Here is a 57,671-nt window from a genome sequence, read left to right on the forward strand (position 1 = left end):
GGCGCGTATCGTCTCCAGACTGGTCCGGGAGTAGCCCGCCAGAGAGAGCAGAATCCTCATCCATGCAGCCACGCAAGAAGCCGAATCCTGTTGAACAGAAGGACACGAGAAGTTCTGCGGTCGAGGCAGGCACCGGAAATCGTCCCAGGGGGCGTGGACGCGGGCGCACGGGGCTGGCGATACGATCCTCTCGGAGTGCCGGCCCGGACTCCACGAATCGGATCGCGCTGCTCCCCCTTCGCTCGGATGTCGTCTTCCCGCAGACGGTTGTTCCCCTGATCATCAGCCGGCCCAGCGGCATCCGCCTGGTCGATGACGTCCTGATCTCGGAGCGGCTGATCGGGCTGGCCAGCCAGCTCCATCCCGACGTGGACGACCCGGGCATCGCCGACCTTTACCCCACGGTCTGCGTCGGCAGCGTGCTCAAGATGCTGAAGTTCCCGGACGGCTCGACTCGGATCGTTTGCCAGGGGCAAACGCGGGCCCGGCTGCTTCGGGTGGTCCAGACCGAACCCTACCTCATCGCCGAGGTCGAGCCGCTGGAAGAGGAGCTCACCGAGGGGGTGGAGGTCGATGCCCTGGTCCATCACGTGAACCGGCTCTTCCAGCGGCTCGTCGATCAGAGCCAGCAGATCCCCGAAGAGCTCCAGGTCGCGGCGATGAACACCCCCGAGCCGGGTCGCCTGGCGGACCTCCTGGCCTCGAGCCTGCCGTTCTCGGTCGAGGAGCGGCAGGTCCTCCTGGGCGAGGTGAACGTCCGGTCGCGACTCGAGAGGCTGGGGCAATACCTCGCCCGCCAGCTCGCGATCGTGGAGCTGTCCACCAAGATCCAGGAGCAGGTCGGGTCCGAGCTCTCGAAGGCGCAGCGGGATCATTTCCTCCGCCAGCAAATCAAGGCCATCCAGGAAGAGCTCGGCGAGCCGGAGTCGGAGAACCCGGAGGTCGCGGAGCTCTGGGAGCGGATCCGGGCCGCCGCGCCTCCGGCGGAGGTGCTGAAGGAGGCCGAGCGGGAGCTTGAACGCCTCGCCGGCATGCACCCGAGCTCGGCCGAATACTCGATCGTCCGCACCTACCTGGACTGGCTCGCGATCCTGCCCTGGAACAACGCGAGCCGCGACCGGCTGGACCTCCGACGGGCCCGGAAGATCCTCGACGAGGATCACTACGACCTGGAGAAGATCAAGGAACGAATCCTCGAGTATCTGGCCGTCCGCAAGCTGAAGAAGGACATGAAGGGGCCCATCCTCTGCCTGGCGGGGCCGCCGGGCACGGGGAAGACGTCGCTCGGCAAGAGCATCGCCCGGGCGCTCGGGCGCGAATTCGTCCGGGTCAGCCTCGGCGGCGTCCACGACGAGGCTGAGATCCGCGGGCATCGCCGGACGTACGTGGCCGCCATGCCCGGCCGGATCATCCAGGGGATCCGCAAGGTTGGGACCAACAACCCCGTCTTCATGCTCGACGAGGTCGACAAGCTCGGCGCCGACTTCCGCGGCGATCCCTCCGCCGCGCTCCTTGAGGTCCTGGATCCCGAGCAGAACATGACCTTTCGCGACCATTACCTGGACGTCGATTTCGACCTCTCCCGGGTGATGTTCATCGCCACCGCGAACATGCTCGAGTCGATCCCCTCGCCGCTCCTGGACCGGATGGAGATCCTCCAGCTCCCCGGGTACAGCGAGGAGGAGAAGGTCCTGATCGCGCAGAGGTACATCATCCCCAAGCAGCTCGAGGCCCACGGACTGACGCCGGCGGACCTGGAAATCTCCGAGCTCGGGATCAAGCGGATCATCGCCGACTACACCCGGGAGGCCGGACTCCGCAACCTCGAGCGCGAGATCGCCGCCGTCTGCCGGAAGGCCGCCCGCCGCCGGGCCGAGGGGAAGCGCGGGGTCGTGACGGTGGGACCCGGCCAACTTCACGAGCTGCTTGGCCCCTCGCGGTTCTATCGCGAGCTGGCCGACCGTACCGGCATCCCGGGGGTGGCAACCGGCCTGGCCTGGACGCCGACCGGAGGCGAGATCCTCTTCATCGAGGCCACCGGCATGCCGGGCAAGGGGCAGCTCACGCTCACCGGACTCCTCGGCGACTCGATGCGCGAGAGCGCCCAGGCGGCGATGAGTTATCTGAAGAGCCATGCCAGGGTCCTGGAGCTGGATTCCTCGCGGTTCAACAAGACCGACGTCCATATCCACGTCCCCGCCGGCGCCGTCCCCAAGGACGGCCCCTCGGCGGGAGTGGCGATCGCCGCCGCCCTGATCAGCCTCTTCCGCGACCTCCCCATCAGAGAGGCCCTGGCGATGACGGGCGAGGTCACCCTGACCGGGCGAGTCCTCCCGGTCGGCGGCGTCCGCGAGAAGGTCCTCGCCGCGCGACGGGCGGGCATTCGCAGCCTGCTGATCCCTCGACACAACGAGAAGGACCTGATCGAGCTCCCCGCGGACGTGAAGGCGGACCTGACCTTCCGGCTGGTCGATACGCTCGATGACGTCGTCCCGCGGCTCTTCCTCGGGCGGGGCCAGAAGTCTCGCTCCAAGCCGGAGCCGATCAAGCCCGGCTCCAAGCGAGTCGTCGTCGAGAAGTCTCGGGCGGCGGTCGCCAGGCCGGCTCCTCCCGAGTCCGAGGTGCCCGGCCCCGCCACGAAGCCGCGCCGCCCCCGGACCGTTTGAACCCCGCACCGTCCCGCCCGGCGATGCCCCGCGATGTCTCCACAATCAAGCCCTCCCACCCGCGTGACCCTCCGCGGAATCTCCAGGAGATTCAACGCGGTCCAGGCCCTGCGCCCGCTCGATCTCGGCCTCAGCGGGGGAGAGATCCACGCTCTCTGCGGCGAGAACGGGGCCGGGAAGAGCACGCTGATCTCGATCCTGGGCGGCGTGATCCGCCCCGACTCGGGCTCGATCGAATTCAACGACACCGAGGTCCGTTTTCACTCGCCGGCGGACGCCCTGGCGGCCGGGGTCGCGGTCATCTATCAGGAGCTGAACCTCGTCGAGCCGTTCACCGTCGCGGAGAACCTCGCACTCGGGCACGAGCCTCGATCGGGAATCCGGCTCGACCGCCGCGCCATCCGGTCCCGGGCCCGCGAGCTGCTCGCGGAGCTCGGCTTCGACATCGATCCCGGGGCCGAGGTCGGCAGCCTGTCCGTCGGCCAGCGGCAGCAGGTCGAAATAGCCCGGGCGATCGGACGGCGTGCTCGCATCCTCATCCTCGACGAGCCGACCGCCGCGCTCTCTCGCGCGGAGGCCGAACGCCTCTTCCTCCTGCTCCGCGACCTGCGGGCCCGCGGGCTGGCGATCCTCTATGTCTCGCACCACCTGGACGAGGTCTTCGCGCTCGCCGATCGGATCACGGTCCTCCGGGACGGCTCTCGCGTGGGCACCTGGCCAACTCGCGAACTGACGCTTCCGGGCGTGGTCGCGCACATGGTGGGCCAGGCCGTGGATGTTCGCCCGGCGGCCCCTCGGTCCATCGCCGCAGAGCCCTCGCTCCGCGTCCTGTCCGCGTCGGGCGGGTCATTCCGGGACGTCACCTTCGACCTTCACCCGGGCGAGGTCCTGGGACTGACGGGGCTGGCCGGATCCGGCCACGAGGAGCTGGCCGCCGTCCTCTTCGGCGCCCGGCCGCTGGCGTCCGGTCAATTCGTCTGGCGAGGGCGGGAGTTCCGCCCCCGCCATCCTCGCCAGGCCCGGGCCGCCGGGCTGGCCTACGTCCCTCCGGACCGTCGCCGGCAGGGGCTCTTGCCGTCGAGGAGCATCACCGCCAACCTGGCCCTCGCGTCGCTCGAGACCCTTTCCACGCTCGGCTGGATCCGCCCCGGGCTGCGCGGGAAGCTCGCGTCCGAATGGTGCCGACAGTTCGAGGTCGCGGCGTCGAGCCCCTCTCAGGGGGTCCTGACACTCTCCGGCGGCAACCAGCAGAAAGTCCTGCTGGCACGCTGGGCCGCCCTCGGGCCGTCGCTTTTCCTGCTCAACGAACCGACGCGCGGCATCGACGTGAAGACCCGGGAAGCCATCCACCGCTGGATCGACGACCTCGCGGCGGCCGGCTGCTCGGTCCTCCTCACCTCGTCCGACGCGCAGGAGATCGTCCGGCTGGCGAGTCGCTGCGTGGTCTTCCGCTCGGGACGGATCGCAACCGAGCTCCCCCGGGCCTCGCTTCGAGAGCAGACGCTCATCGAGGCGATGATGGCAGACCCCGTCGCCCCGACACGCGCCCATTCGTGAGCCCCCCTGCCCGACCCGCGGAAACAACGATGCATCCCTCCCTCCGATCGCTCCTGAAACGTCTTCCGCAACTCCTGCTCCTCCTCTGCGCCTTGGTCATCATGATCCGCACGGAGCGGTTCCTGACGGCCGGGACGCTCTCCAGCATCCTCACGCAGGCGAGCATCGTGGGGGTACTTGCCCTCGGCCAGGCGTTCGTGCTGATCGGCGGCGGCTTCGACCTGTCCCAGGGGGCGATGATGGCACTCACCGCGGCCGTGGCGGGCCAGCTCGCGACGCGGGGGACCTCGCCCGCGGTCGCGGCCGTGCTCGTCCTCTCGCTGGGCACGCTGCTCGGATCCATCAACGGGCTGATGGTCTCTGCCGTGCGGACGAATCCCTTCGTCACGACGCTGAGCACCCTGCTGATCTATCGCGGCGCCGCATTCATTGCCCTGGGCGGACAGCCGATCGCGAACATCCGCGCCTTCCAGGCGATCGACACCGGACTCCAGGTCGGGGGGACCTATCTCCCGTTCCGCGGCCTCCTCTTCGTGGCGCTGACCTTGCTGTCCTGGCTGATCCTCCGCCAGACCGTCTTCGGTCAGCACGTCTATGCGCTCGGCGGTAACGCGGAGGCCGCGCGGCTTGCGGGCGTGCGAACGGTCCGACTTCGGGTCGCGACGTTCGTCCTGAGCGGCGTCGCGGCGTCTGTGGCGACCTTGCTCTTCCTCTCCTGGCTGAGAGTCGCCAAGCCCGACACGGCGAACGGCTACGAGCTCGACTCCATCGCCGCGTGCGTTGTTGGGGGCGTCTCGCTCCAGGGCGGCCGGGGCAGCGTCCTGGGCGCCGCCGCGGGCTGCCTGCTCCTTCAGGCCCTGCGCACCCAGATCACGATGAGCGGATCGCCCGAGGAATATCGGACCCTGATCACGGGAATCGTCATCCTCGTCTTCGCCGCGGCCGATGCCCTGGCGCGGAGGAACGAGCGAGATTGACCGAGCGGTCGAGGTGCACGGCAGTCGTCTCACCGGACGTCTCGATCGCGTCGGACACCCTGATGCCGGTTAGGGCGCGGCCTCTCGGCGCCGGACCATTCCGTCCCAGATGGCGAAGGCCCCGACACCGGCGACGAGCGTGCCGAGGCCGTATGCGAGGATGGTCCATTCCGTGGTGCCGAAGACGAACAGCCAGCCGAGAAGGGCGACGACGGCGGGGATCGGATAGAAGGGCATCCGGAACGGCAACGATCCGCGGGCCTCGGGCCTCGCGTGGAGGAGGAAGACCGTGACGATCTGGCCGACGAACTGGATCAGGATCCGCGAGCTCAACAGGGCCGCGATGATCGTCTCCAGCTCGAAGAGGCAGGCCACCATCGTGATCCCGCCGATCAGGAGCAGGCTGAGGTGCGGGAAATCGCCTCGTGGATGAGTCGCCGCGAAGGTCCGGAAGAAGTGGCCCGCCTTGGCCGAGGCGTAGGGGACCCGGCTGTAGGCCAGCAGCGAGGCGAAGACCGAGGCCATGGCCGTCCAGACGATCATCGCCGAGACGAGCCCTGCCGCGGTGGCGCCGTGGATCCGGAGCATCATGTCGGTCGCCGCATGGTCGGATTTGACCACCTCGCGCCAGGGGACCACGCCCAGGATGCTCACGTTCATGGTGAGGTAGATGAGCGAGACGAGCACCACCGAGATCAGGATCGAGCGCGGGATGGTCCGAGACGGCTCCGCCACCTCGTCGCCCAGGTAGCAGACCTGGTAGTAGCCCAGATAATCATACATGGCGATGGCCAGGGCCGCGCCGAGGCCCAGCGCATTGGCTCCGGTCAAAGACCACGCGTCGGGCGCGAGGTCGAACGCGAGCGAGGGGTTGAAGTGAGACAGTCCCGTCGCGATCACCCAGCCGACGGTGGCGAGCATCCCGACCCAGAGCACGACCATGAGGCGCCCGGCCATTTCGATCCGACGGTAGGCCAGGAGCGTCGCCATCCCCATCACGCCGACCGCCGCCACCTGGCCCCACGCCACCTTGCCGACGGCGCCGGGGATGAGGTCCCCCCAGCTCCAAGCCGTGCCGAGGAGCCCCGGAGCGAAGTAGGCCAGGTACTTCGCGAGACCGACGGCCCCCGAGGCGATCTCGAGCGGGCCGCTGAAGAAGAACTGCCAGACGAAGAGGAACTTGAGGAGCCGCCCGGCGCGGCCTTCTCCGTAGGCCGCATCGTAAAAATGGTACGTCCCGCCGGAGCCGGGGAAGGCGGCGGCGAGCTCGCACCAGACCAGGCCGTCGGCCAGGGCCACGATCGCACCGAGGACCCAGCCCACCATCGCCTGGGGACCGTTCATGCTGGCGACCAGCAGCGGGATGGTGATGAACGGGCCGATGCCGACCATGGTCGACGTGTTCAGGCTGACGGCCTGGAGCAGTCTCAATTTCCGCTGCAGCATCGCGCGGGCTCCGCGGGTTCGGGAGTCGGCGCGGGATCGACGTCCCGCCTTGTCAGAGAATATACCGGCTCAGGTCCTCGTCCTTCGCGAGCGCCTCGAGCCGGCTACGAACAAGGTCCGCGTCCACAACGACCGTCCTGTCATGGCGGTCGGGGGCATCGAAGCTGACCTCCTCCAGGATCCGTTCGAGGATCGTGTGCAGCCGGCGGGCCCCAATGTTCTGCGTCGAGCGATTGACCTGGAACGCCAGGTCGGCCATGACCTCGATCGCCTCGTCGGTGAACTCGAGCGTCAGGCCCTCGGTCCCGAGCAGGGCCTCGTACTGGCGGAGCAGCGAGGCCCGGGGCTCGCGGAGGATCCGGGCGAAGTCGTCGCGGGTCAGGTCGTGCATCTCGACGCGGATCGGGAACCGGCCCTGGAGCTCCGGCATCAGGTCGGACGGCTTGGCGCGGTGGAAGGCGCCGGCGGCGACGAACAGGACGTGATCGGTCTTCACCGGCCCGTACTTGGTGTTGACCGTGGTCCCCTCCACGATCGGGAGCAGGTCGCGCTGGACGCCCTGGCGAGAGACGTCCGGCCCGCGGGTGGAGCCCTCGTCGCCGGCGATCTTGTCGAGCTCGTCGATGAAGACGATCCCCGACTCCTGGGCGAGCGTGACCGCGGCCTGGTGGATCTTCTCGGGATCGATGAGCTGGTCGACCTCCTGCATCATCAGGATCGGCCGGGCGTCCTTCACGGTCATCCGGCGGGGCTGCGAGGACTTGGGCATCATCTTCTCGAACATGCCCTGGAGGTCCATCTCCATCTGTTCCATGTTCCCCGCGCCCAGGATCGAGATCGGGGCGACGCTCTTCGCGGGCATGCTGATCTCGACCTCGCGGTCTTCCAGCTCGCCCGCCTCGAGCTGCTGCTTGAGCTTGTCACGGGAACGCTGGAACCGGTCGCCCGGCTCGGAGCCCGCCCCGTGCTCGTGCTCATGGCCCCAGCCCATCACCGGCTTGGGGGGCGGCAGCAGCAAGTCGAGGAGCCTGGTCTCGACGCGGGCCTTCGCCTGCTCCTGGACGGCCTCCCGCTCGGTGCTCTTGACCAGCAGGATCGCCGCCTCGACGAGGTCGCGGATGAGGCTCTCGACGTCGCGTCCGTAGTAGCCGACCTCCGTGTACTTGGTGGCCTCGGTCTTGACGAACGGGGCCCCGACGAGCATGGCGAGCCGCCGGGCGATCTCGGTCTTGCCCACGCCGGTGGGACCGATGAGCATGATGTTCTTGGGCGTGACCTGCGCCCGCAGCTCGTCGGAAAGCTGCCGCCTCCGCCAGCGGTTCCGCAGGGCCACGGCCACCGCCCGCTTGGCATCGGCCTGCCCGACGATGTCTCGGTCCAGCTCGGCCACGATCTGGCGCGGGGTCAACTCGGTCTCTTGCTGGGGCACGACAGTTCCTCCGATCGCGGCGGCCTCGTCAGGGTATTCCGGCCGCACCGTTAACGGTGACCTGGAATCCCAGGGCACCCGAGAGATCACCGGCCTTCTTCGTGGCATTGAACAATGCCGGGTTTTCCAGATGCAGCGCCGTCAGGATTTCCGCCAGCCGTGAGCCGACGCGCCGATTGACGGAATGGGCGGTCTCGGACAGAAAACGACCGACATAGATCAGATCGAGGCGCGTGGGGCTGAGGACATGCTGGATGTCGATCTTGGATCGGGTCATCGTCCTGAGCCTTGCGGCATCCGATCCCGTCATGAAGCCTACGTTATGCACGATCGTGTGCCTGATCTGCCAGAGGATCGCCAGGGTCCTGGCTCGATCGGCCTCTCCTCTGGGCTGCTGGTTGCCCTCCGGCAAGAGGTTTTCCCAATTGTCGCCGAAGGGCAACTTGAGCAGTTTCTTGAACCTCTCATTCGTGACCTTGTTATCGAGCCACGTATCCGACTCGCAGAGAGTCCTTCCAATCGAGCTGGAAGGCATATGGAAGGCAATCTGGCCTCCCCTCGCCCTGAACTCATCGAACCGATCGTCGTCCACCAATCCCGCCAGGCAATCCACGCAGAGGACCGCGATTTCCTTGAGGAATCGTTCGAAAGCCTCGACAAGAGATGCCAGGGCCATCCGCCGGAGGACGGCCAGGTGTTTGCTCCAGACCCCTTGGTAGACTCCTCCGCGGACGACATGTTCGTCGGTGTATTCCAGCATTGCCAGGATCGCGCCGGCAGTCTCCTCGAAATGCGCGATAGGAATACCGGCCACATCGAGGGGTGCGTGGGAATGGCCGAGGATCTCGCGTACCTTTCGGTGCAGGTCAGTCGGAGGTCTGGCCATTGAGCGCCTCCGCGAATTCCCGGCGCGCGATCTCGGCCATCTCCTTCTCCTCCCTGATTAGCCATTCATTGTCGGAGCCTTCCCAGCACGCGAGGAGGACCTTCTCATGCCGTCGGTTGTCGGTGTCCGCAATCGCATCCAGATCGGGTTCCCCCTCGATATTCGGGACTTCCGGGCGGAGGATGATCCGCAGGCGTCGATGACGCTTGCGTAGCACATCCACGAGCTCTTCATTCGGGCAGGGGAAATTCAGTTGGGACATGAGGTCCGGATCCCCGTCGATCCACCACCAGGTCCCTTCCTGCGCGTCGAGCCAGTCCGCGAGCTTTCCGGTCGTGATCATTACGGATCGCCGTGTCTCGGCCATGATGTCCCTCCGAGTTGAGAGTTCGACCGCGACTTTTCTCGTTGCCCGTTCCCGAGAGTCCGGGCAAGGTATCTGGGTCAGGCGTGCCGCAGGCCCTCACCCCAGGCTCTCCAACTCCTCCACCGTCAGAGCGTCGTTCGTATAGATGTCGATCCCGCCGGCGATGGCCAGGGACTCGCGGACGACCTCCGAGGCGGTCAGGGCGGTGTGCTTCATGAGCGCCCGCGCGGCGGCCAGGGCGTAGCCGCCGCCGGAGCCGGTGGCGAGGATGCCGTCGGTCGGCTGGATGACGTCCCCGGAGCCGCTCAACATCAGGCTGTGTCGCGCGTCCACCACCAGGAGCACCGCCTCGAGCCGGCGGAGGGCGCGATCCGTCCGCCACTGCTTGGCCAGCTCGATCGCGGCGCGGGGGACGTTGTTCGGGAAGTCCTTGAGCTTCGCCTCGAATCGCTCCAGGAGGGCGAACCCGTCCGCCGCGGAGCCGGCGAAGCCGACGATCACCTGGCCGTCGAGCAGCTTGCGGACCTTCACGGCATCGGCCTTCATCACCTGGGTCCCCAGCGTGACCTGGCCGTCGCCCCCCATCGCCACCTTCCCCCCCCGCCGCACGGCGAGGATCGTCGTCGCATGCCAGTCCAAGTCATCCGCCTCCGTCGAGGTGCCGCGTCCCGATGCCGATCCTCATCTTAACCAGACAGGATCCGGCCCGGGAATCGCTGGCGGCAGCGACAACCCGGGCGGATCAGCGAATCATGCTCGCGCCGGGGGCAGAACGGCCGATCGCCTCCGGCCTCGCGTCCAGGGGATGGCCGCCGGCGCGGAGGGTCTCGCGGGCGGCGGTCCGCTCCGGTGAAAACGTGTAAGGAAAGGAGGCGAGCTGGTTCGACAGGCGATACGCCTGGACCTTCCGCAGCGGCTTGCCCCGCCGTTCGATGGTGAACTCGCCGAGCGACGACGCGTCGGCGAACCATCGCCGGTAGAACGGGAGGGAGACCGGATCGTCGTTGATCACCAGCAGCACAGCGTCGCGGCCGACGAAGTCCGACGGGGTGCTCCAGAAGGCGAACCCGCGGGGATCGTCGATGTTGTAGCAGAGGACCGGCCGCTTCATCCGGATCGCGTGGGACACCTGGGCGCTCTGATACCAGAGCCTCGTCACGAGGAACCCGTCCGGATCGGAGAGTGCTCCCATCTCCTCCAGCCGGGTGGCCACCTCGTCCCAGCCGTAGAGGTCGCCGGTCGGGTCGGCCTGGGCCTTGAAAAGCCCCCAGCTCGAGCCGGGCACGCGCTGGAGGAACCCGGTATGGTATTCCGCGAGGGTCAGGCCGAGGAGGACCAGGGAGAAGCCCCCGGCCATCGTCATCGATCGCCTCATGCGGGCCGGGTTCCGCGCCGCGATCTCGGCCCAGAGCTTCCCCAGCGACGGGAAGAGCGAGACCAGCCCGATCAGGCCCCAGTGGGGTAACACCGGGCGGAAGCAGGCGACCGCCGTGAAGGCCGCGAACGGGAGGATCGCGACGCAGAGGGCCAGCCTCTCGCCCTCGGAGCGGAGCCTCTTCCAGGCTCTCAGCTCGCGGAAGAGGATCGCCATCAGCGGCAACCAGATCCAGGGGAAGAGATATCCCACCTGCGCCAGGAGGGCCGTGGCGAGGAAGTCCGGCCGGGGCGTCAAACCGCCGACGGCCCTGCCCCCCTGGAACAGGAACGAGGCCCAGCCGTGGCTCGCGTTCCAGGCCAGGACCGGGCTGAAGACCGCCAGGCCCGTCAGGACGGCGATGTACGGGCCCGGCTGGAGCAGGATTCTCCTCTTTGAAGGTGTCACCAGCAGGTACATGACCGCGCCGGCCGGCAGGAAGATCGCGTGATACTTGCTGAGCATCGCGCAACCCCAGGCTAGTCCGACCGCCAACCATGGCGTGGTTTTCCGTCCGTCCTCGACGGCCACCGTCAGTCGATCCAGCGTCAGCAGCCAGAAGAACAGGAGCGGGCCATCCGGGAGCGCGAAGGTGGCGGCTGCCAGCCCGTAATAGGCGGTCAGATTCAGCGCGAGTGCGGCATAGAAGCCGGCCCACTGGCCGAACCATCGACCCGCGATTCGGGCCATCAGCCAGGTCGAGCCGGCGAACAGGACGATGAAGCCAAGCCGGAGCGCGACCGCCGAGTAGGTCGCCCGCGTCAGCAGGAGCCCCGCCAGCTCGGTCCAGGCGAGCATCGGCGGATGATCGTAATAGCTGAGTGCCGGATGCGCCGAGTAGAGGAAGTGATACGCCTCGTCGTTCCCCAATCCGAGGAGGCTAGCCGCCACCAGTCGGACGATGGCCGAGATCCCGATCAGGTAGGCGAGCGCGCGTCGAGGCGTCATGGAGCATCCTTGCTCGGGAGAGCCGCCGGATTGGCGGAGAAAGACCCCGGGAGGCCCTCTTCTTAGCCCAAGAGGCCCTCCTTGACGAGGGCAATCAGGGGCGGTTTGCTCCCAAGGCGAGCAGATCGATCGCGGCGATCAAATCGGCAAATCAGCTTGAGACCGGGCCGACCTACTTGTCCGAATCGGCCGACGGGGCGACGACGGGCATGGGACCGTCAGGTCCAGGCACGGGAGGAGGGACGACGCTCTCGATCTGCTTGACGGCGCACTGGGGATGAACGCCGGCTGACGAGTAGACGGGCTTGTCGCAGATCGGGCAACGCTTGCGCGGGGATTCGCCGAAGGGGCCGGACGGGTAGTTCGTACTCATAGGATCATCGGCTCCGTTCCATGGCCGAGGAAGGAGGGGCGTCCTGGCGACACGAGAGCTGTCGCGTCGCCAGGTATCATGCATCGCCAGTTCGCGAGGACAGCCCCGAGACCGAAGCCTCGTTCCCGGGGCGAGGCGCGAAATAGGCCATGCGAAGGCGAATCAATACCGGCCGCCGCCGCCACCTCCGTAGCCGCCGCCGCCACCGCCGCCGTAGCCACCCCGGCCGCCGCCGCCACCGCCGTAGCCGCCCCGGCCGCCGCCACCGCCACCGCCGTAGCCGCCCCGGCCGCCGCCACCGCCACCGCCGTAGCCGCCGCCGCCACCCGGTCGGGGCTCGCGAGGCTTGGCCTCGTTCACGGTCAGCCGACGACCATCATATTCCTGGTCGTGCAGGCCCTGGATCGCGGCCTGGGCTTCCGCCTCGGTGTCCATCTCCACGAAGCCGAAGCCCTTGCTGCGGCCCGTGTCGCGGTCCTGAATCACCTGGGCGCTCTGAACCGTGCCGAACTGGGTGAACCAGCTCTCAAGGTCCGAGGAGGTAACCGAGTAAGGCAGGTTACCAACGTACAGTTTCTTCCCCACTGAATCGTCTCCGTCTGGCGAGATCATCCGACCCCATTTCTCATCTTTCTGGGGGTCGGGCAGAAAGGGGCCACGTCCGGCCCGTTTGGTGGGAAAGGCGAGAGCGGAAAGCCGGAGACGCATCAACGAGGACCCGACGTGCTCACTCAGTCGTCAAACCAACCGATCCTTACTATACCAAAATCTCCCCCCATGGTGAAGAGAATCCGTGGAAAAACGATGGTATTCGGCTGGCAAACTGGATAAAGGGCGAAGACCTGTAAAGTCCCGCTCACCGGCAGAGCGCCCGACCCCGCTGAGGTCGACTCCGGCGCGGTCCGCAACCGGATCGTCGGAGGCTCGCAAGGGGCATCCCCGAAGGCGTCCCTCTTGCCCGCGGAGGCCCCCGGAACCGAGAATCGGGATCCGTGTCCGGACACGCTCGCATCGAAAGGCGCGGATGACGCGACATACCGAAGGTTGCCCCACGTGAGACCGCAGCAGGTTGCCCATGACGAAGCGCCGACCGCCACGATCGAGTCGGTCGACCGATCCGACCGCCGCGTCCGTCGCATGTTCGCATCGATTGCCCGGCGCTACGACTTCCTCAATCACCTTCTCAGCTTGAATATCGATCGCTCGTGGCGGACGTTCACGACGCGCACGGTACCCCCGCAGCCGGGCGTCCCGGTCCTGGACTGCTGCACCGGCACCGCGGACCTTGCGATCGCCTACGACCGGGCCGCCCGGGGCTCCTCGCCGATCCTGGGGACCGACTTCTGCCGCGAAATGCTCGTGATCGGCCGGGAAAAGATCCGGAGCAAGGGGCTCGACGATCGGATCACGCTGGTCGAGGGGGACACCCAGCGCCTGCCGGTCCCGTCGGATGCGTTCGGGGTCGTCTGCGTCGCCTTCGGCCTCCGCAACGTTCGCGACACCGTCCGCGGTATCGACGAGATGATCCGCGCGGCGAGGCCCGGGGGCAAGGTGGCCGTCCTGGAGTTCTCCCGACCTCGCGGGCGTGTCCTCGGCTCGCTCTACATGACCTTCTTCCGCAGGGTCCTCCCGCGTGTGGGCCAGGCCGTCGCCCCCAATCCGGACGACGCCTACCATTACCTGCCGAGCTCGGTCCTTGCCTTCCCGGACGGGCAAGAGCTGCTCGACCTCTTGGCCAGTCGCGGACTCATCGCGCTGGAGATGCACCCGCTGACGTTCGGGATCGCCACCCTCTACGTCGGCACCAAGCCGGCGGTCCCTGTCGAGAAGGAAGGGACGACCACACCTTGACCGATCGACTCGACTCCGACCGTCCGGGACGCGTGGCCGTCGTCACCGGGGCATCCGCCGGGCTGGGAGCGGCGATCGCCCGGCAGCTTGCCCGCGAGGGCAAGGTCGCGGCCATGGCACTCGTCGCACGCCGCCGGGATCGGCTTGAAGCGCTCGCGGGCGAGCTCTCGTCCGCGGATCGCGGCGGCCGTGCTCTGGACGTCCGGGTCATCGCCTCTGACCTGGCCCTTCCTGACGCCGCCGCCGAGGTTGCCGACCGGGTGCTGTCGGACTTCGAAGGGGCGGACATCCTGATCAACAACGCCGGACTGGGCCTGCCGACCCTCTTCGCCGACGCCGACCCGGAGCAGGTCCGGCGGCAGATCGCGGTCAACCTGGAAGCCCCCCTGCTGCTGACCCGGCATCTGCTGCCGTCGCTCATCGCGAGGCGCGGGATGATCATCAATATCGGGTCGTCGATCACCTGCGTCGCGAACTCCGCCCTCGGGGCCTACGGCGCGACCAAGGCGGGGCTCGCCTACTGGAATGATGCCCTGCGGCGAGAGCTGGCGTCGCTGGGCGTGACGGTCTGCCTGGTCGAGCCGGGCCCGATCCGAACCGAGTTCTCGGCGGCCTTCGGCCGGCTCGCCCGGCCGGGCGAGACGCCCCATCCGGTCGTCTCCACGCCCGGCGAATGGATGATGGCCGACGAGGCCGACGTCGCCCGTCGAGTTGTGGGTCTGGTGGATCATCCCCGCCGCCGCCTCTCGGTCCTTCGCCGGATGGTCTGGCCATTCCGGCTCATGGGCGCCGCCTTCCGCGCCTTGCCGGCCCTGGGCGACCTCGTCGTGTCGAGGGGCTTCCACGTGGATCATTCGATCAGGCCGCTCGACTACAATGGAACCGACTCGACGCCGGCCGCAACCTGCGCGGCGGCGCCGCCCTTCCTCGGGGGATCCGATCACCACGCATGAGCACCGCCTCCATCCGCCACTATCTCGAGCTCGTCCGGTTCAGCCATACGATCTTCGCCCTCCCCTTCGCGCTGCTCGGCGCCGCACTCGCCGCGAAGGCCCCCGACGGTTGGCGAGGGCGGCCGCAGGACTGGCTGGGCATCCTCCTCTGCATGGCGACCGCGCGATCCGCCGCGATGGCCTTCAACCGCCTCGTCGATCGCCATTACGACGCCCTCAACCCGAGGACCGCGAGCCGTCACCTCCCCGCCGGCAAGCTCTCCGTGCGGGCCGTGGGCCTCTTCACGCTGGCCTGTTCCACGGCCTTTGTCGCGTCCACGCTCCTCTTCCTCCCCAATCGATGGCCCCTAGCCCTGTCCGTCCCCGTCCTCCTCTGGCTCCTCGGCTACTCGTACACCAAGCGGTTCACGAGCCTGGCCCATTTCTGGCTCGGCGCCTCATTGAGCATGGCACCGCTTGCCGCCTGGATCGCCCTCCGCGGCGACGTCGCCTGGCCGCCGGCCTGGCTCGCCCTGGCGGTCCTGCTCTGGGTCTCCGGATTCGACATCCTCTACGCCTGCCAGGACGTCAGCTTCGACCGCGAGGCCGGCCTGAATAGCATCCCTCACCGTCTGGGAGTTCCCGGCGCGCTCCGACTGGCGGCGACCTGCCACGCGCTGATGATCCTGGCCCTGATCGGCCTTGGCCTCTCCTACCCGATGGGGACGATCTACTACACGGGTGTTTGGCTCGCCGGGCTCCTCCTGGTCTACGAGCACGCCCTGGTCCGACCCGACGATCTCACGCGCGTGAACCTCGCATTCTTCCAGGTCAACGCTGTGATCAGCATGGGCTTGCTCGCCGTCGGCGTCCTCGACCTGCTGCTCCATGCCAGGCCGGGTTGATGATTCGTTCAATTCCGCCTAAAATTCTGGAAAGTCGCTCCGCTTCGGAGTGGACGAAATGATTGTTGCTGACGCGAGGGCTCTGCGGATGCCGACGGAAGCGGGCCGGCTGGGTGCGATCCGGGAGAAGGTCGAGGCGGGGCAGCGGCTGAGCCCGGAAGACGGCCTGGCGCTGGAGGCCTCCAACGACCTCTTCGAGCTTGGCGAGCTGGCGAACCTGGTCCGCGAGAGGAAGAACGGCAATCTCGCCTTCTACAACGTCAACACCCACATCAATCCCACCAACGTCTGCGTCTACACCTGCGACTTCTGCGCCTTCCGGGCGGACCTGAACGAGCCCAAGGCGTACGTGATGGACCGTGCGCAGATCGTCGAGCGGGCCCGTCAGGCGAGCGACCGCGGGGCGACCGAGCTGCACATCGTCGGCGGCCTGCATCACAAGCTGCCGTTCTCGTACTACGTGGACGTCGTCCGCTGGATCAAGGAGACGGCGCCGGAGATCCACGTCAAGGCGTACACGGCGGTCGAGATCGAGTTCTTCTCGAAGATCGCGCGGAAGACCGTCGAGGAGATCCTCAGGGAGCTGATCGACGCCGGGCTGGGGAGCCTCCCCGGCGGTGGCGCGGAGATCTTCCACCCGGAGGTCCGCGAGAAGATCTGCGGCGCGAAGGCGTCCACCGAGCGCTGGCTGGACGTCCACCGGACGGCTCATCGCCTGGGGCTGCACTCGAACGCGACCATGCTCTATGGCCACATCGACGGCCCGATCCACCGGATCGACCACCTGGTGCGGCTCCGCGAGCTCCAGGACGAGACGGGGGGATTCCAGACGTTCATCCCGCTGGCCTTCCATCCCGAAAACTCGGAGATGGACGACATCCCGCGCCCCTCGGGCGTGATGGACCTGAAGACGATGGCCATCAGCCGGCTGATGCTGGACAACTTCCCCCACATCAAGGCGTACTGGGTCATGCTGGGCCTCAAGACGGCCCAGGTCGCCCTCAGCTTCGGCGCCGACGACATCGACGGCACGGTCGTCCACGAGAAGATCTACCACGAGGCCGGCGCCGACACCCCTCAGGAGATCACCACCGCCGAGATCCGCCGCTTCATCCAGGAGGCCGGTCGCGTCCCCATCGAGCGTGACACCCTCTACCGCGAGATCACTCGCGACGGCCAGTCGTGGCACGCGGGGAAGAAGATCGACGCGTCCCGGCTGCTCCAGATCGTGCAAGCGTGACAAGGGGTGGTCGTTACTCGGGACCCGGCTAACGGGGCCCGCGGGTCACGACCAGCGACGAAGAGCCGATCGCTGCGCATGCCTCGGACCGGGGGCGGAGGAGCCGATCGTGGCAGACCCGTCCGGAGGTGCACAGAGTTCAGGGATCGCCGGCCCGGAGCTCGTCCCCGGCTCCGGGGTGAGGGACTGCCGGGTCCGGTCATTGAGCCTCAGGAAGCGGGTCGGCTTTGGCCTGCTCTGCCTTGTCCTCCTTGCACTCATCGGCGAGGGGGGTGGCTTCTTCCTGTTCTGGATCTTGAACGGGCGGCCGAACCCCTGGAGGGACGCCCAGGAGAGGCGTCAGCAGCGAATCCTCAGCCCCAGGGGGAACGACCCGGGTACCTTCGCCCAGGTCCATCCCTATGTCGGATACGTCGAGGAGCCGGGCGGGGAGAGCGGGGTGCGTCGGCTCGTCGACGGACATTCGATCCCGATCACGGACTACGGGTATATTGATGACAAGTCGCCGCTCCAGCGGCGCGGTGACGATCGCGTCATCGTCGGGATCACCGGCGGCTCGGTCGCGTCGTTTTTCGCGGTCAACGGGATCAAGAGCCTGGAAGAGTCGCTCTCGAGCGATCCGCGCCACGCCGGCAAGCGGTTCGTCTTCCTCAACCTGGCGCTCGGGGGCTACAAGCAGCCCCAGCAGCTCATGACGCTGAACTACCTGCTCTGCCTCGGCGCGGAGTTCGACCTCGTCATCAACATCGACGGGTTCAATGAGGTCGCCCTGTACGAGCTCGAGAACAAGAGTCACCACGTGTTTCCCGCCTTCCCCAGGGGATGGCATTCTCGGATCGGCGTCAACGATCCGGTCCTGGGCCGCGCTCGCGCACGCCTGCTGACCATCGAGGAGCAGCGATCCGACCTGGCACGATGGTATTCCGGGTTCCCCTGGCGATACTCCTTGCTCTTCAACCTCGCGTGGGAATATCGCGATCGCCGACTTGGGTGGGAGGCATATCGAATCCTCGAGGGTTATTCCCGATCCTCCGAGTCTCGCGGTCCGTATGTCGTCACCGGCCCGCCCGTCGATTTCGCGACTCCCGAGGCGCTCTTCGAGCACCTCGCGATGATCTGGGCCAACAGCTCCTCGCTGATGAATCAGCTCTGCCGGGGCCGAGGGATCGGCTACTTCCATTTCCTCCAGCCGAACCAGTATCTCCCCGACTCCAAGCCGATGGGTCGGGCCGAGAGGGAGACGGCGATCATCCCGGACCATCCCTACCGGCGGGGTGTCGAGATGGGCTATCCCCTGCTGATCCGTCGAGGCCGGACCCTGGCGGAGGCCGGAGTCTCGTTCCATGACCTGACCGGGATCTTCTCCGACCATCCTGGGGCGATCTACGCGGATAGCTGCTGCCATTACAACCAGGCGGGGTACGACCTCATGGCCCGAGCGATCGCACGAGCGATCCTCGCGGCCGGTCATCCTTGATGCGTCCGGGAGCATGACGCAGACGCATGACCCGCGGACCGGCATGCCTGGTGTCGTCCCGGATTTCGGGCCGTCCCGCGGGGCGAATCCTGGCGGTGTACGAGAGGAGAAGCGTGGGACCCATGGATCGACTCGCCCGGCGTCAGGTCGGCTTCAACACGACCAGCCGTGATTCCTGGGATGTCTTCGCCGAGCACCGGCGGCGGGTTTCGGAGGAGCTGATTCTCGGGGCGGAGGCGGGCCGGTCCCGGCTCTGCGTGCTGGGAGCCGGGAATGCAAACGACCTGGACCTGCCGGTCCTGCTCGCCGCCCATGGCGAGGTCCACCTCGTTGATCTGGACGGGCAGGCGCTCGCGATGGGCGCGTCGCGTCAGGGCGTGACCGAGGATCCCCGACTGCGGCTCCATGGCGGTGTCGACGCGTCGGCGGCGCTCTCCGTCCTTTCGAGCTGGCATCCGCTGGCCGATCTCCGTGAGGAGGACTTCGAGGCGCTCGCCTCATGGCCCGCCTCTCGGCTGGCACGGGTCCTGCCCGGGGGCTTCGATCGGGTGGCCTCGACCTGCATGATCACCCAGCTCATGGAGACGGCGATCCATGCCCTGGGTCCCGCCCACCGGCAGCTCGAACGGGCCGAGAGGGCCCTGCGGGCGGGTCACCTGCGGTTGATGGGGCGACTTGCCGCCCCGGACGGCGAGGCGACGCTCATCACCGAGGTCGTCGCATCGGATACGCTCCCGGGCCTCGCGGAGTGCTCCCCTGAGGCGATCGGCGAGCTGATTCCAGGTCTGAGGCGGACGGGGAATCACTTCCGCGCCCTCCATCCCCAACAGTTGCTCGATGCGATCCGCGCCGAGCCCTCGATCATGCCGAGTGCCGCCACTCCGCCCGTTTCCACTCCCTGGCTCTGGCGGCTTCACGGGCACACCTACCTGGTCGTCGGCATGAGGTTCCGCCCTCGGCAGCGGTGACCCGCCCCGGACATGAAAGAGCCCTCTCGCGGGCCGCACCGAGAGTAGCCCCTTGGTTTGACCTCGGAAGCCGAGTAGATTGGATCCGTCGCCCCCAAGGGGGAGGCCTCGCTGCAACGGCGAGCCGGGTTCGCCCGCGTGATGGAGTCCCACCCAAGTCTCCATCAGATCCAGGGATCGATGGCCGCCGTCCGATGATGGGCTGGCGAGGCCCGCCCGTGCGCCCGCCGATCCGCCTCCGGGTTACCGCGGTAGGGAGGAGTGCTTTATGTCGTTCCGGGGTGTCTTCGTCGCCGTCCTGCTGAGCACGGCGCTGATCGTGTCGGCCTTCGTGCTGCAATCGAAGCGGCCGAGAATCGAGGTGAATCGCGCCACCGCGGCGCTCGTGAAGGCCAGCGGCAAGTGCGCGGATTGCCATCGGCACGAGACGTCGGCGATCGTCCACGAATTCGACATGTCGAAGCACAACGCCGCGGGGGTGAACTGCCTCGATTGCCACCAGCCGTCCAAGGGGCAGGATCCCCTCGACCACAAGGGCTTCACGATCACGAAGAAGCTCTCGGCCGCCAATTGCATGGGCTGCCATCCCGACCAGTACAAGCAATTCCTCGAGAGCCGCCACGCCGCGCCGTCGTGGGCGGCCGTCGCGGGCAAGGAGGATTTCACCGCGGAACAGGTCGCCTTCGCGGAGAAGCTCCACAAGGGGGCCGTGGACCGGCCGCCGCACGAGCTCGTCAAGGTCGAGGGCCTGGCGGCCGTCAACAAGGGCTGCCGCCAGTGCCACGAGATCGGCAAGCCGAACAAGGAGGACGGGACGATCGGCAACTGCACGGCCTGTCACGCCCGCCACGTCTCGTCGGTGGCGCTCGCCCGGCTGCCGGAGACGTGCGGCCAGTGCCACATGGGGCCGGATCACGCGCAGCTCGAGATCTACCACGAGTCCAAGCACGGCGTCCTCTTCAACGCCCAGCGTGCCAAGATGAACCTGGACGCCCCGCCCAGCAAGCTCACCGCCGAGGACATGCCCGTCCCCACCTGCGCGACCTGCCACATGAGCGGCCTGGAGGGCTCGCCCACGGACAAGGTCCGGACCACGCACAACCCCTCGGAGCGGCTGTCCTACTACCTCTTCGCCGCCGTCTCGGACAAGCGGCCGAAGTCGGAGGACGGCGAGCGGAACATGCGACAGGTCTGCACCAAGTGCCACACCAACCCGCGGATCCTCGCCTTCTACAAGGACGCGCAGAAGGTCGTGCTCAGCACCAACAAGATCGTCAACGAGGCGAAGGCCATCGTGGACGGGCTCCGCAAGGACGGGCTCCTCACCGAGACCCCCTTCGATGAGCCCGTCGAATACCTCTACTTCGACCTCTGGCATTACGGGGGCCGGACCGCCAAGCACGGGGCCTACATGGGCGGGGCGGACTTCGTCCAGTGGCACGGATACTACGAGATCGTCAACAAGCTGGCCGAGCTGAAGAAGCAGGCCGCCGAGATCCGCAAGGGGGGCAAGCCCGCCGCGGCGAGGCCCGAGGCGGCCAAGCCGGAGGCCGCGAAGGCCGCGAGTCGTGACGTCGCCCCTGAAGCTAGGCCCCAACCCCAGCCCGCGGGAGGAGTCCATGCGACGGCTGCTGCTCGCTGACGGCCTGCTCTCGAATCCGCTCTTCTGGGTCGAGCTCTTCGCGCTCTCGAACGTCGCGTTCATCGGCGTGGACATTGTCCTGGCCCATGCGGCCAACGACTTCGCCCACGGCACCGAGTGGATCCCCGTGGTCTTCTCGGCCGTCGCGACCGTGGTCCTCCTGCTGGCGATGATCCTGGCCGGGCCGTTGCCGGCCGTCCCCGGCAGCCCCGGCGCCGGGCCGATCGCGCCCCAGGCTCACGTCGCACGCTGGCTCGGGCTGGTCGTCGGCCTGGGCGCGATCGTCGTCGGCGTGGCCGGCCTGATCTTTCACCTGCGGGGAGACTTCTTCCAGGAACAATCGCTCCGGAACCTGGTCTACACGGCTCCGTTCATCGCTCCGCTCGCCTATGCGGGGGTCGGCCTGGTGGTCCTGCTCGACCGGATGGTGGCCCCGCGGACGATGGAGTGGGCCCGCTGGCTGCTGCTGCTGGCGGCGGGAGGGTTCCTGGGCAACTTCGTGCTCAGCCTGGCCGATCACGCCCAGAACGGGTTCTTCTATCCGACCGAGTGGATCGGCGTGGTCGCCGGCTCGATCGCGGCCGGGTTCCTGATCGGCGGCGTGATCGCGCCGGGTAGCCGTCCGCTCCTGGTCATGAACTCGGCGATCATGGTCATCCAGGTCGTGGTCGGGGTCATGGGCTTCCTGCTCCACCTCAAGGGGAACCTGAATGCCCCCGGCGCGACGATCCGCGACCAGTTCCTCTTCGGCGCACCCATCTTCGCCCCCCTGCTCTTCGCGGACCTCGCGGGCCTCGGGCTGCTGGGGCTCTGGGCGCAGTATCGGTCGATCGAGGGTCGCCCGAGCGTCGAGCCGGTGGTATCCTGATTCGGCCCGAAGCGGCGATGGGTCGTTCGGGCCGGAGGCTCCCAGATGGCCGGCGGCGAGTGGTTGTTGATCCAGGAATTGCTCGAGCGCGGCGACGACGAGTTCGTCGATCGGCTCCGTCGTTTCGACGACGCCAAGGTCCTGGCCGGGTTCGCCGAGCGATGGTACTCCAGCCCGTCGCCTCGTCCTCGTGAACTGCTGCTGGCATACCTGGAACGTCCGCTCAATGCCTACCGGCACGAACCCCTGGTGAAGCGGCTGTTCAAGCTGGCGGAGGCGGCCGGCGACGACGCGGTCATGTCGCGGCTTCTGGTGGCCCTGGATCGTTCGATCCGGAGGGTCTGGGTTCGCCGCCATCGTTATGTGCAGCAAGTCTTCGGGTCGCGTCGTGAGGCCGAGGACGCGGACGCAGCCTGGCGTGGCAGCGGGATCGAATCCGTGGTCATCGTCAGCCTTCCCGCCTCGGGGGAATTCCTCGTCCACGGCTGGAAGCCCGAGCCGATCCTCAAGATCCCGGCCAACACTGCGATGCCGCGAGGCGGCCCCGGGTTGTCGGACGCGGGCCGCCGGGCGTTCGAACATCGGCGTCTCTTCTCGCTGGCGACTCGACGATACCTGCGCCGCCGGGTTTGGAGGTACTTCCGAGGGGTCGGCAAGACGGACGCGGCTCGCTATCGATCCGCCGTCGTCCCGATTCTGAAGCTGTATGAGGATTCGGACGTCGCCGATAGCGTGGCCCTGCTGGACAACTGGAGCCTCGTCCACATCCTCTTCCACGACAGCGAGGTCCTGGATTCCCGGCCCAGGGGTTGGGTCCCGCGCGAGGGCCGCTCGCTCGCGGAGCTTCAGCCGGCGCCCGCCTTCGCTGAGGCCTGGCAGGGCCAGGCGGCCGCGCTCCTGGGCCTGGTGAAGCAGGCGAGGAGTCGCGCCGTCCGCCGGTGGGCAATGGCGATGTTCGATCGCGAACCGGGGGGCGGCCCGGACCGGGACCTCCGCGTGATCCTCGACCTCCTCGACAGCCATGATCCCGAGGTGGTCGCCTGGGCCGCGGGCCTCCTCGAACGATCCGGAGCCGCCCGCGGCCTCGAGCCCTCCGACTGGCTGGGGCTGGTGCGATCGGCCGGGCCGGCCGCGCTCCCGATCCTCGCGGGCCTGATGCGGAGCCACCTCGAGCCGTCGCGGCTGTCCATGGCGGCGGCGGCCGAGCTGGCGGCGAGCCATTCGCGGCCCGTGGCCCTGTTCGGGCTCGAGGCCCTCAGGGCCAGGTCGATCACGCCCGCCGATGCCGCGGAGCTGGCCCCCCTGGTCGACGCCGCCTGCGAGCCGATCCGGCCGGAGCTCCTCGCCTGGCTGGATGCCACGCTCCGCGGGATGGACCACGACATCGATCGGATCCTCCTGTTGCTCGACAGCCGCCACGCCGACGCCAGGCTCCTGGGGCTGGACTGGTTCCGCTCCGCGCCGGAGCCGCGGGGCGACGTCGAGCTCTGGAGACGGCTCGCGGAATCGCCCCACGACGACGTGCGGATCGCGCTCGCGGAGGAGCTGAGCCGCCAGGTCGATTCCCCTCGAGAGAAGCTCGACTCCGCCCCACTTCACGGACTCTGGGCCTCGGTCCTGCTCAACGTGATCCGCGGCGGCAAGGCGAAGCCCGTGGTCGTCGAGCAGGTCGCGCATCAGATCAGGCAGTTCCCCGAGGATGCCCCGAAGCTGATGCCCCTGCTGGGGATCGGGCTCCGGTCGCTCCGACGGCCCGAGCGACATGCGACGCTGGCGGCGCTCGTTCGCCTGGGAGAGTCCTCGGAGCCTGCCGGCCGGGCGGTCCGTGCGGCCTTCCCCGAGTTGAAGTGGGAGTGAGCCTGTGCGATAATCGCCGCCTGATCGATCCCGAGGGTGGCCGGGCCGGAGCTCGAGACCACCTTGCCGCGGCGATCCGCCGCGGTCGACCTTGCCCCGGAGAATGCTTCCCCAGCGCCGTTGTTCTTTTCGGCCGGCGGACCTACCCGCGGGCCGTGCTGAGTCGACGTGTCCCTGCCCGTGGGTAGGTCCGCCGGCCTCGGTGAACGACGCTGGTCGGCGCCTCGAAGTCGGGTCCGGCCCGTCCTCCCCCGGGATCGATCGAATGCCATCGAGGGATGTCTCTCCATGCAGTTGACCCTCGCCTACCGAGGCCATAGTCGCGTCTCGACCACCCCGGCCGGCCTGGCCGTGGCCCTCGCCCCCAACCTCCGCCGCGACCGTGTGAGCTACTCCGCGATCCTCCGCACGCCGGTCCTCTTCCGCGAGTGCGCCGGGGCCCTGCACGACGTCGTCGTCAGCGACCTGCGATTCAAGCCGCGCGATAAGACCGCCTACCGCGAGTTCGCCGCCGAGAGGATGCTCCATGAGCACTTGCTGAGGCAGGCCGCGACGACCAAGGCCAGGGCCCAGATCGAGAACAGCCTGCCCGAGCTCCTCGAGGCCATGCCCCCGGGGCTGGAAAAGCGTTTCGAGAAACTGCGGCGCAAGTACTGGAAGGCCCGGCTGAGGTTCTCGGATTACCTGACCGCCCACGACCCGACGCTCTGGCGGCTGCTCGTCCCGTGCGACCCCGTGGTGACGGTGGCGAATGACTGCCTCTTCTTCGAGGGATTCTCCGCCGACGAGAGCAGCTACGGCTGCCTGACGATCGACCGCGACGCCTTCGCCGACGAGCGGGACGTTGCCCCGGGGACGACGAACGTGGATTACTCGTCGTCGCTCTACGAGCACTTCAACGCCATGCGGAGCTACCGCCAGACCCGGTTCCAGGTCGATCCGGCGGGATTCGAGGTCCGGAACGAGGGCGCGTCGGACTACCGCGAGGAGAAGATCGACCTGCCACCGAGCTGGCTCCGCGGATTCCTCCAGTTGCAGGCGGCGATGACGCTGCCGGCGCGACGCGTCCCGGTTGGCCGCGGCGGGCTCTACAACATCCTTGCCCACTTGAGGCGTCATCGCGCGGCGAAGAGCCCGCGGGCGCTCCGGTTCGAGCTGGAACCGGGACGGCCGCCGGTCGTGGTGATCGAGCCCTGGATGATCCGGGTGCCGCTGGCCGAGGCCCCTTACGCCGGCCCGAAGGCCGAGACGATCCGCGTCTGGGGCCGCGACCGGCTGCGGGCCCTCGCCCGGCTCCTGCCCGTCGCGGATTCCGCCGAGGTCCACCTGCTGGGCACCGGGCTCCCCAGCCTCTGGAGCGTCAAGGTCGGGCCGCTCCGGTTCCTGCTCGGACTCTCCGGCTGGACGGCGAACGACTGGTCGCGAGGCTCGGCGATCGACCAGATCGCCCCGCCCGTGAGCCCTCGCGAGGAGACGATGACGTCGATCGCGTCCGCCTTTCGGGCCGAGCCGGCCCTCACTCTGGACCGGCTCCGGCAGGTTACCGGTGCGCCGGCCGGCGAGATCCTGGCGGGGCTGAACCGGCTCGCCATGCTCGGGCAGGTCATCCACGACCTGGCGGCGAACGTCTTCCGCTGGCGGCAGGTCATGCCCGTGACCCTCTCCGCGGAAGTCCTCGGGCCCGAGCACCCGGAGACCGAGGCCGCCCGTCAGATCGCGGCCCAGGGGCTGATGAAGCTCACGCGGGCCGAGACCCGCGGCGACGGCCTCCGCGTCCTGGAAGGGAAGGCCGTCGGCACGGAGTGCTCCCTCCTGCTCGACGGCGACGGCAAGATCCTTCGGGGAAAGTGCTCATGCTCTTACTTCTTCACCGGAGGGCTGAGGCGCGGCCCGTGCCGCCACCTCCAGGCCCTCCGCACCGCCGCCGAGCCGTCCGCGCCGACGCGGGCCTCGAACGACGCCTGGCTCGCCGCCCTCGGAGATCGCTGAGGATCGCATGAACATCCTGCGCCGACTGCTCGGCTGGATCCTCGGCCACACGATCCCCCCGGCGCCCCCCTGGCCGAAGGTTCCTGCCCCGCCCCCGCCCCCGTCCCCGGCTTCCCCGGAACGGCCCTCGGGACCCGAGCCCGAGATGCTCGGGGCGGCGGGCCCAGCCAAGCCCGTGGAGAAGAAGGACCGGCCGTACGGCTCCATTCCGGAGGATTACCGGCCCATCAGCCGGGAAGAGATCCTGGAGGCCGCCGCCGGGCGGTCCCTCTTCTCCAACGTCTGGTTCGGCCGCCGCGACCGCATCCCCCCCGCGGACGATCCCCGGACGGCGCTCATCGATCGCGCGATGGCGACCCAGGGCTTCCTCTCGCCGGAGCAGCTTGTCGAGATCCACACCGTCGGCCACGAGATGGAGCGCTTCCGGCCGACGGTCGAGGGGATCTCTCACCAGGCCGGCCTCGCCGGCGCGGCCGCCGTGGAGGCCGATCGCGCCGAGCGGGCGCGGATCAAGGCCCGGAAGAAGGCCGAGGCCGAGGAGCGGAAGCGGCTCCGCGCCGAGGGGATCGCCCTCCGCAAGCGGGAAGACATCACGTTCCTCGGCCGCCGCGTCTCGGGCCGGCTGGGCGAGCGGACCAGCCGCGTCGAGGACCTCGAGCGCTCAGGGCTGCCGATCCTGGCGACGCCCGCCGAGGTCGCCCGCGCGATGGGCCTTTCGGTCTCCCGTCTCCGCTGGCTGGCCTTCCATGCCGAGGTCGCCTCGAGGGTCCACTACGTCCAGTTTCGCGTCCCCAAGAAGTCGGGCGGCGAGCGGATCCTCAGTGCGCCTCACAGGTCGCTGCGCCTGGCGCAGGAGTGGATCCAGCTCGAGATCCTCCGAAAACTCCCGGTCGGCCCTGAGGCCCACGGCTTCGTCCCGGGCCGGAGTATCCTGACCAACGCGACGCCCCATGCCGGCAAGGCCCTCGTCGTGAACCTGGACCTGGAAGGGTTCTTCCCGAGCATCGGCTTCCCTCGGGTGCGAAAGGTCTTCGAGCACCTCGGCTATTCCGGGTCCGTGGCGACGATCCTCGCCCTCCTCTGCACGGAATGCCCGCGGAAGGCGGTGACGCTCGACGGTGAAATGCTCCACGTCGCGACCGGCCCGAGGGGCCTGCCGCAGGGGGCCTGCACGAGCCCTGCCCTCTCGAATCAGGTCGCGATCCGACTCGACCGTCGCCTGGCCGGGATCTCGGCGAAGCTCGGATTCACCTTCACGCGATACGCCGACGACCTGACCTTCTCCGGCGACGCCGAGGTCGAGGCGAAGGTCGGCTACCTCCTGGCGAGGGCCCGCCACATCGCGGAGGGTGAGGGCTTCGCGGTCAACGAGAAGAAGACCCGGATCCTCCGCCGCAACAACCGCCAGGAGGTCACCGGTCTGGTCGTGAATGAGCGGCCCGGCGTCCCCCGCGACGAGGTCCGCCGGCTGCGGGCCATCCTCCATCACGCCCGCGCCGAGGGCCTGGACGCCCAGAATCGAGAGAACCGCCCCGACTTCCGGGCCTGGCTGCTGGGCAAGATCGCCTTCGTCCGGATGGTCCGCCCCGAGGTGGGCGACCGCCTGCTGGCGGAGCTGCGTCAGCTCGATGCCTCCTGAGGGGTTGACGTCGACCGGAGGGGTCGAGCGTCAGCGGGCGCGCCAGAGGCGGACCTCGCCATCGTGGGAGCACGAGGCGAGCGAGGATCCATCGGGGGCGAAGGCGACGGAGTTGACCTTGGCCCGGTGCCCCCGGAGGACCAGCATCTCCTGGCCGGTGAGAGCACCCCAGACGCGGATATTCCCCGATCGACCGCAGCTCGCGATCGATCCCCCGTCCGGCGCGTAAGCGAGGTTCTGGAGGAGGTCGCGCGTCGGACGGAACGTGAGTCGTACCGCCATCGTGGCCGCGTCGCGGACGGTCACCGCCCCGGCCTCGTCGGCGACCGCCGCGCTCCGTCCATCGGGCGACAGTGCGAGCGCGGCGAACGAGGCCGGTCCCGTCGCGGTCGCCAGCCGGCGTCCCGTCTCCAGGTCCCAGAGGATCGCGAGTCTGTCGTTTCCGGCCGAGGCCAGCCTCTTGCCGTCGGGAGTGTACGCGATCGAACGGACCGAGTCGGTATGGCCGGGCAGCTCGCGGACGCAGGCCCCGGTCTCCGGGTCGAAGAGCCGGATGGCCCAGTCGCGCCCGCTCTCCGTCGAGCGTCCGCCCGCCGCGGCGAGCCTCCTCCCGTCCGGGGAGAAGGCCACGGAGCGGAGCCGATCCGGATGGCCGTCGATCGTCCGGATCAGCCGCCCGGTCGCCACGTCCCAGAGGCGAAGGTTGCCGTCGGAGACCAGGTGCCCGGTCGCCAGCGTGCGGCCGTCCGGCGAGAAGGCGACCGACGCCACCGTCCCCTCCCCTCCGTTCCAGCCCCGGAGCTCGCGTCCCGAGGCCGGATCCCAGAGCCTGATCGTGGCCCGCTCCTGGGTGTCGTTGCTCCCGCTGGCCAGGATCCGGCCGTCCGGCGAGTAGGCGACGGCCCAGGCCTCGTCGACGTGGCCGGCAGGCTGGGGCGGCTCCGGCGCGGGATCGAAAGACCAGATCCGAGGCGCCCGCCCGACGCCGATCAGCGCGGACCGGCCGTCCGGCAGGAAGAAGCAGGCGGTCGGCGAGTCCTCCTCCCAGCACGGAAGCTCCGCCTTGCGGATGCCGCTGGAGACATCCCAGATGCACGTCGGGATCCGCTGATCGTTCCGCCCGAAAGGGTAGGTTGCGAGCCATCGTCCGTCTTCCGAGAAGTCGCTGTGGAGCTCGATCCGCTGACCCGCATTCGTTCGCGAATCCAGGCTCTTCCTCGAGCCGGTTCGGAGGTCCCAGACGAGGAGGACGCCCTCCGTCGTCTGGGCGGCGAACCTCCGCCCCGCCGGGTCCAAGGTCGGCGCTGCGAGGGGGCCCTCGTGGTCCAACCACATCGATGGCCGGTCCTCGATCGCACCACGGATCAGCGCCCCCCTGCCCGGGACGAGCGTCGCCAGCGTCGTTCCATCACCCGAGAGGATGCTGCGGAATCCCGGTCCATACTCGCGAAACTCGCGGAGGACCTTGCCGCTCCGGGCTTCCCGGACCGTCAAAGACTCCGGAGCCTGGACCAGCATGCAGGACCCATTCGGGGCGAGCTCGACGTGCCGAATTCCGTCCAGGCTGACGAGAGGTGGGGAGCTCGCGAGGTCGCGGTCCAGTCGCCAGACGCGAAGCGAGGTGCCGTCGCGTGCGTCGAGCCAGCGGAGTGCGACCAGGCGGCCGCCGTCCAGAATGCCGACCCATTCGCTCTCTTCTCCATCGCCGTCCCGCGACCGTTCAAACTCGCGAGCGGCGACCAGCACCCCCGTGACCGCGTCCCATGTCGCCAACTCATGACGCGATCCGGCCTCGTCCCGGTAACGGATCGCGACGACGAGTCGGCCGTCGGGGGAAACCACCGGGCCGAAGTTCCTGCGGCCGGGCTCCTCGATCCGGAGCCGCTGGCCTCGGGCCGGGAGGTCCCAGATGGTGATCGTGCCCGGCCCCCGATGAGAGACCGCGATTCGACGATCGGCGGACGACGCGTAGAGGAAATTCTCGCCCTGGTCATCCGGCAGATGGAACAACTCGCGGGTCGCCAGGCGGTGAAGGAGTTTCCAGGCGAAATCGCTCGAGGCCCTGTCCTGGCTGCCCGGGCCGATCTCGTCGAGGAGATCCTGGGCGGTCTCGAAGTCGCGGGCCTCCACGGCCTGCTGCGCCAGCCGCAACTGGGCCGCGATGTAATGGCGATCGGCGAGGCCCCGGTGCCGTTCCGCCGCCTCGGCGGAGAGGTCCGCCCGCTCCACCGCCGCCCGGAGCGCCGTGTTGTGCCGCCGCAGCCAGGTCGTGTACCGGACGCCGAGGATGCCGAGCACGCACGCCAGGATGACGATCCCGGCCGCCAGCCGCGTCATCAGCGACCGATGGCGTCGCACCCACTTGCCGATCCGCCCGGCGAGCCCCGGCCGGCGGGCCAGGATGGGGCGACCGTCGAGGAATCGGCCAAGGTCCGCGGCGAGTTCCGAAGCCGTGGCATACCGATCCTCCGGCGCCCTCGCCATCGCCTTGAGGATGATCGTCTCCAGGTCCACGGGGATCGAGGAATTGAGGCGCGAGGGAGGCACCGGTTCTTCCGTCGCGATCCGCCGCAGCAACTCGATGCGGTCATCCCCCTGGAAGGCCGGCCGGAGCGTGAGCAGCTCATAGAAGGTCGCGCCCAGGGAATAGATGTCGCAACGGCCGTCCAGCGGGAGGCGCCGGCCGAGCGCCTGCTCGGGGCTCATGTATCGCGGCGTGCCGGGCGCCTCGCCGGTCGTGGTCAGGTCCAGCCCGCCCCGGAACCGCGCCAGCCCGAAGTCGGCGACCCAGAGGTTCCCGGTCCCGTCCACGATCAGATTCGAGGGCTTGATGTCCCGATGGAGGACATCGGCGGCGTGGGCATGGTCGAGGGCGTCCGCGGCCTGCCGCGCCAGGCGGGCCACCTGACGGGCGAATCCACGCCCTCGATCGAGGTACGGTCCCAGGATCGGGCCGGGAGTCGTCTCGGGTGACTCCTCGGTGTTATCCGGGCCTCGCCTCAGCGACCGAATCACCCTGGCGAGGTCGCGGCCGTCGATGAACTGCATCGCGTAATAATGACTGCCGTCGGTTGCGCCCGTGGCGAAGACCGGCACGATGTTGGGGTGATTCAGGCTGGCGGCGGCCTGAGACTCGACCCGAAATCGCCGGATCTGCCGGTCATCCCTCGCCGCCGACTGCGGGAGGACCTTCAGGGCCACGCGACGGCCAAGCGACTCCTGGACCGCCTCGTAGACGACGCCCATGCCGCCGCGGCTCACCTCGCGGATCAGCCGGAAGTCGCCGAGCCGGCCGATCTCCGGGGGGAGGTCGATCGGGGCCGGCATCCCCGCCATCATCTTCAGAGTCGGGAGCAGCTTCCGGACATCCTCGACGAGCTCCGGATAGTCCTCCGGTCGGACGGCCTCGCCCCGACGCAGTCGGTCGCAGATTTCGAGCGCGACCTCCGCACGCTCCAGCTCCAGGTCGCTCTGGATCGCCTCATCGTCACCCATGGCGTCGCCCCGGGTCGCCAATCTCGATTTCCGCCACCTCGGACGCAATCAATTCAATCATTCGCCCACACGTTTGATCTCGGTGCTCCATCCGACGGTGCTCAGGTCGGACAATTCCATTCCCGCCGCGACGCACGATTCGTCACAGGAACGATACTCGAATCGGTGAGGAGATCGACCCAGCGGGATCAGCCCGTCCGACGGCCGACTGCTCGGGGATTTCGTGCATTTTCGGTCGAACCACGTGACCCATTCTCGGCCACGACTTGATTCTCAGTTAGAGGACACACGACAACCTGGCCACCGGCAGGGACCAGAGCAGATCCCCTCAGATCGGACAATTCGTCCGCGCATGAGGCATGTCCGGTCGTGGCCGCGGCCCTGGATGATCTCCTCGCGAGTTGAGGTACGCTTCATGCGATGCCGACCACCCCGCCGCATGCATCCCCAGCGCATCGCCTTCCTTCGGGCTATCGAGAGCGCGCGGACGTTTCGGCTGATGGGCGAGCCGGAGCCGGGCCCCACGCCGGTTTCGAGTCGGGAGGAAATCGGGGCCGGCGCTGGCTTGCCCGGACTGTCGCCGACTGAACTCCCCACTTTGGCGACGCCGGTCCTCCTCGTCGTGGCTCCCGAAGATCGACGTGGAGTCGAACCGAGGGGTCGGGTCGAGCCAGGGCCACGAATCGCCGATCCTCCCCGACGGCTCCGATGCACTCGTTGAGGGGGGCTCACGAAAGGGGCCACGAATCGGCGATCGATCACGAGGCCGGTCCGTGGCCATCGGACTCCAGGATTTCCCTGATTCGCTCGATCGCTCGCAGGTGCCGCATCTTGGCGGCGCTCACGGAAATCTCCAGGATGGCCGCGATCTCGGCCACCTGGAGATCCTCCAGATGCCGCATCACGAGGACCTCTCGATCTCTGGGAGCGAGCCGCCCCAGGGCCTCTCGCACGCGCCGACGTTGCTCGTCCCGATCCAGGGCCATGCCGGGCGTGGTGTCGCTGGCGACGAGGAGGTCGACCAGCAGGCCCGACGAGGCGTCCGGCACGCCCTGTCGCTCTTCGCGGCAGACATCCCGCCCCTCGCGACGATGCAGCCGGTGGACGTCGGCGAGCCGATCGGCCGTGAGTCGACGCAACCACGGGTAGAAGGCCAGCGGGCGCTCTCGTTCGTAATCCGAGAGCCGCCGGGCGGCGTCGAGCATCGCTTCCTGGACGACGTCGGACGCGTCCACCCGCGCGGATAGACGCGTATCGAGCCGCAACGCGACCATCCGCCTGAGCCTCGCCCGATGCCGCTCCAGAAGCCGTCGCAGCGCCCCCTGGTCGCCTCCCGCCGCCGCGACGAGAAAGAGCTCTTCATCGTCATCCGGAGACGTCGTGAATTCCATGCGCGATCCCGTCACTCGACCACCCGTCCAGGGCTATCTGCAATCTTGCCTGATTCTGGCATAGCAATAATCCGAAAACCAGTCGAACCGCGCAGTCCTCACCGCCAAGACCTTCTGCGAGTGGTGCGGGATGGCGGTGTGACCGATCCCGGCGGACGGCGGGAATTGCTCTCAGGGGATCACGACGGAGCGGATTTGCCAGGTTGTCTGTCATCCCCGATCGCCTCGCCGGGACCGAGCTTGCCATCCCTGAGATCAAAGTCTGAATCGAGAGCCCACCGCCATGTCGAGCCGACTGGCCCTTAAGAAGAGAATCCTGGCGCTCGAGACGCTTGAGTCTCGCCGCTGCCTCACGGGAATCGCCGGGGTCTCCTACCTGGATCAGGTGGCCTCGGATCGGATCCGCGTGGCCGTCGATTTCACCGCGGCCATGGCCCCCGGGCCGGCCGCCGACCCCTCGAATTACGCGGTTGGCTCCGAAACCACCGCCGGCCTGAGGGTTCTCTCGGCCATCTATTCGGATTCGGGCAGCTCGCACCGCACGATCCTGACGGTCTCGACGGCCGGGATCGGCGGCGGGGACTACACGGTCCGCGTCAACGGCCCGACTCTCCGGGACGCCGCAGGGATTCCGATGGCTGCGGCCGTCCCGGTCCGGGTCGCGGTCCATTCGAACACGTCCAACGTGTTGACCATCGTTGGGGGCGACGGCGGATCGATCGGGACCGTCGGCGACTCCATCCGCCTCGGCTACGGCCGGCCGGAGTCGGTCTCCGCGGCGGACCTCGACGGCGACGGCCTTCCGGACCTGGTGATCCTCCTCGATCGAGGCAAGGCCCCGGACGGCACCAGCCTCTGGCGTGTGGCCACCCAGCGCAACCTCGGCGGCGGCCGATTCGACGCTCCCGTTGTCCTCGACGACACCCCCACCATCCCGCCGGCGAGCGTCGCAGTCGTCGACTGGAACCGCGACGGACACACCGACATCGTCGTCGGCGAGCTCACCGGCCGCGACCAGGCGACCGTCCTGGTCTATCTCAATGACGGCAAGGGGCACTTCGCGGAGGATCCGGACAGCCCCATCCCGCTGCCCAATAACGCGAATTACACCGGCACGTCCTTCGCGCCGGGGCTGGCCGCCCTGTGGAACGGAAGCTTAGACGGGAACGGCCAGATCCTGGTGATCTCGAGGGATCCGTACGTCGGCTACTCCCTGTCCGAAAGCCTGGACCTGCGCACGGCGGAATACCCGACCGGCTACGCGATCGCGGACTTCAACGAGGACGGCAAGCCGGACATCGTGGCGGCCACCAGCCGGTTCGGCTACTGGAGCTCCGAAGGTGTTTACTATTACGCCAGCACGGCGTCGGGCCGCGCCGCCGCAGTCACACTGGACTACCCGCACAACGACAAGCCCGGGACCGTTCGCGCCGGGGACTTCAATGGCGACCGGCATCTGGACCTCGTCGTGGTCACCGACCTGACCGCTTTCGCGTACAGCGGCGATCCGATCCAGACCTCGATCACGACCCTCCTCGGCGATGGCCGGGGTCACTTCTCACCCCTGCCGGGGACGATCATCGATCGCGCCGGCCTGACGCTCGGGGCCGACCCGGCGGACCTGGATGGCGACGGGCGGCTTGACCTGGCTCTTTCGGCTTCGGACGGAGGCGTCTGGATCTTCCGGGGAGACGGCCGGGGAGGGTTCACCGCGACAGCATCCGCGCCGAGCGCGAGCTCCGAGACGAGCGGAGTTGCCTCCACCGCGATCGCGGACATCGACGGCGACGGCAAGCTCGACGTGGTGTTGGGCAACGCGACCCTCTCCACCATCCGGATCTTCACCAACCGGGGCAACGGCCTCTTTTCTCCGTCCGACGTCCCGGGCCCGACGCTCGGCTCGAACACCAGGTCGGCCAGCGACGGCGGCCCGGCGATGGCCCAGGCGGACGTCAACGGCGACGGCCTGCCGGACTGGATCAAGCTGGAGCCCTCCGGGATCGCGGTCTTCCTGGCGAGCGCCGACGGCCGCTTCGGTGAGCCGATCCTGTCGTCCTCGGGCCCCAGGGACAACTCGCGGCTCCGCGTCGGAGACCTGAACAACGATGGACGACCCGACGTCGTGCTCCTCCCCGGTCGGGGCGGAGCCACGATCGGCGTGCTCCTGGGCCGGGGCGACGGGCGATTCGACCTGGCCCCGACGACCTCGCCCGCGGTCAGCTCCGGCGAGACCACCGGCCTGTTCGAGGGCGAGTTCGCCGACGTCAACGGCGACGGCTATCTCGACCTGGTGGCCAGCCTCTCGCACAGCGAGGGCTACGACGTGGTGCCCTACGCCTACGCGGTCCTCTTCGGCGACGGGACAGGGACGCTCCGCTACAACGCCAATACGGTCGTCCGCGCCTCGTTCCCGACCGGCGGCTGGTCGTTCGGGCCGGTCAACCTCGGCGACTACGACGGCGACGGCAAGGCGGACATCCTCGGGATCACGGGCGCCGGCCTCACCCTCTTCCACGGCCAGGGAAACGGGAAGTTCGCGGCTTCCGTCACCTCGTCCTTCGGCGGCGACGCCGAGCGCTTCCTTCCCGCGGACCTGGATGGCGACGGCAAGCTCGACCTCGTCGGCTACTCGGCCACGTATCTGTCCAACCGATCCATCTCTGTCTTGAAAGGAGATGGCACGGGCCGCTTCACCGAATGGCCGAGTCTCGATGCCGGCGAGAGGATGGCCCTGCTGGCCCTGGGGGACGTGAACGGCGACGGCAAGACGGACATCGTCTTCTCGTATAACGATACCTTCGGCGGAACGTCCGCGGTTTCGGTGATGGCCGGTGATGGTACGGGCCACTTCGGCTCCATCCAGTCGATCGCCGTCCCGGCCAGCCCGTGGTCGGTCACCTCCGCCCCGATGCAGCCGTTCCTGACCGCCGGGCGATTCAGCCTCGGCGCGATCCGATTCGAATCCTCGGCCGCGAGCGTCTCGGAGGGCGGCGGCAACGCCTCGATCCGGGTCATCCGGCTGGGCGACGCGAGTTCCGCGGCGAGCGTCGATTACCGCCTGGTAGCCGGAATGGCGAACGCCGGTTCGGACTACGCGGACCTCTCGGGGACCCTGGCGTTCGCGGCCGGGGAGACCGTCAAGTTCATCTCGATCCCGATCCTGAACGACTCGCAGCACGAGCCCGACGAGGACTTCCGCGTGGTCCTGGGCAACGCATCGGGCGCGTTCCTCGGCGAGCCGGCGACTTTCCACGTGACGATCGGCGACGACGATCCGATACGTCATGGAGTCTTCCAGTTCCAGACCACTACGACAACCGTGAGCGAGAGTGCCGGCTCGCTCCAGGTGATCATCGATCGCGTCGGCGGCTCCGACGGCACGGTCAGCGTCGACTACACGGCGGGCTCGCTCGCGGACGACGGCTCTCCGAACATGCACGGCCAGTCCGGCTTGGTCTGGTTCGAACCGGGAGAGACCAGCAAGGTGATTGACTTGTTCCTCCTCGATGACGCGGTGGCCGCGGGTGATGAGGCCGCGCTCCTTCGTCTCTGGAGGACGTCGGGAGGGGCGACGATCGGCATACCCTCCACCATGGACGTCACCATCCTGGATGACGACCCCCCTCCGTCGCCGGGCGCCCGGCATCCGGGCGAATTCAACTTCTCGGACAGCTACGCCGTCCACGAGGATGCCGGATCGATCTGGATCCCGGTCACTCGATCGGGGGGGGCGGATGGTTCCGTCACGGTCCAGGTGGTCATCGCGGGAGGCGATGCGGCGGCCGGCACCAACTACGCCTGGAGCGGCCAGACCCTGGTCTTCGACGCCGGAGAGACGAGCAAATCGGTCCGCATCCCGCTCCTCCGCGACGGCCAGGCCAACCCGACGCGGATCCTGAATCTGGCCCTCCAGTCCCCCCTGGGAGGGGCCACGCTGGGGGCCGCCTCGACCACGACCCTTCGCATCCTGAACGTCGATCAGGCCTTCCCCGGCGATCCGGCGGGAGGAGATCCGCCCGCCCAGCCCACTTCGGACCCGCCCGCGCCGGTGACCGTGGCGAGCGTCGCAGCCGTCCTCGATCGCAAGAAGAATCTCACGCAGATCGTCGTCACCTTCAGCGCCCCCATCGGTCCCCGGGCGGCGACCGCGGCCTTCTATCGACTGGCGGCACCCGGCAAGAAGAACTCGTATGACGCGAAAAATGCAAAAGTCTACAGGCTACGATCCGTCGATCTCGCCGCCGACGGCCGGGCCGTCACGATTACGCTGGCGAAGCCGATGAAGGTCTCCGCGACGCTCCAGTTGCGGCTCACTGGCCAGGGGCTGACCGACTCCCACGACCGGCCCATCGACGGCGATCGCGACGGCGTCGCCGGGGGCAACGCCACGGCCCTCATCGGCCGCCGCGGAGTCACGATGCAGGCGGTGATGCAGAGGGCGTGATCCCGAACTCCTCCTGTCTCCAGCCGGACTTGCGGCCGGCCCCCCGGTCAGCCGGCCTTCCGACCGTCGCCCGATCGTCTCCCGTCATCGGGGACGAATTCGAGGAAGCAGTCCAGCAACTGCCTGGCGGCGAGGTCCCAGGAGAATCTCCGCGAACGATCGAGCGCAAGGGCCGCCAGGCGCTCGCGGAGCGGCGAGTCGTCACGGATCGACCGCAGGGCGTCGGCGATCGACTCGATGTCGGTCGGATCGAAGAGGAGTCCTGCGTCGCCGACGATCTCCGGCAGGGATCCGGCCCGGCTGGCGGCGACGGGGACACCGCACGCCATGGCCTCGACCGGGGGGAGGCCGAAGCCCTCCATCAGCGACGGCTGGACGACGGCCATGGCCCGAGAGTAGAGGTGGACAAGATCCTCATCGGGGACGAATCCGGGGAGGATGACGTTCGCCGAGAGGCCATGGCGATCGATGGCGACGCGGATCGAAGCGACATCGGTGTGGAAGACATCGCCGAAGTCCCCCACGATCACGAGGAGGACGCCCGGTCCGGCGACGCGGGCGAAGGCCTCGACCAGGCGCGGCAGGTTCTTGTGGGGGCTCAATCCGCCGACGTAGACGAAATAACGGGAGTCGGCGGGGATGCCGTATCGGTCGAGCACGAGTTCGGACGCGAGGCGGTTCCCCTGTGGTCGGAAGACCGGCGCGGGGCCCTCGGTGACGACCCGGAGTCGATCGGCGGGGAGACCGAACCAGGACTGGAGGTCGCGTCTCGAGGTCTCGGAGACCGTCACGATCCGATCGGCCGTCCGGGCGGCGACGTGCTCCTTGAGCAGCCAGGCAAGGCGGCCCCCGCGGGTCGGGAACACGAGGTCGGGATGCGCCAGTGCCAGCGTGTCGTGCATGGTCACGACGAGGCGGGGTACGTTCCAGACCGGGAAGAAGGTGTAGGTCGCCGGGAAGTACATGACGTCAAGCTTCGCCCGCGCGACGGCGCGAGACATGGCCAGCATGTCCTTGATCCGGCGCCGGCCGCTGGCGGAGGCGGCCTCGGCCGGGGCCCGATCGAGCTCCACGATTGCGGGATGGACGCCGCCCGGCAGGGTGACGCTCCCCGCGGAGGGGCGATCGAGGAAGACGACCAGCTCCAGGTCCCGGGGCGCGTGCCGCGCCAGGGCGTCGAGGAGGAGCCTCGAGAACCGGCCGAAGCCGCGCCGGTTGGCCAGGCAGGTGCCGTCAAACCCGATGCGCATCGTTCGATCCCTGGACCAGCGGGACGGTGGCGAAGTGCGGCCTCGGCGGGGCGAGGGCCGTGGTCGTGGTCGCCAGCCGGAGCAGGCGGTCGGCCGGATCGAGGCGGAGCCGGCGGGGCGGGGACCGGAGCGGATCCCCTTCGATCACGATCCGCGTCAGGTCGGCCGTGCCCAGGCCCATCGCGTGGGCCATGCGGAGGTGACCGATCTCCATCGGGTCGAATCCCAGGGCGGCCGCCGCAACGGCGTCAACGGCCACGGGATCGGAGCCCGCGACGAAGGTGCCCTCGCCGGCCTCGACGACGCTGAACGATGGGGTCGCGTGGGCGACGAGTGCCACCAGGGCCCGGGTCGCTCGCTCAACCTTCTCCAGCCGCCTTCGCTCGGCTCCGGTCGGTCGCATCCCGCCGGCGATGGCCCGCATCGCCAGCCAGCCCCGGATGAGCGGTCCTCGGAGGGAGCCGAGGCCCGTCTGCCTCTGCCCGAGGAGTCCCCGATCGGCCGGGTGGACGAGGCCGGTCAGCGCGGCCAGTCCGAACGCCAGTCGGAAGGACTCGTGCGCCCTCGCGACGCCCAGCACGATCCGGCAGCGGGAGCCGGCGGCCGCGGCGGGGATGCGAAGCTCTCCCGGACTTCCGGTCGATTCGGCCCAGGAAAGCACGCTCCAGTCGAGATCGGCGGCGAGGATGTCGGTGGTGGTGAACTTCGCGGGGCGGCCCCAGAGCTCGGCCTGATAATCGGCGCCCGTGGAGGCGACCGAGAGCTCGGAGGCCCCTCCGGCCAGGACGAAATCGGCGACCGAGGAGAGCATGTCTCGGTGCGTCCGGGAGCGGCCGTCGGCCGTCGGGATCAGGATCGGACGGGGCTCGTCCGCCAGCTTCCGTCGCAGCTCCCCGTCGACGAGGGCGAGCGCCTCGGCGACGCCACCTCGCCGGCGGCCTGCTCGAATCAGCGCGACCGTTGTCGTCGTCTCGTCCAACGTGCCAGCCTCCCGGCCAGCCGCACCAGGAACGGACGCGGGACGCCGGCCTCGCCGCGGTCCAGCCGCGGGCCTCCGCTCCCGGCCGCGGCGGTGCCGCCGAGCCTTCCCAGGATGTGCCACTCGAAGAGGGCGATGATCACGGAGCAGCCGCAGCAAGTGTAGTAGACCAGGTGGACCGGCAGCACCCCGAGGGCGAACACCCTCCCCCGAATCCTCGCGAGAAAGCCGTAGAAATCGCGATTCAGGTAGACCACTCCGGCGGCCCCCGTCACCGTCGCGATGGCCGCCCATGGCGTGGCCACCAACCCGGCCAGGGACGCCAGGACGATCGCCGTGAGGATGACGCAGACCTTTTGCGTCGGCTTCACGTTCAGGTCCGTCTCGATCGTCTTGGACCTCTTCATGAGCAGGGTCCACGGGACGCCCCGGCTGAAGACGTCGGTGCGGACCATCTCTCGGAGCGTCCAGCGCTTCATGTGAGTGGCCAGGACGTCCCGGGCCAGCACGATCCGATGGCCGGCACGCGTGAGCCGGTAGCCGAGCTCGATGTCCTCGATCGCGGGCTTCGGGTAGAGCCTCGGGTCGAAGCCGCCGAAATCCAGGAAGACGTCCCGGCGGATCATGCCGCACCCGGTCCAGAACGTGTGTGCGGGCCGGGTGTCGTCCCGGAATTCCCCCTGCTGGTGGACGTGGTGATGCAGGAGGTTTCGGAACTGGCTCACCAGCCCGGGGGCCGAGGGGCGGTCGTCGTACGACCCGAAGAGCGCCGTCAGGCCCGGGTCGCGGACAAATCGCCCCATGGCGCGGGAGACGGCCTCGGGATGCACGGCGACGTCGGCGTCGAGGAAGAAGATGAACGGGGCGGTGGCAAGCTGGGCGCCCTGGTTGCGGGCGGCCGCCGGACCGAGCGCCCGGTCGTTGCGTGCCACGATCGCTCCGTGACGGCGGGCCAACGCCGCGGAACCGTCGGAGGAGCCGTCGTCGATCACGATCAGCTCATAGTCCGACCAGGTGGAGTCTCGAAGCCGTCGGAGGCATTGCCCGAAGTCCTCGCCTCCGTTCCTCACGGGGACGACGACGGAGAGCGGTGGCCTCCGCGGCTCCGGGCTCGCCGGACCGGCGGGGACATCGTCCATGATTAACCCTCGCCCGTCTGAAGGCGACACGTGCCGGAATGCGTCTCCGTCCCTGGAATCGCCCGAACACGCGCCTGCACCATAAGGCCACGAACCGGGGCGAGTCGCTCGCCGTTGGAGATGCATGGTGAAACGTCCGGCCGATCGTCGCGGTATGGTTGCGACGTGCGGCGGGACTTTAGCCGGAACCCCATGCCCTGTCAACGTGGGCCGCCCGAGCCGGGCGCTCGCTCGTCACCCGTCGCGGCGCAGGCGCCGACATCGACCGCGTGTGGCTCGAGCCCCCGAAGCCCCGGTGCTGGTTATCGGCGCCGGGGCGACACGGACTTGAACCGCCGCTTCAGCGGCCCAGGCTCCGGCAGACGGCAAGGAACGTCGCCTTGTGCTTCGCGAATTCGCCGGACGGACATCGGCAGATGACCGAGACGCGGCGATCCCGCGAGAGGAACGTGACGTGGTATCCCCGGAGGACCGTAGATCCCAGGATCCCTCCCTCGGACGCGTTGAAGACCGCGATCCGGCCCTCGCCGAGCCCCGCGGCCTTGATCACGACCGGCTTGCTCTCCTTGTACTCGGAGAACTCCTCGGCCACGGTCTTCTTGTACATCTCGTGGGCGGCGTGGACGGGGGCGAACTCGCTCCCCTCCGGCTCGTCGTGCCGGGACGCATCCGATCCGGACATCAATGATCCCTGAACGTCCGCGTAGATTCCGATCTTCGCCGAGCCGTTCTCCAGGGTAACCCACGAATACGAATTGTCCGGCCGGCTCCCCGTGTCGGTCTTCCAGCCCTTCGGGTACTTGACCCGGAAGGCCGTATCCTTGGGAGAGATCTCCTGGGCCGCGATCGCGGCATCGGCCGCCGGATCCGCCTTCGCGGCCTCCGCGGCCAGGTCCTTCGGGGCCTCGGCGGGAGATCCCCCCCCCGGGCCCTTGCCCACCTTCGGAGGTTCGGTGAAGCGGATGAGCTGGACCACCAGCTTGTTCGTCGACGGATCGATGAGGTCGAGCGTGGCCCGGCCGACGACGACCTTGTATTCGGTCTCGCTCGGCCCGAAGTCGATTGGCGCCGGGCCGTCGTCCCCCTCTTCCTTCTCCTTCCCCTCCCCATCCTCTTCCTTGGCGTCCGCGTCCGCCCCTCCTTTTGCCTGGGGACGAGCCGCGGCCGCCAGCTCGGCCTTCAGCTTCTCCTCCTGATCGGACTTGAGCGACAGCTTGAGCCGATTCCCCTTCAGGGTGTAGGTGCCCCGCGACGTGGTCCGGTCGATCGTCATCTCCGCACGATGGTCCTCGTCGAGGACCAGGTCGTAGCTGGTGTGGATCAGGTACTTGCTGATCTCGTGTTCGGTCATCGAGCCCCGCCAGGTCCCGACGATGCTGGGAGGCTTGAGGAACTGGTCGTAGACGATGTAACCGAACCCGCCGAGTAGCAGTGCACCGACCAGGCCGATCCCGGCCAGCACCCGCTTGTCCAGGCCGTCGCCGTTCGCATCCGACTTGCGCTTCTTCTTCTTTTTCTTCTTCGGCTTCGTCTTCGCCCGCGGCCCCTCGGCCCCGGCTCCCGGGCTCGATTCGGCGGGGCTGGCCGGCCGCCGCGGCAGGACCGGCTCGGCCGCCGTCCCCTCCGACAGACCCTCGAGGAGGTGGGCGTCGCCGGAGTCCTGAGACGACGGCGACGGCCGCGACGGCGGGGCCGTCGCTCGACCCGAGGTCGATGCCACCCCCTGGCGGCTCTTCGCGGGTTTCGCCGCACCGTGCTCCTCGTAGCCCCTGCCCTGAAGTTCTCGGGCGAGCTGGCCGGCCGCGCCGGCGGCCTCGTCCTCGTTGTTGAATTGTCGTTCCGATCTTCGGGTCGTCCCATCCGGCTGGAGCCGGGAGACGATCAGGCTGGACCCGCGCACCTCGACGACGACGATCTTCCGCCCGTCGCCGGCGCCCTGGGTGAAACGTCGCATCGGAAGGGTGCCCCAGTGGTTCGTCGACCCACGCGCCGATCGGACCCCAATATGCGCTCGGCGACGTCGACGAGCCGCGATTATACGCGTTTCCACGCCTCGGGGCACGATTCGGACTCGGATTCCGAATTTATTCCATTCGAAGCGTGCGTACTTCGCTTCATTCACCCGGGACGGTCAGTCCGCCGCCTTCCCGAGGTCGATCCGATCGAGGATCGGCTTGCAGAGGTGAAGGAGCTTGAGGTCGGCGAGCTCCTGCTCGACGTTGTCGCGGGTCGGGGCGTCGAGGCTGAGCTTGACCTCATCGATGAGCGAGGCGGCCCAGCGTTCGCGTGCGCGCTGGAGGAGCTGGCGGACGGCCCCGCTGGTGAGCGTCCGCCCCAGGGCCGGCGAGAGGGCCGCCGCCATCTGGGCGGATTTCTGGTCCGGGTGGCGGACGCGGTGCTTGAGGACCGTATGGTAAGGCTGGCCCGTCCGCGACTCGAGCTCCGCGAGCGATTCCCAGGCCCGGTCGAGGAGGTCGTCCCGCCACGCCTGATCTACCTGCTCATCCAGCCCCTCGAGGCCGGATTCCCCCACGATCGTCGCCTCCAGATCGGTGTCGAGATGGCGAATCTTCTTCCTGGAGCTGGTCTGGCGACGATGATAGTCGATCATCAGGTTGCGGACCGCGCCGCGGACGTAGTCCCGAAAGCGCCCCACGGTGGGGTCGTACTTGAGGAAGTTCCCCTTCAGGAACCGGAGGGCGAACTCCTGGTCGAGCTCGGTGACCTCGTCGGGATCGCCGACGGTCTTGAGCAGATACCGATGCACCGCGCCGGAATAGCGCAGCATCATCAGCTTGAGGGCGTCGCTGACCTCCTCGGGAGTGCCATGGCTCGCCCGGAAGAGCATCGTCCAGTTCGTCGAGAGTTCGCAAAGGCGAGGCTCTTCCTTGACGCGCTCCAAGGCCTGACCCTCCGCGCAACTCAATACTGAGCCAGAACTTTCGGTTGAGATCTCGGAGCTGACTACTCGATCTTACCACGATTTCAAGGCGCGGCGACGAAAAAAAATCTCATCGCCGCGAGACAGTTGGCCCCTGGCGCCGTTCAGGGAGGTAGACGGGGGCGACAGGGTCGGCCGAACTGGGCCGGCCGAGCACCCCAGGCGGGAGGTCATCATGGGCTTTTCGACGACCAGCACGACGGGACGCGGCATCGTTCGATCCCGTCACGATGACTCCGGCCGGGGCCTCGCCCTCGTCCCCTCTCGTCTCCTGGACTGGCTCGCGGACCTGCTCCTGCAGGGTACGCGGTGTCCGGGACGTCTCGAACTCGGCGCCCGAGGCTCGATCCGTACGGGGTCGCGGCCAGGACTCATACCCCTATTCGTCCCGGCAGAGAGCGCCCGGCGGGTCTTCCGGATCTGAGTCGATCCGGCCGCATCGAGGGCCGGCATGGGCCCCCGAATCCGCGCAGGGATTGGAAGAGTTCGCCGCCGATCGCGGCGAGGCCGATCGCCCCGCGCCTTGAGCTCCGCCTCATTCCTTCATTCATCGATACGTCCTCGACTCAGGTTCACGCTAGGAGACGAATCAACCATGGCCCCCCGAGACCTCCGCAATTACGACGTGGCGAGCGCCGCGATACTCAATCGTGCCGATGTCCAGGTGCTGACCCCCGACGAGGAGCGGTCGTTGCTGGCCCAGCTCCACGAGTGCAAGCAGGCCCTCGTCGAATCCGCCGCGAACCCCAGGAATCCTCGGGTCGGCCCCCCCTCGCCGGTGACCGCCGAGGATGGCGAGGAGATCCAGGACTTCGTACGCCGGCTGATCGAGGCCCCGGGGACGGGAGTGGAGGAGGCTCGTACTCTTGGCGACGTCGCCGAGCGGTACAACGCTCTGCGGACGAAGCTGGCGATGGCCAATGTCCGGCTGGTCGCCCACGTCGTGCGGAAGTACCGCAATCGCGGGGTCTCCAGCTCGGATCTCCTCCAGGAGGGATTCTGCGGGCTGCTCAAGGCGATCGATCGCTTCGAGCCGTCGAAGGAGACGCGGCTGGCCTCGTATGCGGTGTGGTGGATTCGCCAGACGATCCAGCGGGCCGTCGCGGCCGGGGCCTACCCCGTGCGGCTGAACCCGCGGCATCTCCAGCAGCTCGCCGACAGCAACGGCGAGTCGGCGGAGCCGCCGGCCGGGAACAAGAAGAAGGTCCGCAAGTCCAGCGGCTCGGATGCGACGATCCGCCAGATCCATTCGGCGACCCGCCCGACGGTCTCGCTCGATTCGGCGAGCGGCCCCGGCCGGGACTCGAGCCTGCTGGCGCAGCTCGCCTACCCGGACGAGGAAGAGGCCCACGATTCGGAGCTCGACGAGTACCTCGTGACCATGATGCGGAACCTGAAGCCGCGTGAGGAGATGGTCCTCCAGCTCCGGTTCGGGCTGGGCGGTCGGGAATGCCACTCCCTGAGCCAGGTCAGCGAGCTCCTCGACGTCTCCAAGGAGAGAATCCGCCAGATCCAGGAAGTCGCCCTCGCCAAGCTCCGCGGGATGGCCGAGGAGCGTTCGTGCTGCACCGTCGGTCGCTGAGCCGAGGTCGAAGCATGTTCCCGAGCCAACGGCACGGCCGGTCGGGTCCCACCTCCGGGGGACCTTGGCCGGTCGTGTCCGTTTCCGTATTGCGCGGGCCCGATGTCTCGCATTCCGGGATGGCGTCGCATTAGACTCGGGCCAAGCATCGTTGCCCACGCCACGCTCGAGGAGCCCGCCTGGGATGCCCGGCCGCTTTCGGTTCCACTTGATCGACTTCGCGTTCCTGGTCGGAATTGTCGGCCTCGTCGGAGGCCTGATCCGCGCCTTACGGGAACAGGGCGCTCGAGATTCCAGTGGTGCCGGGGCAATCATATGCCTGATCGGCCTTCCGGTGCTCCTCGCGATCTGGTCGAGCTCGAGGAATCTGCGGCTTGGCCCGCTCTGCTCCGAGTGCGGTCGACGATTCGTGCCGGGCGATCAGAAACGGGATCCGCCGGTCTGCCGCCGGTGCCAGTGGAAGCACTTCACTCCCGCCCAGGCGCGAAAAGAGACGCACCGAAATCTGACCAGACTGGCCCTGATGGGCGGAATCGTCGGCTTTGGGATCGCCGTGTTCGCGTGGAATAGCCCTGACGGCGAAGGGGAAGCGGCCCAGAGGCTCCTTCGTGTCTTCCTCATTGTGGTGGGGATGATCGCCACTGCTTTCGCCGTCCTCGTCGCGGTCTACGTCCTGCTCTATCTTCTGATCAATGCACGGATCAAGTTCCTCGGAAGCGACCGTTTCGGCCTGGCCGCGGCCAGGAAGATTGCTCGGACGGACGGGGAACGCTCACAGGTCGGCCCGTTCACGATCTGGTATTCGGGGACGGAGGATCCGTCTGATCTGCTCCGGAAGGAGTCCGAAACCGCTCTCGCCCGGATCCGTGCCTTCATCGGGGAGCCCGGGCCGGAAGAAAAGCCACGCCAGCTCCTCGTCTTCCACCGACGCGACGACTTCGTCGACTACATCAAGGCGCAACCGTCGGATTTCTACCTGTTCGACGGCGCGGCCGCTCCGCAGGGCGGTCTCATTTCGACCGAAATGGTCCCCTGGAGACTCGGTGAGCCGGCGGACGAGATCCGTTTCATCGTGACCCACCTCGACGTGATCGCTCGCTTCCCCAAGCTCGAGGTTCCCTGGGTGACGAACGGGCTGAACGGCCTGATAACCGCGACGCCCCGCGATTCGGATGTCCTGAACCGGAAGATGCTCGTCTCGATCGAGCGGAGGAGCGAGCTCGGCGTCGAGCTCTTTTCGATGACGCCCAGGTCGCTGTCGCAATTCTACAGGAGGTGGTATGAATACACCGACTTCGCACGCGGAGAACAGGTCATCGCGCAGACCCGATCCGTGGTGGAGTACCTCGCCGGGCCGGCCGCACCCGAGGAGAGGCGGGACCACTTCCGGCAGCTCCTCCACGAAGCGCGCAAGATCCGCAATCAGGAGGCCCTGTTCCGTCGCCTCTTCGGCATGGACTTCGAGGGGCTCCTTCGCGACTGGCGAGGCTCGGTGCGGTCCCGTGGCACCGGCGTTCGTGTTCCTCCCTCTCAGGCGGTCGAGGATGCCCTCCGATCTCGGGTCATCCCGCTGGCCGCCGACGCCTCGGCCCGGTTCCGCGACCGCCTGCGTGCGGTTCGAAACCTGGGCCGACACGGCTACGTGCTCGGGTCCGAGACGCTGATCGACCTGCTCGATGATCCGGGCGAGATTCCCCGCGAGGAGATCGTCTGGTCCCTCGAGTGCATCTCCGGCGAGCCCCACGGCGGGGATCGCCGCGCCTGGAGGGAATGGCGTGACCGGGTTCCAACGGCCGGCTGATCGCCGTCGGGGGGTGACTGGAGCATGCGAAGCGGCCTCAAGATCGGTGCGACGGGCGAGCTGAAATTCACGGTCGAGCCGGCCCACGCCATCGACCTGGCGGCCGGGGCGATGCCGCTCATCCTCTCCACGCCCTGGCTGATCTGGTTCCTCGAACACGCCGCGCGGGCGGCACTCGGCCCCTTCCTGGAGGGGGGAGAAACCTCGGTCGGCTCCCACGTCGACGTCGACCACCTCGCCGCCACGCCCGTCGGCGGGTCCGTGACGTGCGTCGCCCGCGTCGCGCACCTCGACGGCCGTCAGGTCTCTTTCCAACTCGAGGCGTTCGACGAGCACGAACGGATCGCCCGCGGATTTCACCGCCGTCATGTGGTTCGCGTGGATCGCATGAGATCTCGAATCGAGGCCAAGGTGCGGCAGCCCACGTGAGCCCCGCCCGTGGACCTCGGCTCAGGAATTCGACTGGCGGTTGCGGAATCGCCAGAGACAGCCCGCACATAGGCCACCGAAGACCAGGAGCGTCGAGGGTTCAGGGACCGGGAGCTCCGGCATCACGGCATCGGGCGGAGCGTCCAATCCGGACGGGGTGAGCAGGAGCATGGTGGCCCCCCCGTGAAGTTGATCCGCCAGGGCGAGAATCTGGCCCTTGTCATTGATCTGGAGCCCTTGATGGATCGTCCAGCCGGAAGCCGGGTCGATGAGGTCGTTCAGATTCGTCAAAAGGCCATTGCTGTAAAGAAACCCCTGGACCCCGACGTTCGTTGTGGCGGACCCGATGGAGTTGCCGACGATCTCTCCCCTGTCGTTCATGCCCAACGGTTCGCTCACGGAGTATCCCGGGAGAGTTCCGATGATCGTCGCGGAGCCGCCGTGAGGCATGTAGACGGCAACCTGACTCGAGTAGTCGCCCGAGTAGCGAACGCCCGCAACGTCTCCCCGCGAATTCAGCAGGCTCGCGGACATCGATCCCAGGTTCGTCCATGTTCCCTTGTTGTAGAGGAAGGAGAGCGTCTCAGCTCTGGTACCGTCGTAGCCCTGGACGAGGACCTGCCCGGAACTGTTCACCGCCTGGGTATTCACGGAGACCATCCCCGGCGGCAGGCCAAGGTCGGTGAGGGTGCCGTTCTGATACGAGACCGGATGGCTCGACGTCGTGCCGTCCGGCAATTTCACCGGATTCGTGCCCACGATCTGGCCCAAAGGTGAGATGTGTGCATAATTTACCGGGATATCCGAGAGCGTGCCGGACTTGCTGTCGTATGAGTAGCTCTCCCCGTTCGCCCCCCTGATGCCGACGACCTGACCGGAGTCGCTCAGGCCGGACGCAGTGCCGCGCCAGTCGTAGTGTCCCGGATCCGTCCCGCTGGGCGAAGTGACCCCAAGGAGCGTCACCTTGCCTCCCTGGGAAGGATCATAGACCGCGGGCGAGCGCATCCAGGAGGCCGTGTACGTCCCGTTCGAATCGCGTTCATAAAAGCCCGCGTAATAGTCGACGGTTCCGGAGACCTGACCGGCGTTGTTGAGTTGCGCAAAGTCGAAACCGATGCGAGTGATCTGGTAGTAGGGTGACGCGAGCGACCGGCAATCCGGCAGCAGGAACACCGCCAGGATGAAGACCGCGGATGGACGACTCATCGGAAGCCAACGTCCAGACTGCCTCATGCCCCACCTCCGCTTGCTGCCGATCATGTCGCCGCGCATCCTCGCGGGCGCCCTCGGCCGGATCATCCTCAGGTCAGCCGGAACGGTCAATCGCAGTAACTTGCCATCGCGGGAGGGACCAGCCAGCCGCTCGACCTGTACGTTAGTTCCGACGAGCCTCGATTGGTCGATTCGTGGCGATTCGGTATACTCCCTTGGAGACGACGAAGCCTGGTCTACAGGGCCCAGCGGTACGCGAGCCGAGGATGCCATGAGCAGGATCTTCTTGCCAAAGCCACTGGACCATGTCGTCTACCCCGACAGCGACGGTCGGCCCATGGCGGAAAACACGCTCCAGTATCATTGGATTGTCCTCATCAAGGAGAACCTGGAGATCCTCTTCCGCGACCGCAACGACGTCTTCGTCGCCGGGGACCTCTTCTGGTATCCGGTGGAGGGTGACCCTCGGATCGTCACCGCGCCGGACGTCATGGTCGCCATCGGCCGCCCCAAGGGCCGTCGCGGGTCGTATCGGCAATGGGAAGAAGATGGTATCGCCCCACAGGTTGTCTTCGAGATCCGATCGCCCAGCAACGATGACGCCGAGATGGCGGAGAAGCTTCGCTTCTACGATCGATTTGGGGCCCGGGAGTTCTACGACTTCGACCCCGACACCGGCAAGCTACTCGGCTGGCTGAGGAAAGGTCGCGGCCTGAAGCCCGTGCCCATGGTGTACGGGTCGACAAGCCCTCTCCTCAAGATCCGGTTCGAGCGGGCCGACCCACCGGAATACCTGAGGCTTCTCGACCCCCGCGGCCGCCTCTTCCAGACCAGTGTCGAGCTCGCCGATGAACGGGATGAGGCCGACCGGCGAGCTGACATCGAACGCGATCGAGCTGACATCGAAAGCGATCGAGCTGACCTCGAACGCGATCGAGCTGACCTCGAACGCGACCGGGCTGACCTCGAACGAGACCGGGCCGACCGCCTGGCCGCGAAGCTGCGCGAGCTTGGTATCGAGGCGGAGTGAGACATTCGACGGGAGTTTGCTAGAATCGAGCCGCGTCCGAGGCGAACTTCCGGTGTATCCAGGGATCGGGTTCATGAACAGAAACAACGCACCGTCCTGTGCTCGGGCCGCGGCGGTGCTGCTCTGGTTGATCGGCCTGGCGGGCGTTCCGACGGATCTTCGCGGCCAGGAGGCTCCCGGCAAGGCCAGCGATCCCCCCACGGTTCAGCAGCCGGCCGACTCGGGTCCGGCCGGCGAGCCGAAGGAAGCCGGGACCGGCAAGCCGGCCGCGGGCAAGCCCGGGGTCGACCGGGGGAGCGTATTGAAGCTCCTTTTCCAGGCCAACCCGATGCTCTGGCCGCTGGCCGCCTGCTCGATCTTTACGGTGGGCGTGGCCCTGGAACGGCTCCTGGCCCTGCGGCGGAAGCGCGTGGTGCCGCCCGATTTCGTCGATCGGCTGATCGAGCGGCTGGAGGCGAACAAGCTGGACCGCGAGCGGGCCCTCGAGCTCTGCCGGGCCCACGACAGCCCGGCGGCTCGGACGATCGCCGCCGCGATCAAGTCCTGGGGCCTCCCCGGATCCTCGATCCGCCAGGTCGTCAGCTTCGACGCGGCCGGCGAGGTCGTGGAGATGAAGCGGAACCTCCGCCTGCTGAGCGGCATGGCGACGATCGGGCCGCTCCTCGGCCTGCTCGGCACCGTGGTCGGGATCATCCAGTCGTTCGACGCCCTCGGCGGCCGGATGGGCCCCTCGCGGGGCGAGGCCCTGGCGCAGGGTATCAGCCTGGCGCTCGTCGCGACGGCCTTCGGACTGGTCGTCGCCATCTTCTCGGTCGTCCTCTATTACTACCTGCTCAACCGGGTCGACGTCCTGATCCGCGAGCTGGACGAGAAGACGCGTCGGGTCATCGACCTGGTCTCCGCGGAGGCGATCCGCGGCGGCACCGAACGCAGGCACGCGCCCTTGCCTCCCCCGGACGCACACCGGCAGGAGATGCGCGCCTACTGACCGGCATTCCCCGGCCCCCCCTGCCCCGACTCTCGCCGCCGAGGCGGCCAGCCCGTAGGACGGACCAAAGCCCATGCTCGCGAAGTACGCCCAGGCGGACGAGACTCCCTTCATCAACATGACGCCCATGGTGGACGTCATCCTCTGCCTGCTGGTCTTCTTCATGGCGGCCACGCGGCTTTACGACTGGGATGAGAGCGAGTTCGCCGTCAACGTCCCGGAGGTCAGCGACGCGGCCCCCCTCACCGCCGCGCCCGACGACCTCGTGCTGACGGTCGTCCGCCCCGGATTCGTCGCGGTCGGCGAGCAGACCTACGACCTGGACCGGCTCCTCGGCTTTCTCAAGGACGCCCGGGCTCGCTATAACAATCAGGGCGTGATGGTCCGCGGCGAGGCCACGCTCGCCTACCAGGATCTCGCGGACGTCCTCTCGACGTGTGACGCGGCGGGCATCCGGAACGTCAGGCTGCCGGTCCGGACGCGCGATCCCTCCGACGGAGGAAGGGTCACGCCCGTGGCCACTCCCCGCTAGTCGGCGACCGCGCCCCTCGGTCACGCAGACCGCCGTCACCCGCGACCGACCCGATACGATCCGATCCCCGGAGACATCATGGACCTCTTGCGGCAGTTCCTCGATATCCTGCTCCACCTCCCCGAGTACGTCAATCAACTGGCCACGCAGCTCGGACCGGGGCTCTATGTCATCCTCTTCGCGATCATCTTCGCGGAGACCGGCCTTGTCGTGACGCCCTTCCTGCCCGGCGATTCGCTCCTCTTCGCGGTCGGCGCGGTGGCGGCCTCGGAAGGCTCGCCCATCAATATCTGGGGCGTGTCGGCCTTGCTCATCGTCGCGGCCGTGCTGGGCGACGCCGTGAACTATGCCGCGGGCCACTACCTGGGCCCGAAGGTCTTCTCGCGCGAGGACTCCTGGCTGCTCAATCGCAAGCATCTGCTTGAAGCCCAGCGGTTCTACGAGCAATACGGCGGGCTGACCATCATCATCGCCCGCTTCATGCCCATCATCCGGACGTTCGCCCCGTTCGTGGCGGGGATCGGCAGGATGTCATACCCGAGGTTTGCCCTCTACAACATCACCGGCGGAGTCGTCTGGGTCCTCCTCTTCCTCCTCGGCGGCTGGTGGTTCGGCGCGCAGGAGGTCGTGAAGAAGAACTTCCACTACCTCATCTTCGCGATCATCTTCATCTCGGTCCTGCCGCCATTCATCCAGTACGCATGGAATCTGAGGAAGGGGCGTGCCGGCCGGCCTGCCGAGGAGGCCGTTGAGGCCCCCGTTCAGGGCCTCAAGGAGTGACGCGAGAGATGAGGGACGGCGGATCTCGCCCTTCCTCCTCGTCCCTGCCGGGTCAATCCGCCGGGCCGCCCAGGGCCCGTTCCAGGTCGTCCAGGGAATGGGCCTCGAGCTTGCCCCCGAGCAGGGCGGTGAGCTGGAGCCCCACCAGGGCCTCGCTGGGGCGCTTGCCGTCGATGATGAGGTTGAGGTACGGGGCCGCGCCGATGAGGACCGCACGCGGCTTGCCGTGGACGGTGAGGACGTATCGGACCTTGTCGTCCTCGAGCTCCCTCAGGATCCCGGGCAGGTTCTGATGCAATTCCCGGCTGCCGATGATGCGGACGGGAGACTCGGGCGACTTCTCGGGCATGAACTCCAGCCTCCGTCGGGTGCTCGGGCGGGCGGCCGGACGCCGATCGCGTTCGACACGAACCGCGATGAGGCGCCCTGCTGTCGCGACGTTCCGGGTTCGAATGATCGAGAACGTCCGGATAACGCTGAGGCCGCCGCATCTCTCGCCGGGATCGTCGAAGCGATGGTCCGTCGAGACCGGATAGACCGTGACGTGGACGTGCCATTTGCGAGTGGTCCACCTATTCTAGCGTGCCGGACGCAGGACGCAAGTCTTCGGACTCGATGGGCGGCACCCTGGTGCCGTCGACGGGGCGGCCCTCGTGTTGGATTTCCTGCCCCCGGGGGTTACAGTCGTGCGTGGATCCGGGCCGGACGCGATGGGTGGTAAGGGCATGCGTTGTCGCGGAGCGAAATGAGCGAATGCGAATACGACGTCCAATCTCCGTGATGGTGCGCCTCGGCACGCTGACGGCGGGCTTCCTGCTGCTCGCGGGCTCGACGCGGGGCGCGGATGGGCCGGTGCCGGCGGCCTCGCCCGCGCGCGACTCCCTGCTGGTCGGGGTCGCGGATCGGGACATCACGCCCGAGCGGCCCGTCCCCATGTGGGGCTACGGCGCCAGGCACGACCGGCTTTCCGAAGGGGTCCTGGACCCGTTGAAGGCGCGGGCCCTGGTGATCCGGACCGGGGACCAGGCGCTGGCGATCGTGGCGATGGACCTGGGCCGAGGGCCGACGCCGGCCATGATGACGCAGATCCGGGCCGCCCTCGGGCCGCGGGGCATCAACACCGTCCTGGTCTGCGGCAGCCACACCCACCATGGTCCGGTCATCGAGCTCACCGACGAGCCCGGCGCGGGACGCGGGAAATTCGACGACGCCGTCGCCTATGCGACGCGGCTTCCCGGCCGGATCGTCGAGGCGATCGTCGAGGCCGACGGTTGCGCCCGGCCGGCGAAGATGGGCTGGGCGAGTCGCGACCTGAAGTTGAACCGCAACCGGCAGACGAAGCGGCCGGAGAAGCCCACCGATCCCCGGCTTACCGTCCTCCGGTTCGACCCCGCCGAGGGGGGCGACGCCCCGCCGATCGCGGCGATCGTCCACTTCACGGCCCACCCCGTGATGACTCCCGAAGACGTGTACAAATTCTCGGCCGATTATCCCGGGTTCTTGCGCGGCAAGGTCGAGTCCGAGCTGAAGGCTCCCTGCCTCTTCCTCCAGGGAGCGGCCGGCGACCAGAGCGCGAACCCGCCCGCGGGCGTCCGCGGGGCGAAGGCCTTCGGCGAGCGGCTCGCCGACGAGGCGATCGACCTGGCGCGGGCCGCCCGGGCGGCATCGCCGCGATCCCATTCGCTGGGCTCGGCCGTGGATCATTTCCGGTTCGAGAGCCGGGTGAACTTCAAGGGGGCGCTCACCTTCCTCGTCTATTCGAGGGCCTTCTTCCCCGAGCTGATCCGCAACTTCTTCCGCGAGATGGAGGACGGCATCCGGGCCGAGGTCACCACGGCCGTCGTCGATCGCGAGGTCGCGTTCGTCGGGGTCCCGGGCGAGCCGTTCTCCCAGCACGCGGTCCGGCTGAGGCAGCGGGCTTATATCCCGTGCGTGCTGGTCCTCGGATACTGCAATGGGCACGTCCTCTACCTGCCGACGATCGAGGCCGCATCCGAGGGGGGCTATGGAGCGGACCCGCGGGTCTCTCCGGCCGCCCTCGGCTCCGGGGAGGCGATCATGGACCGCGCCCTGATCCGCGTCTATTCCCTCCTCGGCAAGCTGCCGGCCCCGGCCCCCGCCCAGGTCGCGGCCGGGCCGAAATAGCGGCGGGCTTCGTGCTGCAACCGCAGCAGGCTTCACCAGGCCGATCGACCGGAAACGACGGCAGATCCGAGCCGACAGGCTCGGCCTCCCTCGATGGCACCATATTGCAGTTGCAGTATTGATCCGGCTACAGTAGCGGCATGAATGTTCAACCGCGACGTGCCGGCGACGGACGACTCCGGCCCTCGGCGCCGTTAACAGGACCTCAGGCCGATGGCCGAGGAGAGGGGGGAGGGTCGGCGATGCCACCACCTTCGGCTGAAGTCGTATCGATCCGCCGCTATCCGAATCGGCGGCTCTACGATCGGCATTCCCGCAAGTACATCACCCTCCAGGACCTCGAGGCCCTGGTCATGGAGGGCAAGAAGATCGAGGTCCGCGACAGCCGGACGAATGAGGACCTGACGCGGGCCATCCTCACCCAGATCCTCCTGGAGCGCCATCCCGAGAAGATGGAGATGTTCCCCGTCTCCATGCTGCACGGCATCCTCCGCGCCAACGACATGGTCATCGAGTACATGCGCGCCTACCTGAGGCAATCGATGACGATCCTCGAGCAGATGCAGGTCCCGCAGGCGGGCGCCCCCTTCACCCCCTTCCTGGGGCCGATGGACTGGATGCGCGCCATGATGCCGACCGCCGTCCCGTTCGCCCCCCCGCAGCCGACCGAGCCGGCAACGGCCCTGACCGAGCTCGATGAGCGGATTGCGGACATGGAAGATCGCCTGCAGCGACTCGAGGAACCGACGACAGGCCGCCGCAAGGCACCCCCCAGGACCCCGGCCGCATCGGACCGGAATCCGACGATCGCGGAGGAGACCGACGCGCTCGATCGCCTCGACGAGCGGCTCAGCGGCCTCGAAGGGGGCAAGTCGAAGCGGAAGTCGCGAACCGAGTGAACTGAACCGGGAGGGGCGAGGGGCACGTGGCGAGGAGGACGGGGGGAGCGGACGGGGGACTTGCGTGATGATATGGTCGGTGAAGCCCAGTGGGCTTCCCTTCCTTTCGCTCGCCCCTGAACCCTCTCACCTCACCCCTGATCGTGCGTTGGGGGTCACGACCGCGCATAATGGTGGCTTCCCGGCATGGACGGCATGCCGACGGGGATCGAGGGCCGATCCCCGGCCGAGGGGGCTGCGGAGAGTGACTCGATGGCGCGCATGAGGAACCAGGGACGAGACCCGGGACGGATCGGCAACACCGCGGGCGAACAGGACGTGAGCGGGACGCGGCTACTCCGCGATCCCCTCCTGAATCGTGAGGCCTCGTTTTCTCGGGAAGAGCGGGACAGGCTGGGCCTCCGCGGCCTGCTCCCCTATGCCCTCCAGACGATCCAGCAGCAGGTGGCCCTCGAGCTCGAGCGGGTCCGGGCGAAGGGGGACAATCTCGAGAAGTACATCGGCCTGGCCGCGCTCCAGGACCGCAACGAGACGCTCTTCTATCGGGTCCTCATCGAGAACCTCGGCGAGCTTCTCCCCATCGTCTACACGCCCACCGTGGGCAAGGCCTGCCAGCTTTACAGCCACATCGTCCGCAACCCGCGCGGCCTCTGGATCACGCCCGAGGACGTGGACGACATCCCAGCCGTCCTCCGGAACGCCCCCAACGAGGACGTGCGCCTGATCGTCGTCACCGACAACGAGCGGATCCTCGGACTCGGCGACCAGGGGGTGGGGGGGATGGGCATCCCGGTGGGCAAGCTCGCCCTCTACACGGCGGCCGCGGGCATCCATCCGTCGCTCTGCCTGCCGATCTCCCTGGACGTGGGCACCGACAACGCGGAGCTGCTGGCCGACCCGCTCTATCGCGGCTACCGGCATCGGCGGCTCCGCGGCCAGGAATACGAACGCTTCATCGAGGCCTTCGTGGACGGCGTCCGCCGGGTCTTTCCCCACGCCCTGCTCCAGTGGGAAGACTTCCACAAGAACACCGCCCTCATGCTCCTGGAACGCTACCGCAAGCGACTCCCCTGCTTCAACGACGACATCCAGGGCACCGCCTCGGTCGCCCTGGCGGGGATCCTGTCGTCGCTCCGGATCACCGGCGGCAAGCTCTCCGACCAGCGGATCGTCTTCCTCGGCGCCGGGGCCGCGGGGGTCGGGATCGCCCGCCTGGTCAAGGCCGGCATGGCCAAGGAAGGCGCCGATCCCGCCTCCATCCACAGGTCCCAGGCGATGCTCGACTCCCAGGGCCTGGTCTTCAATCGCGCCGACGATAAGGATCCGTTCAAGCGCGAGTTCTCCTGGACGAACGAGGAGGTCGCCCATTACGGCTTCGAGGGGAGCGGCCCGTTCCAGCTCCTGGAGGTCGTCTCGCGGGTCAAGCCGACGGTGCTCGTCGGGACGACCGGCAATCCGGGCGTCTTCGGGGAGGAGGTCATCCGGGAGATGGCCCGCCATGTGGACCGGCCCGTGATCCTGCCCCTGTCCAATCCGACCTCGCGGACGGAGTGCAGCCCCTACGAGGCCCTCCAGTGGACCGACGGCCGCGCGATCGTGGCCACCGGAAGCCCGTTCCCGCCGGTGGAGTACGGCGGCAAGACCTACCAGATCGGCCAGGCGAACAACGTCTACATCTTCCCGGGCATCGGCCTGGGGGCGATCCTCTCGGAGACCCACGAGGTCAGCGCGTCGATGTTCCTCGAGGCCGCCGAGGCCCTCGCCCGCTGCGTGTCCGAGGAGGACCTCGCCGTCGGTCGGATCTATCCCGATCAGAGCCGGCTCCGCCACGTGGCCCGGACGCTCGCCGCGGAGGTCATCCGCGAGGCCAGGCGCCTCAATCTCGGCCGCCTGATCCCCGACGAATCGCTCGACGCCATCCTCGACGACTTCATCTGGTATCCCGACTACGAGGCGCCCCGCTCCGGGTCCTGAACGTCCGGCACCGGGCGAGGTCCTTTCAAGACGGCGAAGTATCGGGCCCTTGCTCGTCCGCGTTCGCGGCCCGTTCCGGGCCGCGCCACCGCGGGAAGAGGTCGCGATCGAGCTCGACGTCGAGGAGGTCGAGCGCCCGGTTGACCGTCTGATCGACGAGGTCCTCGATCCGCGTCGGCCGGTGGTAGAAGGCCGGCACCGGGGGCATGATGGTCGCCCCCATCTCCGCGGCCTGGACCAGGAGCCGAAGGTGACCCAGGTGGAGCGGCGTCTCGCGGACCAGAAGCACCAGCCGCCGGCGCTCCTTCAGGGTCACGTCGGCCGCCCGCAGGAGCAGGTTATCCGAGAACGAGGTCGCGATCCCGGACACCGTCTTGATCGAGCACGGGGCGATGATCATCCCGGCAGTCCGGAACGACCCGGACGAGATCGCCGCGGCGATGTCGCCGGGCCGGTAGACGTGATCGGCCATGGCCTCGATCCGGTCCACCGGGATGTCGGTCTCCAGGCCGATCGTCCTCCGGCCGGACGGACTGATCACGAGATGGGTCTCGACGTCGTCCGCATCGCGGAGGACCTCCAGCGTCCGGATGCCGAAGATGGCCCCACTTGCACCCGAAATCCCGACCACCACGCGCTTCATCCGGGACATCTCCACGCGCCTCCCATTTCCCCTCGCCCCATTGTAGCGAGCCCCCGGCCCCGGGAAGTGCGCGAAGGCGCCTCGACCGCCTGATCGACCGCAAGCAGGGCTCCCCTTCCCGGCCGGCCGCTATGCATTTCAGGCCCCGTCGCTGGGGTCCGGGCCGCTCCAACCCGCGATTCGGTCCTTCTCGTTCCCGTCCGTCGCTGGCCAGAAAAACGCGTCACCGTTGCAAATCGTCCGGAACCGTCCTAGGCTCCACTCGTGCGGACGATCTTGGAGGTCTTTCGCCTCGATAGGAGTACGTCGATGAATGGCGTCCCGGAGGTCCCGGTTGACCTGGTCCCGGTCCGAGCCCTGAATCAAGTAAGCTACTGCCCCCGGCTCTATTTCCTGGAATACGTCGAGGCCGTCATGCCCACGAACGAGTACGTGGAGGACGGGCTCTTTCAGCATCGGAGGATCAACGACCCGACCCTGGAGAACCGGCCACGCAAGGAAGGCGAGGTCATCAAGACACGGAGCGTCTCCCTCGGCTCGGCTCGTCTCGGGATCACCGGGAAACTCGACGTCCTCGAGGAACGAG

At 68.1% G+C, this 57,671-nt stretch carries 44 protein-coding genes (1 of these 44 cut by a window edge); 26 read left to right on the forward strand and 18 right to left on the reverse strand.

Annotation, left to right across the window (positions count from 1 at the left end; translation table 11 throughout):
- Positions 1 to 62 precede the first annotated feature (62 nt).
- Genes lon through G6O54_RS05055 form a run of 3 tightly spaced genes read left to right on the forward strand, consistent with a single transcriptional unit; the run spans position 63 to position 5,200 of the window.
- Positions 63 to 2,666, forward strand: a complete 2,604-nt coding sequence (lon, locus tag G6O54_RS05045; RefSeq protein WP_165220997.1) for an endopeptidase La — start codon at positions 63 to 65, stop codon at positions 2,664 to 2,666.
- 33 nt (positions 2,667 to 2,699) lie between these two features.
- Positions 2,700 to 4,223: a sugar ABC transporter ATP-binding protein gene (locus tag G6O54_RS05050; protein ID WP_165221000.1), complete on the forward strand. Its 1,524-nt coding sequence runs from the start codon at positions 2,700 to 2,702 to the stop codon at positions 4,221 to 4,223.
- Between the two features lie 29 nt (positions 4,224 to 4,252).
- The gene (locus G6O54_RS05055; RefSeq protein WP_165221003.1) at positions 4,253 to 5,200 is read left to right on the forward strand and encodes an ABC transporter permease; all 948 of its coding nucleotides are present in this window, start codon (positions 4,253 to 4,255) and stop codon (positions 5,198 to 5,200) included.
- 69 nt (positions 5,201 to 5,269) lie between these two features.
- Here the strand turns inward: G6O54_RS05055 and G6O54_RS05060 are convergent, their stop codons facing one another.
- The 8 genes from G6O54_RS05060 to rbp all read right to left on the reverse strand — a co-directional run bounded on the left by G6O54_RS05060 (position 5,270) and on the right by rbp (position 12,648).
- Positions 5,270 to 6,646, reverse strand: coding sequence for an APC family permease (locus tag G6O54_RS05060; RefSeq protein ID WP_165221006.1), 1,377 nt, complete (start codon positions 6,644 to 6,646; stop codon positions 5,270 to 5,272).
- Between the two features lie 52 nt (positions 6,647 to 6,698).
- Positions 6,699 to 8,075: an ATP-dependent protease ATPase subunit HslU gene (gene hslU, locus G6O54_RS05065; protein WP_250846725.1), complete on the reverse strand. Its 1,377-nt coding sequence runs from the start codon at positions 8,073 to 8,075 to the stop codon at positions 6,699 to 6,701.
- Positions 8,076 to 8,103: 28 nt separating this feature from the next.
- Positions 8,104 to 8,961 (reverse strand): hypothetical protein, encoded by an 858-nt coding sequence (locus G6O54_RS05070; protein WP_165221012.1) that lies wholly within the window; start codon positions 8,959 to 8,961, stop codon positions 8,104 to 8,106.
- Complete coding sequence (locus G6O54_RS05075) at positions 8,942 to 9,328, reverse strand: hypothetical protein (RefSeq protein WP_165221015.1); 387 nt, start codon at positions 9,326 to 9,328, stop codon at positions 8,942 to 8,944. The genes G6O54_RS05070 and G6O54_RS05075 overlap by 20 nt, the downstream gene beginning before the upstream one ends.
- A 96-nt stretch (positions 9,329 to 9,424) precedes the next feature.
- On the reverse strand, positions 9,425 to 9,967 hold the full coding sequence (hslV, locus tag G6O54_RS05080; RefSeq protein WP_165221018.1) for an ATP-dependent protease subunit HslV: 543 nt from the start codon (positions 9,965 to 9,967) through the stop codon (positions 9,425 to 9,427).
- Between the two features lie 103 nt (positions 9,968 to 10,070).
- On the reverse strand, positions 10,071 to 11,690 hold the full coding sequence (locus G6O54_RS05085) for a glycosyltransferase family 39 protein (protein WP_165221021.1): 1,620 nt from the start codon (positions 11,688 to 11,690) through the stop codon (positions 10,071 to 10,073).
- A gap of 172 nt (positions 11,691 to 11,862) precedes the next feature.
- A complete protein-coding gene (locus tag G6O54_RS05090) occupies positions 11,863 to 12,063 on the reverse strand; it encodes a hypothetical protein (protein ID WP_165221024.1) in 201 nt (66 codons plus the stop codon).
- A 162-nt stretch (positions 12,064 to 12,225) separates the two neighbouring features.
- Positions 12,226 to 12,648, reverse strand: a complete 423-nt coding sequence (gene rbp, locus G6O54_RS05095) for an RNA-binding regulator (RefSeq protein ID WP_205678678.1) — start codon at positions 12,646 to 12,648, stop codon at positions 12,226 to 12,228.
- Positions 12,649 to 13,116: 468 nt separating this feature from the next.
- Here rbp and G6O54_RS05100 point away from each other — a divergent pair, with 468 nt between their 5' ends.
- The 11 genes from G6O54_RS05100 to G6O54_RS05150 all read left to right on the forward strand — a co-directional run bounded on the left by G6O54_RS05100 (position 13,117) and on the right by G6O54_RS05150 (position 27,431).
- On the forward strand, positions 13,117 to 13,914 hold the full coding sequence (locus G6O54_RS05100; protein ID WP_250846726.1) for a ubiquinone/menaquinone biosynthesis methyltransferase: 798 nt from the start codon (positions 13,117 to 13,119) through the stop codon (positions 13,912 to 13,914).
- A complete protein-coding gene (locus G6O54_RS05105) occupies positions 13,911 to 14,867 on the forward strand; it encodes an SDR family NAD(P)-dependent oxidoreductase (protein ID WP_165221030.1) in 957 nt (318 codons plus the stop codon). The genes G6O54_RS05100 and G6O54_RS05105 overlap by 4 nt, the downstream gene beginning before the upstream one ends.
- Complete coding sequence (locus G6O54_RS05110) at positions 14,864 to 15,751, forward strand: UbiA-like polyprenyltransferase (protein ID WP_165221033.1); 888 nt, start codon at positions 14,864 to 14,866, stop codon at positions 15,749 to 15,751. Before G6O54_RS05105 ends, G6O54_RS05110 begins: the two co-directional genes overlap by 4 nt.
- 88 nt (positions 15,752 to 15,839) lie before the next feature.
- Positions 15,840 to 16,991, forward strand: a complete 1,152-nt coding sequence (mqnE, locus tag G6O54_RS05115) for an aminofutalosine synthase MqnE (RefSeq protein ID WP_165221036.1) — start codon at positions 15,840 to 15,842, stop codon at positions 16,989 to 16,991.
- Positions 16,992 to 17,100: 109 nt separating this feature from the next.
- The gene (locus tag G6O54_RS05120) at positions 17,101 to 18,468 is read left to right on the forward strand and encodes a hypothetical protein (RefSeq protein ID WP_165221039.1); all 1,368 of its coding nucleotides are present in this window, start codon (positions 17,101 to 17,103) and stop codon (positions 18,466 to 18,468) included.
- Between the two features lie 122 nt (positions 18,469 to 18,590).
- Entirely contained in the window at positions 18,591 to 19,436 is an 846-nt protein-coding gene (locus tag G6O54_RS05125) for a hypothetical protein (protein WP_165221042.1), read from the forward strand.
- A 268-nt stretch (positions 19,437 to 19,704) separates the two neighbouring features.
- Complete coding sequence (locus G6O54_RS05130) at positions 19,705 to 21,078, forward strand: multiheme c-type cytochrome (RefSeq protein ID WP_165221045.1); 1,374 nt, start codon at positions 19,705 to 19,707, stop codon at positions 21,076 to 21,078.
- A complete protein-coding gene (locus G6O54_RS05135; RefSeq protein WP_165221048.1) occupies positions 21,056 to 21,946 on the forward strand; it encodes a hypothetical protein in 891 nt (296 codons plus the stop codon). Before G6O54_RS05130 ends, G6O54_RS05135 begins: the two co-directional genes overlap by 23 nt.
- Before the next feature lie 45 nt (positions 21,947 to 21,991).
- Positions 21,992 to 23,803, forward strand: a complete 1,812-nt coding sequence (locus G6O54_RS05140; RefSeq protein WP_165221051.1) for a hypothetical protein — start codon at positions 21,992 to 21,994, stop codon at positions 23,801 to 23,803.
- Between the two features lie 288 nt (positions 23,804 to 24,091).
- Positions 24,092 to 25,792, forward strand: a complete 1,701-nt coding sequence (locus G6O54_RS05145) for a hypothetical protein (RefSeq protein WP_165221054.1) — start codon at positions 24,092 to 24,094, stop codon at positions 25,790 to 25,792.
- A 7-nt stretch (positions 25,793 to 25,799) separates the two neighbouring features.
- A complete protein-coding gene (locus tag G6O54_RS05150) occupies positions 25,800 to 27,431 on the forward strand; it encodes a reverse transcriptase family protein (RefSeq protein WP_165221057.1) in 1,632 nt (543 codons plus the stop codon).
- A 30-nt stretch (positions 27,432 to 27,461) separates the two neighbouring features.
- On the opposite strand, the gene G6O54_RS05155 is transcribed toward G6O54_RS05150, so the two are convergent.
- Together G6O54_RS05155 and G6O54_RS05160 are read right to left on the reverse strand one after the other, a co-directional pair.
- Positions 27,462 to 30,926, reverse strand: a complete 3,465-nt coding sequence (locus tag G6O54_RS05155) for a serine/threonine-protein kinase (protein WP_165221060.1) — start codon at positions 30,924 to 30,926, stop codon at positions 27,462 to 27,464.
- A 758-nt stretch (positions 30,927 to 31,684) separates the two neighbouring features.
- Complete coding sequence (locus tag G6O54_RS05160; RefSeq protein ID WP_165221063.1) at positions 31,685 to 32,317, reverse strand: sigma-70 family RNA polymerase sigma factor; 633 nt, start codon at positions 32,315 to 32,317, stop codon at positions 31,685 to 31,687.
- Positions 32,318 to 32,600: 283 nt separating this feature from the next.
- Between G6O54_RS05160 and G6O54_RS05165 the strand changes: the two genes are divergently transcribed.
- On the forward strand, positions 32,601 to 36,761 hold the full coding sequence (locus G6O54_RS05165) for an FG-GAP-like repeat-containing protein (protein WP_165221066.1): 4,161 nt from the start codon (positions 32,601 to 32,603) through the stop codon (positions 36,759 to 36,761).
- Positions 36,762 to 36,808: 47 nt separating this feature from the next.
- On the opposite strand, the gene G6O54_RS05170 is transcribed toward G6O54_RS05165, so the two are convergent.
- From G6O54_RS05170 to G6O54_RS05190, 5 genes are all read right to left on the reverse strand, one after another.
- Positions 36,809 to 38,011, reverse strand: coding sequence for a glycosyltransferase family 4 protein (locus tag G6O54_RS05170; protein WP_165221069.1), 1,203 nt, complete (start codon positions 38,009 to 38,011; stop codon positions 36,809 to 36,811).
- The gene (locus G6O54_RS05175; protein WP_165221072.1) at positions 37,995 to 38,990 is read right to left on the reverse strand and encodes a DUF362 domain-containing protein; all 996 of its coding nucleotides are present in this window, start codon (positions 38,988 to 38,990) and stop codon (positions 37,995 to 37,997) included. The genes G6O54_RS05170 and G6O54_RS05175 overlap by 17 nt, the downstream gene beginning before the upstream one ends.
- Complete coding sequence (locus tag G6O54_RS05180) at positions 38,960 to 40,129, reverse strand: glycosyltransferase family 2 protein (protein ID WP_165221075.1); 1,170 nt, start codon at positions 40,127 to 40,129, stop codon at positions 38,960 to 38,962. The genes G6O54_RS05175 and G6O54_RS05180 overlap by 31 nt, the downstream gene beginning before the upstream one ends.
- A gap of 340 nt (positions 40,130 to 40,469) precedes the next feature.
- On the reverse strand, positions 40,470 to 42,083 hold the full coding sequence (locus G6O54_RS05185; RefSeq protein WP_165221078.1) for a hypothetical protein: 1,614 nt from the start codon (positions 42,081 to 42,083) through the stop codon (positions 40,470 to 40,472).
- Positions 42,084 to 42,260: 177 nt separating this feature from the next.
- On the reverse strand, positions 42,261 to 43,031 hold the full coding sequence (locus G6O54_RS05190; protein ID WP_165221081.1) for an RNA polymerase sigma factor: 771 nt from the start codon (positions 43,029 to 43,031) through the stop codon (positions 42,261 to 42,263).
- Between the two features lie 634 nt (positions 43,032 to 43,665).
- On the opposite strand from G6O54_RS05190, the gene G6O54_RS05195 reads away from it, so the two are divergent.
- The 3 genes from G6O54_RS05195 to G6O54_RS05205 all read left to right on the forward strand — a co-directional run bounded on the left by G6O54_RS05195 (position 43,666) and on the right by G6O54_RS05205 (position 46,882).
- Positions 43,666 to 44,652 carry a sigma-70 family RNA polymerase sigma factor gene (locus G6O54_RS05195; protein ID WP_165221084.1) on the forward strand — a complete coding sequence of 329 codons (987 nt, stop codon included), beginning with the start codon at positions 43,666 to 43,668 and terminating at the stop codon, positions 44,650 to 44,652.
- A gap of 631 nt (positions 44,653 to 45,283) precedes the next feature.
- Complete coding sequence (locus G6O54_RS05200; protein WP_165221087.1) at positions 45,284 to 46,453, forward strand: hypothetical protein; 1,170 nt, start codon at positions 45,284 to 45,286, stop codon at positions 46,451 to 46,453.
- A gap of 24 nt (positions 46,454 to 46,477) precedes the next feature.
- Positions 46,478 to 46,882, forward strand: coding sequence for a thioesterase family protein (locus G6O54_RS05205; RefSeq protein WP_165221090.1), 405 nt, complete (start codon positions 46,478 to 46,480; stop codon positions 46,880 to 46,882).
- 21 nt (positions 46,883 to 46,903) lie between these two features.
- Here the strand turns inward: G6O54_RS05205 and G6O54_RS05210 are convergent, their stop codons facing one another.
- On the reverse strand, positions 46,904 to 48,088 hold the full coding sequence (locus G6O54_RS05210; RefSeq protein ID WP_165221093.1) for a PEP-CTERM sorting domain-containing protein: 1,185 nt from the start codon (positions 48,086 to 48,088) through the stop codon (positions 46,904 to 46,906).
- Between the two features lie 277 nt (positions 48,089 to 48,365).
- Between G6O54_RS05210 and G6O54_RS05215 the strand changes: the two genes are divergently transcribed.
- The 4 genes from G6O54_RS05215 (at position 48,366) to G6O54_RS05230 (ending at position 51,424) form a co-directional block, all read left to right on the forward strand.
- Positions 48,366 to 49,124: a Uma2 family endonuclease gene (locus G6O54_RS05215; protein ID WP_165221096.1), complete on the forward strand. Its 759-nt coding sequence runs from the start codon at positions 48,366 to 48,368 to the stop codon at positions 49,122 to 49,124.
- A gap of 73 nt (positions 49,125 to 49,197) precedes the next feature.
- Positions 49,198 to 50,112: a MotA/TolQ/ExbB proton channel family protein gene (locus tag G6O54_RS05220; RefSeq protein ID WP_165221099.1), complete on the forward strand. Its 915-nt coding sequence runs from the start codon at positions 49,198 to 49,200 to the stop codon at positions 50,110 to 50,112.
- A gap of 73 nt (positions 50,113 to 50,185) precedes the next feature.
- Positions 50,186 to 50,644, forward strand: coding sequence for an ExbD/TolR family protein (locus tag G6O54_RS05225; protein ID WP_165221102.1), 459 nt, complete (start codon positions 50,186 to 50,188; stop codon positions 50,642 to 50,644).
- A 78-nt stretch (positions 50,645 to 50,722) separates the two neighbouring features.
- Positions 50,723 to 51,424 (forward strand): DedA family protein, encoded by a 702-nt coding sequence (locus G6O54_RS05230; RefSeq protein WP_165221105.1) that lies wholly within the window; start codon positions 50,723 to 50,725, stop codon positions 51,422 to 51,424.
- 52 nt (positions 51,425 to 51,476) lie between these two features.
- Here G6O54_RS05230 and G6O54_RS05235 read toward each other — a convergent pair whose 3' ends face one another.
- The gene (locus tag G6O54_RS05235) at positions 51,477 to 51,773 is read right to left on the reverse strand and encodes a type II toxin-antitoxin system prevent-host-death family antitoxin (protein ID WP_165221108.1); all 297 of its coding nucleotides are present in this window, start codon (positions 51,771 to 51,773) and stop codon (positions 51,477 to 51,479) included.
- 404 nt (positions 51,774 to 52,177) lie between these two features.
- Between G6O54_RS05235 and G6O54_RS05240 the strand changes: the two genes are divergently transcribed.
- The 3 genes from G6O54_RS05240 to G6O54_RS05250 all read left to right on the forward strand — a co-directional run bounded on the left by G6O54_RS05240 (position 52,178) and on the right by G6O54_RS05250 (position 56,442).
- Entirely contained in the window at positions 52,178 to 53,569 is a 1,392-nt protein-coding gene (locus G6O54_RS05240; protein ID WP_165221111.1) for a hypothetical protein, read from the forward strand.
- Positions 53,570 to 53,811: 242 nt separating this feature from the next.
- The gene (locus G6O54_RS05245) at positions 53,812 to 54,468 is read left to right on the forward strand and encodes a polyhydroxyalkanoate synthesis regulator DNA-binding domain-containing protein (RefSeq protein ID WP_165221114.1); all 657 of its coding nucleotides are present in this window, start codon (positions 53,812 to 53,814) and stop codon (positions 54,466 to 54,468) included.
- A 252-nt stretch (positions 54,469 to 54,720) separates the two neighbouring features.
- Positions 54,721 to 56,442: an NAD-dependent malic enzyme gene (locus G6O54_RS05250; protein ID WP_165221117.1), complete on the forward strand. Its 1,722-nt coding sequence runs from the start codon at positions 54,721 to 54,723 to the stop codon at positions 56,440 to 56,442.
- 25 nt (positions 56,443 to 56,467) lie between these two features.
- Here the strand turns inward: G6O54_RS05250 and G6O54_RS05255 are convergent, their stop codons facing one another.
- Positions 56,468 to 57,085, reverse strand: coding sequence for a UbiX family flavin prenyltransferase (locus G6O54_RS05255; protein ID WP_165221120.1), 618 nt, complete (start codon positions 57,083 to 57,085; stop codon positions 56,468 to 56,470).
- 309 nt (positions 57,086 to 57,394) lie between these two features.
- On the opposite strand from G6O54_RS05255, the gene cas4g/cas1g reads away from it, so the two are divergent.
- Positions 57,395 to 57,671, forward strand: the start of a protein-coding gene (gene cas4g/cas1g / locus G6O54_RS05260) for a CRISPR-associated endonuclease Cas4g/Cas1g (protein ID WP_165221123.1). The gene runs 1,517 nt beyond the window's last position; 277 of the gene's 1,794 nt are visible here — the first part of the coding sequence; the start codon lies at positions 57,395 to 57,397; its stop codon lies beyond the right edge, outside the window.

The organism is Aquisphaera insulae (genome assembly GCF_011064615.1).
GTDB classification, from domain to species: Bacteria; Planctomycetota; Planctomycetia; order Isosphaerales; family Isosphaeraceae; genus Aquisphaera; species Aquisphaera insulae.

Bases quoted from the DNA above. Each gene is read 5' to 3' on its own strand.
- G6O54_RS05060 (WP_165221006.1), bottom strand. From the start codon at position 6,646: ATGCTGCAGCGGAAATTGAGACTGCTCCAGGCCGTCAGCCTGAACACG.
- G6O54_RS05245 (WP_165221114.1), top strand. From the start codon at position 53,812: ATGCCACCACCTTCGGCTGAAGTCGTATCGATCCGCCGCTATCCGAAT.
- G6O54_RS05255 (WP_165221120.1), bottom strand. From the start codon at position 57,085: ATGAAGCGCGTGGTGGTCGGGATTTCGGGTGCAAGTGGGGCCATCTTC.
- G6O54_RS05140 (WP_165221051.1), top strand. From the start codon at position 21,992: ATGGCCGGCGGCGAGTGGTTGTTGATCCAGGAATTGCTCGAGCGCGGC.
- lon (WP_165220997.1), top strand. From the start codon at position 63: ATGCAGCCACGCAAGAAGCCGAATCCTGTTGAACAGAAGGACACGAGA.
- G6O54_RS05070 (WP_165221012.1), bottom strand. From the start codon at position 8,961: ATGGCCAGACCTCCGACTGACCTGCACCGAAAGGTACGCGAGATCCTC.
- G6O54_RS05240 (WP_165221111.1), top strand. From the start codon at position 52,178: ATGCGAATACGACGTCCAATCTCCGTGATGGTGCGCCTCGGCACGCTG.
- G6O54_RS05235 (WP_165221108.1), bottom strand. From the start codon at position 51,773: ATGCCCGAGAAGTCGCCCGAGTCTCCCGTCCGCATCATCGGCAGCCGG.
- G6O54_RS05075 (WP_165221015.1), bottom strand. From the start codon at position 9,328: ATGGCCGAGACACGGCGATCCGTAATGATCACGACCGGAAAGCTCGCG.
- G6O54_RS05125 (WP_165221042.1), top strand. From the start codon at position 18,591: ATGGATCGACTCGCCCGGCGTCAGGTCGGCTTCAACACGACCAGCCGT.
- G6O54_RS05200 (WP_165221087.1), top strand. From the start codon at position 45,284: ATGATCGCCACTGCTTTCGCCGTCCTCGTCGCGGTCTACGTCCTGCTC.
- G6O54_RS05165 (WP_165221066.1), top strand. From the start codon at position 32,601: ATGTCGAGCCGACTGGCCCTTAAGAAGAGAATCCTGGCGCTCGAGACG.
- G6O54_RS05130 (WP_165221045.1), top strand. From the start codon at position 19,705: ATGTCGTTCCGGGGTGTCTTCGTCGCCGTCCTGCTGAGCACGGCGCTG.
- G6O54_RS05145 (WP_165221054.1), top strand. From the start codon at position 24,092: ATGCAGTTGACCCTCGCCTACCGAGGCCATAGTCGCGTCTCGACCACC.
- G6O54_RS05135 (WP_165221048.1), top strand. From the start codon at position 21,056: ATGCGACGGCTGCTGCTCGCTGACGGCCTGCTCTCGAATCCGCTCTTC.
- G6O54_RS05050 (WP_165221000.1), top strand. From the start codon at position 2,700: ATGTCTCCACAATCAAGCCCTCCCACCCGCGTGACCCTCCGCGGAATC.
- G6O54_RS05180 (WP_165221075.1), bottom strand. From the start codon at position 40,129: ATGGACGATGTCCCCGCCGGTCCGGCGAGCCCGGAGCCGCGGAGGCCA.
- G6O54_RS05090 (WP_165221024.1), bottom strand. From the start codon at position 12,063: ATGAGTACGAACTACCCGTCCGGCCCCTTCGGCGAATCCCCGCGCAAG.
- G6O54_RS05220 (WP_165221099.1), top strand. From the start codon at position 49,198: ATGAACAGAAACAACGCACCGTCCTGTGCTCGGGCCGCGGCGGTGCTG.
- G6O54_RS05170 (WP_165221069.1), bottom strand. From the start codon at position 38,011: ATGCGCATCGGGTTTGACGGCACCTGCCTGGCCAACCGGCGCGGCTTC.
- mqnE (WP_165221036.1), top strand. From the start codon at position 15,840: ATGCCGACGGAAGCGGGCCGGCTGGGTGCGATCCGGGAGAAGGTCGAG.
- G6O54_RS05215 (WP_165221096.1), top strand. From the start codon at position 48,366: ATGAGCAGGATCTTCTTGCCAAAGCCACTGGACCATGTCGTCTACCCC.
- G6O54_RS05085 (WP_165221021.1), bottom strand. From the start codon at position 11,690: ATGACGCCTCGACGCGCGCTCGCCTACCTGATCGGGATCTCGGCCATC.
- G6O54_RS05160 (WP_165221063.1), bottom strand. From the start codon at position 32,317: ATGGAATTCACGACGTCTCCGGATGACGATGAAGAGCTCTTTCTCGTC.
- G6O54_RS05150 (WP_165221057.1), top strand. From the start codon at position 25,800: ATGAACATCCTGCGCCGACTGCTCGGCTGGATCCTCGGCCACACGATC.
- G6O54_RS05205 (WP_165221090.1), top strand. From the start codon at position 46,478: ATGCGAAGCGGCCTCAAGATCGGTGCGACGGGCGAGCTGAAATTCACG.
- G6O54_RS05055 (WP_165221003.1), top strand. From the start codon at position 4,253: ATGCATCCCTCCCTCCGATCGCTCCTGAAACGTCTTCCGCAACTCCTG.
- G6O54_RS05250 (WP_165221117.1), top strand. From the start codon at position 54,721: ATGGCGCGCATGAGGAACCAGGGACGAGACCCGGGACGGATCGGCAAC.
- G6O54_RS05110 (WP_165221033.1), top strand. From the start codon at position 14,864: ATGAGCACCGCCTCCATCCGCCACTATCTCGAGCTCGTCCGGTTCAGC.
- G6O54_RS05230 (WP_165221105.1), top strand. From the start codon at position 50,723: ATGGACCTCTTGCGGCAGTTCCTCGATATCCTGCTCCACCTCCCCGAG.
- G6O54_RS05195 (WP_165221084.1), top strand. From the start codon at position 43,666: ATGGCCCCCCGAGACCTCCGCAATTACGACGTGGCGAGCGCCGCGATA.
- G6O54_RS05210 (WP_165221093.1), bottom strand. From the start codon at position 48,088: ATGAGTCGTCCATCCGCGGTCTTCATCCTGGCGGTGTTCCTGCTGCCG.
- G6O54_RS05225 (WP_165221102.1), top strand. From the start codon at position 50,186: ATGCTCGCGAAGTACGCCCAGGCGGACGAGACTCCCTTCATCAACATG.
- G6O54_RS05185 (WP_165221078.1), bottom strand. From the start codon at position 42,083: ATGCGACGTTTCACCCAGGGCGCCGGCGACGGGCGGAAGATCGTCGTC.
- G6O54_RS05155 (WP_165221060.1), bottom strand. From the start codon at position 30,926: ATGGGTGACGATGAGGCGATCCAGAGCGACCTGGAGCTGGAGCGTGCG.